This window comes from Mesorhizobium sp. WSM4822 (assembly GCF_055811155.1).
On record NZ_JBVVQM010000003.1, the window covers coordinates 377,220 to 434,587 of the forward strand.

Here is a 57,368-nt window from a genome sequence, read left to right on the forward strand (position 1 = left end):
ACTGGCGCGCGGGCGCAGCTTTTCGCCAGTGTCGATCATCATCGCCGGCCTCGTCGTCAGCCTCACTTTCGGCTCGGCCGGCGCGCTGCTGATGGCGCTCAACCGCGAATACACCGAGGAGCTGTTCATCTGGCAGAGCGGCTCGCTGGTGCAGAATGGCGACGCGGCGGTCCTTGTTCTGGCGCCATGGCTGCTGGCCGGCATCTGCGCCGCGCTCCTGCTCTGGCGACCGCTACGCCTGCTCGACCTCAGCGACGACGGCGCGGCATCGCTCGGCACCCGGCCGGCCGTCATCCGCCTTGCCGGCATGACAGTCGCCGTCTCGCTTAGCGCGCTGGTCGTCGCCGAGGTCGGCGTCATCGGTTTCGTGGCGCTCGCCGCCCCGGCGCTGGCGCGGCTGGCCGGAGCGCGCACGCTTGGCCGCCGTCTGGTCTGGTCGCCGCTGGTCGGCGGTGCCCTGCTCTGGCTCACCGACCGCCTGGTGCAGCATCTGCCGTTCACCGGCGAAATCCCCGCCGGCACCGCGACCGCTTTGCTCGGTGCGCCGCTGCTGCTGTTCCTGTTGCCGCGAATGCGAACCACCCCCGAAAGGCAGGCCGACATGGTGTCGTCGATACGCCTGCCGACAAACGGCCTGCCGTTGATCGCGGGCCTGCTGGCGCTCATCCTCGCGGTTGTCCTCGCCATCGGCTTTGGCCGTGGCGCAGGCGGTTGGCACTGGATCGCATCCGCGGATTTGACCGAGCTGCTTGTCCTGCGCGCGCCTCGCGTCGTCGTCGCCCTGTCGGCGGGCGTCCTGCTCGCCGTCGCCGGCACGCTGATGCAGCGCATGACCGGCAACCCGATGGCCGCACCCGAGGTCCTGGGCATTTCCGGCGGCGCCTCTTTCGGCGTGCTGGCGCTGCTGTTGCTCAGCGACGGCTTCGAACGCGCGGCAATGCTCGGCGCCGCCCTCGCCGGCGCCTTGCTGGCGCTGACGATCGTCGTGCTGGTCGGGCGACGCAATGCCCTGTCGCCGGAACGGCTGCTGCTTGCCGGCGTCGCCGTTGCGACAGTCGCGTCCGCCTTCGCCGCGCTGCTTCTGGCCAGCGGCGATCCGCGCATGGACTTCCTGCTCGCCTGGCTGTCGGGATCGACCTATCGCGCAACGCCAACGGATGCCTTCACCGCCGCAACGGTCGCGGTCACCGTCCTCGCGCTGGCGCCGCTGACCGCGCGCTGGCTCGATATACTGCCGCTCGGCGAAACCGCCGCGCGTGGCCTTGGCCTGCGACTGGGACGTGTTCGCGCCACATTGCTTGCGCTCACCGCATTGGCCACCGCAACCGCGACATTGGTCATCGGCCCGCTGAGCTTCGTCGGCCTGATGGCGCCGCACCTCGCACGCATGCTTGGCTTCCGCCGCGCCGTGCCGCAGCTTCTGGCCTCGGCCATGACAGGCGGGCTGATCCTCGTTGCCGCCGACTGGGCAGGGCGGACGCTGATCTTTCCCTGGCAAGTGCCGGCCGGCCTCATCGCCGCCTTCGTCGGCGGCCCCTATTTCATGGCGCTGATGTGGAAAGGCAGGCAATGAAGTCCGTCCTGGCCTATTGCCCCCCTTGCGCTGCCGATTGTAAGCAGCGCCCACGGATGACGGCCGGCGCGCTCACAGCGCCCGTCAAGACAGCTTGCGGTTCACCTCGATGATCAGACGTTTCCTTTCCTACTACGCGCCCTGGAAGGGGCTGTTCGCGCTCGACTTCTCCTGCGCGGTGCTGGCCGGCCTGCTTGAACTCGGCTTTCCCATGGCGGTCCGCACCTTCGTCGACCAGCTGCTGCCGCAGCAGGACTGGACCTTGATCATCATCGCGTCTGCCGGGCTGCTGGTGATCTATCTGCTCAACACGGTGCTGATGGCGGTCGTCACCTATTGGGGCCACATGCTCGGCATCAACATCGAGACCGAGATGCGGCGCAAGAGCTTCGATCATCTGCAGAAACTCTCGTTCCGCTTCTACGACAACCACAAGACCGGCCATCTCGTCGGTCGCGTCACCAAGGATCTCGAGGAGATCGGCGAGATCGCGCATCATGGCCCCGAGGACCTGTTCATCGCCATCATGACCTTCGCCGGCGCCTTCGTGCTGATGTTCACCGTCAACATGCATCTGGCGCTGATCACGGCGGTGATCGTACCGCTGATCGCCTGGGTGACGATGCGCTATGGCGACCGCATGGAGCGCAACTGGCAGGCGCTCTACGGCCGAGTCGGCGATTTCAACGTCCGCATCGAAGAGAATGTCGGCGGCATGCGCGTCGTCCAGGCCTTCGCCAATGAGGAGCATGAGCGCACGCTGTTCGCGCATGACAACCAGCGCTACCGCCAGACCAAGCTCGACGCCTACCGCATCATGTCGGCCAGCAATTCGCTGAACTATATGGGCATAAGGCTGATCCAGCTCGTGGTCATGATCGCCGGCAGCTATCTCGTCATCACGGGAGGCCTCAGCAATGGCGGCTTCGTCGGCTTCCTGCTTTTGGTCGGCGTCTTCGTGCGGCCGATCGAGAAGATCAACTCGGTGATCGAGACCTACCCCAAGGGTATTGCCGGCTTCCGCCGCTACACCGAATTGCTCGACACCGAACCCGACATCGCCGACCGGCCAGGTGCCGTGACCGTAAGCGGCCTCAAGGGCGATATCGAATATCGCGGCGTGAGCTTTGGCTATGGCGACGGCAAGCCGGTGCTCAGGGGTATCGATCTCACCATTCACGCCGGCGAAACCATCGCCTTCGTCGGCCCGTCGGGCGCCGGCAAGACCACCATCTGTTCGCTGTTGCCGCGTTTCTATGAGGTCAGCGCCGGCGGGATCCGCATCGACGGCATCGATATCAGGGACATGACGCTCGCTTCGCTGCGCGGCCAGATCGGCATCGTCCAGCAGGATGTCTTCCTGTTCGGGGGCTCGATCCGCGAAAACATCGCCTATGGCCGTCTCGGCGCCTCCGACGAGGCTATCGCCGATGCCGCGCGGCGGGCGCAGCTCGACGGCATGATATCGGGCCTGCCGGCCGGCTATGACACGATCATCGGCGAGCGCGGCGTCAAACTGTCCGGCGGCCAGAAGCAGCGGCTGGCGATCGCCCGCATGTTCCTGAAGAACCCGCCGATCTTGATCCTCGACGAGGCGACGTCGGCGCTCGACACCGAGACCGAGCGCGAAATCCAGAAGTCGTTGGCCGAACTTGCCGAGGGCCGAACCACGCTCATCATCGCACACCGGCTGGCAACGATCCGCGGCGCCGACCGCATCGTCGTCGTCTCGGAGTCGGGCGTCGTCGAGCAGGGGTCGCACAGCGAACTGATCCGTGCCGGCGGCATCTATCGGCGCCTGCATGACGCCCAGCATCTGGTGTCGTCGCGTTGATCCACTATGGTAGCGGCCCAAAGCAGGGAGCTCCCGATGATCAAGGCAACGCCCTTCGACTTTCCCTATGACGGCAGGCTGGTGGCCGAAAACACCGCGCTGATTGTCATCGACCTGCAGCAGGATTTCCTGTCGACGACGGGCTACTTCGCCAGGCAGGGCTATGACCCGTCGCCTCTGAGGGCGATCCTGCCGACGGTGAGCCGGCTGATCGCGGCCGCGCGCAAGGCCGGCGTCAGGGTCATCCACACGAGGCAGGGCTATCGGACCGACATGGCCGATATGACGCCTTACGAAAAATGGCGCCGCAAGCGTGCCGGTCTCGACGGCACCGATATCCTGCTGCGCTCGGGCAAGGGGTTCCAGATCGTTCCGGAGATCGACGTGGCACCGCACGACATCATCGTCGACAAGACCTGCAACAGTGCCTTCACCTACACGGATTTCGAACACGTGCTGCGCGCGCAAGGCATCACGCATCTCATGTTTTCCGGATGCACGACGGATGTCTGCGTGCACACCACGCTGCGCGAAGCCTGCGACCGCAACTTTCAATGCCTGACGATTTCCGATGCCTGCGCCAGCGGCGACAGACAAGCCCACGAAGGCGCGCTCCACATGGTGACGGTCGAAGACGGCGTCTTCGGCGTGCTGGCGGATTCAGCCGCCGTCATCGAAGGCCTGTCGTTGTTGTCCGGCAGGAGGAGTTAGAGCGCCAGGATCGGGTGTTGTCCTACTGGGGCACCATGCCGACTGTTGACGCCGGCGGGACAGACCCCCCTCTGGCCTGCCGGCCATCTCCCCCGCAAGGAGGGAGATTGAGCGCTCAACCGCTTTCGCCAATCTTAGACGTGGGGCGGGAGAGCCACGGCGCCGAAACTGCCAATCTCCCCCCTTGCGGGGGAGATGTCCGGCAGGACAGAGGGGGGTGTGGAGGATCGCTACGGAACGGCTTTCAGCGCAATTCAACCCGTTGCGCGCGTCTCCAATCCTGCACGAGACGCATATGCCCCAGGCTGGAATGCCTCGTGTTCGCGACGCGCCAGCGAATTGCGCAGCAGAGCGATCGTTTCCCGGCCGAGCGTTGCGATCTCGCGTGGCGTGTCGACGCCGACAATCATGAATTCATCGATCCCAAGGGCTGCATAAGCAAGCAGCGACAGGGCGGCCTGGGCTGGCGGCCCGGCAACATCGACCGCTTTGTGGCCGGAGGCGGAAGCACCTTGGTGAATCCCGACCGGAAGCGCGAAGCGCAGCTTGCCGGCCCGACCATGTTCGGCGGCGGAGCGGCGCACCCGCTCCATCAATTGCCGGATCTCGTCGATCGAGCCGGGCGCCAATTCAAAGACATCGGCATGCCGGCCGGCAACTTTGAGTGCCGTTCCGGACTGCCCGCCCATGCGGATGACCAGGTCGGCGCCGTGCGGTCCCTTGCGCGGCACATAGCCGCCCTTGATGCTGTAGAACGTTCCTTCGTGGTCGAAGGGCCGGTCGTTCGACCACAGCCGCTTCAGCAGCACCAGATATTCGTCGATGCGCTGCCAGATGACGGTGTGCCCGACCGGCCGTGTTTCGGCGTCGGCGTCGCTCAGCGGCTCGCTGATCATTCTCAGCGCCAGGCGCCCGCCGCTTTTCCTGTCGATCGACGCCAGTTGGCGGGCCGCCACGGTCGGTTCGACCACGCCCGCCCAATGGGTGAGCACGACTTCCAGCGACGAGGTGCGATCGAGCACCTGGGCCGCAAGATCCATGTTGGTCAGCAGTCCGGCCGAATCGTCGATGACGATCTTGCGGAAGCCGCCATCCTCGATCAGCCCGAGCTTGGTCGCGGTCTCGGCAAAGTCGTAGAAAAAGGGAACCGCGGCATCGGCGGTCTTACCGGGAATATGCGTGAACTCGATCGGCATTGCCATGTCCTCCGTGGTGTCGGGCGCGCGAAAGCACGCCGAGGATTCGGTTCATTCAACTCCGATTGCCTGAAAGCGGTGGGCAGCTAAGCCCGGTCGATCTGACGACTCAGGGAATAAGGCCCAGCACAACGGCCCCGGTGAACACGAACGCAAGGGCAAAGACGAGATAGGCGAAAGCCCCGGCATAGGCCGGGCGAAAGGCCTGGGCATTGGCCGACCGCTGATCACTGCGATCCGTCTGGGCGTTCTGGATATAGGACATATCGACCTCCGTCTCGGCGGTTAATCTATAAAACTTGTAGACTTTGTCGATTGCTATTTTTTGGCCAAAGATGGAATAATTTTCTCCTATGGTGCTGGAAGTTGGTAGGCACTTGCTTAGAGGGAGCACTCCAACGGCCGATCCATATGGAGCGTCCGTTTTCGCTTCTGCGTCCGAATGGACCTATGACCTTGCTTTCGCTGCGCTCAATTCGTGGATTGGCCGCCCGGCGCCGGCGCGGTAGCATCGCCCACCAGCAAAGCGAAATCGCCACACAGGGGGCAGAAAAATGGGCACAAGACTGGCCGGCAAGGTCGCCATCATTTCGGGGGGCGCGACGGGAATGGGTGGAGCGGCTTCGGAGCTGTTCGCCGCCGAAGGCGCCAAGGTGGCGATCATCGACCGCAACGGCGAGGCGGCCGCCGCAACCGCAGCGACAATCAGGGCGCGCGGCCATCTCGCCGAGCATTTTGTCGCCGACGTCTCCGACGAGGCACAGGTCGAAGCGGCCGTGAAGGGTGCTATCGAAAAACTCGGACCGGTCACCGTGCTGTTCAACCACGCCGGCACCATCGTGATAAAGCCCTTCCTGGAGACCACGGTGCAGGAATGGGATTGGCTGCATGCCGTCAATGTGCGCTCGATGTTCCTGATGACGCGCGCCGTTTTGCCCGGCATGATTGCGGCCGGCGGCGGCTCGATCGTCTGTACTTCGTCGATCTCGGCGGTGGCGGCGACTCCCAACGAAGTGCTCTACGACACCACCAAGGGCGCCTGCCACATGTTCGCCCGCGCCATCGCCGTCGAGTTCCGCGACCGCAACATCCGCTGCAACGCCGTCTGCCCCGGCTTCATCCGCACACCGCACGGCCTGCGCGAGGTCGCCGACCTCGGCAGGCTCGGCGTCGACGTCTCCGACGCGGCACTGGCCGCGCAGCAGGGCCGCATCGGCGAGCCGGAAGAGGTGGCGAGGGCAGCGCTCTACCTGGCCAGCGACGAGTCGAGCTTCGTCAACGGCACGCATCTGTTCGTCGACAACGGTTTTACGGCGATGTGAGGCTTTCCAGGGACAGGTTCTTCGTCCCAGGGACAGCTTGTCGCCCTTCCTCTACCCCGTCGATCGGGGGAGAGGAAAGGATCAAGCCCTACTCGTCTACCGCTCTTCCCTACGAAACGGCTTGAGCAGCGCCGACGGTGCCACCGCGTTGCGCGACATCACAGCCATGGCGACGATGGTGAAGATGAACGGCAGCATCAGGAACGCCTCGTAGGGAATGTGCCCGAGCCCGCTGGCCTGCATGCGCAACTGCAGCGCATCGACGAAGGCGAACAGCAGCGCCGCCCCCGCCGAGCGCCACGGATCCCAGCGGCCGAACACGACCAGCGCGATCGCCACCCAGCCGCGCCCCGAGACGACGCCGAAGGTGAAGGCGTTGAACTGCGCCATCGACAGAAAGGCGCCGGCCAGCCCCATCAGCGCACCGCCGAGGATGACTGCCTGGAAGCGCGTGGCAATGACGCTGACCCCCGCCGAATCGGCGGCGCGCGGGTTTTCGCCGACCATACGCACCGACAGGCCCCATGGCGTGCGGTAGAGCACGAAGGCGGCCAGCGGAATGGCCAGGATCGCCATGTAGACCAGCGCGAACTGGTTGAACACCGCCGTCCCGAGCACCGGGATGTCCGACAGGAGCGGGATCGGCAGTGTCTGAAACCCCTTGATGTTGGGCGGCACCGACTGCTGGCCGAAAATCAGCCGGTAGAGGAAATAGGCGAGGCCCGACGAGAACAGCGTCACGCCGATGCCGCAGACATGCTGGCTGAGGCCGAGCGCCACGGTGAACAGCGCATGCAGCGCGCCCATCAGCATGCCGGTCAGCACTGCCGCCAGCACGCCGAGCCACAGGCTGCCGCTGAGGCTGGCGGCGGTAAAGCCGGTCATCGCCGACAACAGCATGATGCCTTCGATGCCGAGATTGAGCACGCCAGCCCGCTCCGAGAACATTTCGCCGAGCGTCGCGAAAGCCAGCGGCGTGGCAATGCGGATGATCGCGGCCAGGAAGCCGACTTGGAAGATCTGTTCGAACACCGCGCTCATCGGGCAACTCCGACGCGGCGGATGCGATAGGCGGTGAACAGCAGCGCCACCAGCATGGCAAGCAATGCGGTGCCCTGGATGACGTCACTGAGGAAGGCCGGAACGCCGGTCGCCCGCGACATCGCCTCGGCGCCGGTCATCACGGCGGCAAGGAAGATCGCCGCCGGCACGACGCCGAGCGGGTTGAGCCGCGCCAGCATCGCAACGACGATGCCGGAATAACCGTAGCCCGGCGAGATGTCGCTCATCACCTGGAAATGCACGCCGCCGACCTCGCCGACGCCGGCCAGCCCGGCCAGCGCGCCGGACAGCAGCGCCGTCGAGATCAGCACCCGCTCGACATGGATGCCGCCATATCTGGCGGCTTCCGGGTTTTCGCCGGTGACCCTGATCCTGAAGCCGAGCGTCGTGCGCACGATCAGGAACCAGATCAGCGGCGCCGCGATCAGCGCCGCGACGACGCCGAGATGCAGTCTTGTGCCTTCGAGCAGCACCGGGAAATTGGCCGAATCCTCGATCGGCGGCGAGATCGGATAGCCGCTGAAGGAGTCCTTCCACGGGCCTTCGATCAGCGCCATCAGCGCATAATAGATGACCGAGTTGAGCAGCAGCGAACTGACGACATCGTCGACCTTGAATTTTACTCTGAGCGTCGCCGGCACCAGCGCGACCGCAGCTCCCGCTGCGGCTCCGGCCACCGCCATCAAGACCATGGCGAGCGGCCCCGGCATTGGAATGGCGCCGACAAAGCAGCCGGCCACCGCGCCGGCCAGCAATTGCCCCTCGGCGCCGATGTTCCAGAATTTGGCCCGGAAGGCGACCGCGACCGCCAGTCCGGTGAAGATCATGGGTGTTGCACGCACCATCGTTTCGGTGATCGCATAGCTGTCGCCCAGCGACGCCGTGAACATCACGCCATAAGCTTCGAGCACGCCGGCGCCGGCCAGCGCGATGAGGCCGCTGCATAGGATGAGCGTCCCGCCGATCGCCAGCAATGGCAGAGCGAGGTTGAACCAGGCAGGTGTGCTTGTGCGGGCCTCCAGGCGGAACATTAGGCGGCACCCTCTGTTCTGTCTGTCGAACAAGAATTCTGACGAAGAGGGACCCCCACCCCTAGCCCCTCCCCACAAGGGGGAGGGGAACTCTCGCAGGCGCCGACCACGACAAAACAGCAGAAGTCCGGGCTTGGAAGCTGTGTGAGCGGCGCGCGGCAGCATCCCCCTCCCCCTTGTGGGGAGGGGTTAGGGGTGGGGGTCAGCGCCGCCGGAAGGTCCATCTAGGCTCTTCCCTCCGCCCCGGTCATCATCAGGCCGAGCCGCGCGATCGTCGCATCGGCGCTGTCGAGCGTGCCGACGATGCGGCCTTCATACATCACCGCGATGCGGTCGCAGAGCACCAGCAGCTCTTCGAGATCCTCGCCAATGACGATGATGCCGCAGCCCTTGGCCCGCATGTCGAGAAACTTTTCATGGATGAAGCGGGCGGCACCGATGTCAAGCCCGCGCGTCGGCTGCGAGACAACAAGCACTTTCGGATCGAAGGCAAGCTCGCGTGCCAACAATGCCTTCTGCAGATTGCCGCCGGACAATGCGCCGGCCCGGGTCATCGGCCCAGGGCACCTGATATCATAGGCCTTGATCTGCGCCTCGGCAAAGGCGCGGATCGCATCCGGCTTGAGCAGGCCCTTGCTGCTGAACGCCGCGGTGCCGATGCGAGGCAGCACCATCGAATCGGCGAGTGGCAGATTGGTCACCAGCCCTGTGGTCATGCGGTCTTCCGGGATACGTCCGAGCCCGAGCGCCTGCACCTCGCGCGGCGAAAACCGCGAGACCTTTTGGCCGGCAATCGTCATCCGTCCGGCATCGGGCGCCCGCACGCCGGAGATCACCTCCGCCAGCGCCCGCTGGCCATTGCCCGACACCCCGGCAATGCCGAGGATTTCGCCGGCACGGACGGCAAGCGATACGTCGCGCAGCGGCGTGCCGGAATGATGCGAGGTGGAAATGCCGTCGAGTGTCAGCACCGCAGCACCCGGCGCCGATGGTCCCCGCGCCGGCGGCACGATCTCATGGCCGCACATCAGTTGCGCCATTGCGGACGACGTCGTGTTGGCCGGGTCATCGACGCGGCCGGCAACGCGGCCATGCCGCAGCACCGTGCAGCGATGCGTCAGCGCCCGCACCTCATTGAGCTTGTGCGAGATGAAGATGATGCCGAGACCTTGCGCCGCCATAGAACGTAACGCCGAAAACAGCCCGTCGACCTCGCTTGGCGCCAGCACCGCTGTCGGCTCGTCGAGGATCAGCAGCCTGGCGCCACGAAACAGAGCCTTGACGATTTCGAGCCGCTGCTGCTCGCCGACCGACAGCGCCGAGACCGGCAGGTTCGGGTCAAGCATCAGCCCATGCTGGCGGCCGATCTCGGCCAGCCGCGCCAGCCCGCCGGCGCGGTCGATCCGTCCTGTCTTGCCGGGAATGCCGATCAAAAGGTTTTCCAGCACAGTCAGCCGCGGCGCGAGGTGAAAATGCTGGTGCACCATGCCGATGCCGGCGGCCAGCGCATCGGCCGAACTGGTGATCCTGACCGGCTTGCCCTGAATGAGTATCTCGCCGGCATCGGGCGCATAGGCGCCGAACAGCACATTCATCAGCGTCGTCTTGCCGGCGCCGTTCTCGCCCAGCAACCCCAGGATTTCGCCTGGCGCGACGCTGAGATCAACGGCCTCGTTCGCCTTGACGGCGCCGAAGTGTTTGGTGATGCCGCGCATTTCGATGAGGGGGGCGGGCAAGGGCAAGGATGCTCCTGATCGGAGTTGGCTTTGCGGTTCAGCTTTGATTGAGAGGGATGCGCTGCACCCCCCTCTGGCCTGCCGGCCATCTCCCCCTCAAGGGGGGAGATCGGATGTCATTTCGGCTTTCGCAAATTTTCTACGCCGAAGCAGGAGTGCCGCCGACAAAGCCGCCAATCTCCCCCCTTGAGGGGGAGATGTCCGGCAGGACAGAGGGGGGGCGCCTAGCACCAACCCCCAAAAGCCAGAGCGTCAATCCGAAACCGGCGTATTCTCGTCCACATCCACCCGGAAATTGCCTTCCAGAATCTCGGCCTTCTTCTTCTCGACCAGCTCCTTGACGTCGGCTGGCAGCGTCTTGTCGAACTTGTGGTAGGGCGCCAGATGCGAGCCGCCCTTGGCCATGCGCGAGAAATCGCCATAGTCCTGCGCGGTGAAGACGCCGGCCCTGACCAGCTTGATCGCCTGCTCGACCGTCGGATACATGTCCCAGACCGGGCCGGTGATGACCGTGTCGGGGCCGAGGCTCGACTGGTCGGACATGTTGGAGATGGCAAGGATCTTCTTGTCGACCGCGGCTTCGATGACGCCGAAGCGCTCGGCATAGATGACGTCGACACCGGCGTCGATCTGCGCGACCGCCGCTTCCTTGGCCTTGGGCGGATCGAAGAACGAGCCGATGAAGGCGACCTTCTTCTTGATGTTCGGGTTGACCTCCCTGGCGCCGGCGAAGAAGGCGTTGACCAGCCGGTTGACTTCCGGAATGCCCATCGCCGCGACGGCGCCGATCGTGCCCGACTTCGACATCTTGCCGGCGATCAGCCCGGAGAGATAGGCCGGCTCGTGGATCCAGTTGTCGAAGACGCCGAAATTGGGTTCCGCCGGCCCGGCACCGGAGCCGAACAGCCAGGCGGTCTTCGGGAATTGCTTGGCGGTGCGGCGCGATTCACGCTCGGCGGCGAAGGCATCGCCCAGCACCAGCTCATAGCCGCCTTGCGCATATTCGCGCATGACGCGGCTGAAATCGGCGGTCTGCACCTTCTCGGACCATTTGTATTCGATGCCGAGTTCCTTCTCGGCCCTCTGCAAGGCGACATGGATCTGATTGTCCCACGGCTCCTCGATCGGCGTGGCGAAGATCGCCGCCACCTTGAGCTTCTTGTCCGCCGCGAAGGCTGCGCCCGGCAGCATCGTTGCCGCCAAGCCAAGCGCGCCCAGCTCCAGCACATTGCGTCGCGAAAGCCCTTCGCGTTTTATCTGCGATTTATTGTTCCGGTTTTCCATTGCATTCCCCTCTGTTCGACAGCCGTGTCGAGCCGGCTGTTCGTGAAAATGTCAGACGGGGAAGTATGGAACGACGCCAGACTTTTGTCCACGTGGTCAAATTTGAACCGCGCACCGGATTCTTGATCTTAGCCGGTCAGGCAAGGGCCGCCGATCAAACCCGTTCGAGCGCGATCGCGATGCCCTGGCCGACGCCGATGCACATGGTTGCCAGCGCATAGCGGCCACCACGCTCGCGCAGCTCCAGCGCCGCCGTGCCGGAGATGCGGGCACCCGACATGCCCAGGGGATGGCCAAGCGCGATGGCGCCGCCATTCGGGTTGACGTGTTCCGCATCCTCGGCAATGCCAAGCTGGCGCAGCACGGCTATGCCTTGCGAGGCAAAGGCTTCGTTGAGCTCGATGACATCGAACTGTTGCGGGGTCAGCCCAAGCCGCGCGCAGAGTTTTTGCGTCGCCGGCGCCGGGCCGATGCCCATGATGCGCGGCGCCACACCTACGGCGGCCCCGCCGAGAATGCGGGCGATCGGGGTCAGGCCATATGTCTTCACCGCCGCCTCGGAAGCGACGATCAGCGCCGCCGCCCCGTCATTGACGCCGGAGGCATTGCCGGCCGTGACTGTGCCGCCCTGGCGGAACGGCGTCGGCAGCTTGGCCAGCGCCTCGACCGTTGAGCCAGCGCGGGGGTGTTCATCCTTGCTGACAATGATCGCATCGCCCTTGCGCTGCGGGATGGTCACTGAGGTGATCTCCTTCGCCAGCCTTCCATTGGCTTGGGCCGCGACCGCCTTCTCCTGGCTGTGTACGGCAAAGGCGTCTTGGTCAGCACGAGAGATGGCGAACTCCTCCGCTACGTTCTCGCCGGTCTCCGGCATCGAATCGACACCGTACTGCTTCTTCATCAGCGGGTTGACGAAGCGCCAGCCGATGGTGGTGTCGTAAATCTCGGCATTGCGCGAGAACGCCGTGTCGGCCTTGGGCATGACGAAGGGCGCCCGGCTCATCGATTCGACGCCTCCCGCGACCATCAGCTCCGCCTCGCCGGCCTTGATGGCTCTGGCTGCGATGGTCAGCGCATCCATGCCGGAGCCGCAAAGGCGATTGACCGTCGAGCCGGGAATCTCTTTCGGCAGACCTGCCAGCAGCAGCGCCATGCGCGCCACGTTGCGGTTGTCCTCGCCGGCCTGGTTGGCACAGCCATAGACGACGTCGTCGATAGCCTGCCAGTCGATGCCGGGATTACGCTCGACCAATGCCCTCAGCGGTATCGCGCCAAGATCGTCTGATCGTACCGAAGACAGCGAACCGCCGAAGCGGCCGATCGGTGTGCGGATGTAGTCGCAGATATAGGCCTCGGCCATGTCATGCAGCCTTTGCTTTTCCGGTTCCCTCATGCGCCGCCTTGGTGCGGGCCTGCAGGTCGCGCAATGTCTTGAGTTCGAGTTCGCTTGGCGGCGGCGTTTCGTCAAGCGCCTCGGCGAACTTAACCACCCAGCCACAGCTCTCCTGCACCTGCTGGCGGGTGACGCCAGGATGCAGCGACACGACGGTGAATTCCTTGCTCACCGGGTCCGGCTTCCAGATGGCAAGATCGGTGATCAGCAGCGTCGGGCCGGCGGTGTCTATACCAAGCCGCTTGCGATGGTCGCCACCCTCGCCATGGCCGAAAGAGGTGAAGAAGTCGATCTTCTCGACCATGCCGCGCTTGGTCTGCGCCATGGTGATGTAGATCTCCTTCGACGACGTCGCGATCTCCGGCGCGCCGCCGCCGCCGGGCAGCCTGGTCTTGGGATGGAAATAGTCGCCGATGATGGTGGTGTTGATGTTGCCGAACTTGTCGAGCTGCGCCGCACCAAGGAAGCCGATCGAGATGCGGCCGCCCTGAAGCCAGTAGCGGAACATCTCCGGCACCGCGACGGTGGTGATAGCGGTCTCGCACAATTCGCCGTCGCCGATCGACAGCGGCAGCACGTCAGGCGCGGTGCCGATCGTGCCGCTCTCGTAAATCAGGGTGATGTCAGGCGCATGCGTCAGCCGCGCCACATTGCAGGCGGCCGATGGCGCGCCGATGCCGACGAAGCAGACATCGTCGTTGCGCAGCGCGCGGCTGGCGGCGATGGTCATCATCTCGTTGGGGGTGAATCCCGGATTGTCGCTCATGCCGCTTTCCTCAAATGCTCGACCCGGGCCGCGAAATCGTCGGCGCTCTTCTCGATCACGTAGGCCTGCATCCACGCCTGGAATTTCTCGCGGTCGGCGGCGATCTCGTCCCATTCGAGATAGGCCGCATTGTCGCGCGCATAGTAGCCGTGCGCGTAGGACGGATGCGAGCCGCCGGGCACGACCGATATCGCCGCGATCGTCCAGCGCGGCAGCACGGTCAGATTGGGGTGCAGATCGTCGAAATTGTCGACGACTTCCTCGACGGTCACCACAGCGCGTTTGGCCGCCAGCACCGCTTCCTTCTGAATGCCTATGATGCCCTCGACCAGCACATTGCCTTTCCTGTCGGCCTTCTGGGCATGGATGAAGGTGACGTCAGGCCGGATCGAAGGGACAGCGGCCAGCACCTCGCCGGTGAACGGACAGGTCACCGACTTGATGTTCGGGTTGACCGCCGCGAGGCCAGCACCGCGATAGCCGCGAAACACCGCGCAGGGCAGGCCGGCAGCACCCGCTTCATAGGCATTGGCCATGCCGGCATGGCTGTGCTCCTCGATTTCGAGTGAGCGCGGAAAGCCGTTCTCGATGGCATCGCGGGCGCGCCGCAGCAGGCCGACGCCGGGATTGCCGACATAGGAGAAGACGATTTTCTTCGCCATGCCCATGCCGATCATCTGGTCGTAGATCAGGTCCGGCGTCATGCGGATCAGGGTCAGGTCGCGAAAACCCTGGCGGATCGCCTCATGCGCCGCCGCCGTCGGGATCAGATGGGTGAAGCCCTCGAAGGCGACGGAGTCGCCATCTTTCAAATTCTCGGCCACGGCCTGTTTGAGCGGCAGGAACTTGACCATCGCATCGGCTCCGGGTTTTCAGAGAGTTCGTATTGCGAACATATGTTTTGTATGCGATACTTTCTACGCTGAGCGAGGGCGAGGAGTCAATCCTGACGCCGATGCCGTTCCGCGGAGACAAGATGGACGAAGCGGCTGTTTCCCGTGATCATGTCGGCTCGCTCGAGCGCGGCCTCGCCGTCATGGAGATCCTGGCCCGCCATCCCTCGGGCACGACGCTGACAGAAATGGCGGAGGAAGCGGGCCTCACCCGCGCCGGCGCCCGCCGCTTCCTGCTGACACTCACCGCCACCGGCTATGCAACACAGGCCGGCCGCGTGTTCTCGCTGTCGCCGCGCCTGCTGACGGTTGCCCGCACCTGGCTCGGCGGCGCCTCGCTATGGGCCTTCGCCGCGCCCATCATGCGCTCTGTGGCAGCACAACTGAACGAGGCCTGCTCGGCGGCCATCCTGTCGGGTGAGGATGTCGTCTATGTCGCCCGCATTCCCGGCCGCCGCATCCTCAGCGTGTCGCTCGACGTCGGCACCAGGCTGCCGGCCTACTGCACCTCGATGGGACGCATCCTGCTTGCCGGCCTGACATCAGGGGAATTGGACGCATTCCTCGGTCAGGCGACCATCGAGAGACGGACACCGAAGACGATCACCGATATCAGGCTGCTGGCCGGCGCCATCGGCAAGGCGAAAGCGGACGGCTTTGCCATCGTCGACGAGGAACTGGAGCTCGGCCTGCGCTCGATCGCGGTGCCGATCCGCGACCGCGCGGAGCGCACGGTCGCGGCCATCAACGTCTCGACTCAGTCGGCGCGTTTTTCGGTGGCGGAGATGGAGCGGGAGATACTGCCGGTGCTGGTTGAGGCCAGGCAGCGCATCGAGGATTTTTTTGTCGTCTAATCAATCGCCCGAAACCTCTTCAAACGCCAGCGCCGCCCCTCATTGCCCTGCCGGGCATTTCTCCCCGTATAGTGACGGGGAGAAAGTAGCTGGCGCAACGCCATCGCCTTTCCTGCAACATTGGCGATACCGGCGACAACAGCGTCCCTCGCCCCGTTGACGGGGAGAGGATGCCGGCAGGCAGGTGAGGGGCAGTGCTAACGACAATTGCCTCTGATCAATGCTTGATACGATCCCGCATCGCGTACCACAGCATGCCCAGCACATAGAGCGGCCCACGCAACGCCGTGCCGCCGGGGAACGGCATCGGGCTCAGCGTCGAGAACAAATCCAGCCGCGAGGCATCACCCGTGATCGCTTCGGCCAGCAGCTTGCCCGACAGCGTCGACAGGATGACGCCCTTGCCGGAATAGCCATGCGCGAAATACACCTCGCCATAGTGCCCGACGTGCGGCAGCCGTGATGTCGTCACCGACACCAGCCCACCCCAGGCGTGATCGATGCGGCAGCCCTTGAGCTGCGGAAAGGTGGCTTCCATGTGCGGCCGCACGAAGCCGGCGATATCGGCCGGCGGTGACGGCGTGTAACGCTCGCCGCCGCCGAACAGCAGGCGTCCATCCGCCGACATGCGGTAGTAGTTGACGACGAAGCGGGTGTCGGACACCGCGACATTGGCCGGGATGACATAGCGCTTGCCCTCCAGCGGCTCGGTGGCGACGATATAGTTGCCGACCGGCATGATGCGGCTGTTGACGCGCGGCTCCAGCCCATTGAGCAGCGCGTCCCCCGCCAGCACGACATGTCTGGCCCGAACCGATCCCTTTGCCGTCGAGACCCGGATCGAAGGCTCGCGCTCCAGTTTCACCGCCACCGAATTCTCGTGGATGATGACGCCGGCCGCAACTGCCGCACGGGCAAGGCCGAGCGTGTAGTTCAGCGGATGCATGTGGCCGCCGAGCGGCTCGTACATCGCGCCATGATATGACGTGTCGACCTTGGCGCGGGCTTCCGCCGCCGACAGGATCTCGGCATGCGGAAATTTCATCACCGTGGCCAGACACTCGGCCTCTTCCTCGAGATCCCTGAGGTCGGAGCCGTTGACCGCGCCGACCAGATGGCCGGTCAGCCTGAGATCGCAATCGATGGCGTGGCGCTCAATGATATCGAGCACCAGCCCGCGTGCCTCGAAGGCAAGATCGAACAGCACCTTTGCCCGCTCCGGCCCGTAGAGTTTGACCAGGCCCTTGGCGCCCTTGCGCAGGCCGGGGATCATCTGGCCGCCATTGCGGCCCGACGCGCCCCAGCCGATCTTGCCGCCTTCGAGCAGCACCACCTTCAACCCGCGCTCGGCGGCGTGAAGGGCGGCTGACAGGCCGGTGCAGCCGCCACCGACGACCACCAGGTCGGCTTCGACATCGCCGACAAGCGCCGGATGGTCCGGCGCCGGTTTGGCGGTGGCGACATAATAGGATTTGGCGATGTCGAGGCCCGAATTGAAACCCGTTGAACTGGAAGCCATGATCACACCTTCAGCAGAAGGTGGTCGCGTTCCCAGCTCGTCACCACGCCCTGGAACAGATCGAGCTCCACGCTCTTGACGCGCAGATAGGTCTGGAAGAAATCCTCGCCGAGCAACTCTCGCACCGGGCCGCAAGCCTCGAAACGGTCGAGCGCCTCCTCCATCGTTTTCGGCAGCGTGCTCTTGATCTTGTAGGCATTGCCCGACGCTTCGGCCGAGCGCGCCAGTTTCTGTTCGACGCCAAGATAGCCGGCAAGCAGCGAGCCGGCGATCGCCAGGTAAGGATTGGAATCCGCACCCGGAAGCCGGTTCTCCACCCGCCGCGCCGCGCGGCCCCCGGCCGGCACGCGCAGGCCGCAGGAACGGTTGTCATGCGACCATTCGATGTTGGCCGGCGCGCTGTGGTTCGGCCTTATGCGGCGGAACGAGTTCACGTTGGGCGCAAACAGCGGCATGATTTCCGGGACATATTTCTGCAGGCCGCCGATGAAATGGCCGAACATCTCGCTGTCGGCATCGTCGCTGCCGGCAAACAAAGTCCTGCCGGCCTCGTCGATGACCGACATGTGCAGATGCATCGAGCTTCCGGCCTGTGCAGCGATCGGCTTGGCCATGAAGGTGGCGTGCATTCCGCTTTGCTGCGCGGCCTGGCGCGTCAGCCGCTTGAACAGCAGCACCTTGTCGGCCAGCGGCAGCGCATCGCCATGCAGGAAGTTGATCTCAAGCTGCGCCGTACCCGATTCATGGATCAGCGTGTCGAGCGGCAGGCCGGCCGCCGCCGCATAGTCATAGACGCGGCGGATCACCGGCTCGAACTCCTCGAGTGCGGCCATGTCATAGGGATGCTGCACACCCTCGGCACGGCCATTGGCGCCGATCGGAGCGGTCAGCGGCTGGTCCGGATCGGGATTGGGTGCGGTCAGATAGAATTCGAGCTCCGGCGCCACCACCGCCCGCCAGCCGCGCCTGGCGTAGAGGTCGAGCACGGCGCGCAGCACATGGCGCGGCGAGGCCATCCAGGGCCGGTCGTCCATATGGAAGGCATCGGCGAAGACATAGGCCTTGCCGGGAGCGGCGCCGGGCGCCAGGCAGAGCGTCGAGACGTCGGGCACCATGCGCATGTCCGGATCCGAATAGGCAAAACCCTCGTCGATCGAGCCGGAGTAGCGGCCGTCGATGCTGACCAGGAAAGCGCTGCTCGGCAGATAGAGCGCGCGATCTTCCAGCGCCTGGAGGAATTTGGCCGTCGGCAAGGCCTTGCCGCGCAGGACGCCGTTCATGTCGGGCACCAGGCACTCGACTTCGTTGATCCCGTGCCGGGCCAGCCAGGCCTTGGCGTCGTTGCCGCTGGATAGCGAGATATTCGTGTTGTTGTCAGGCATTTCGTTCATGTCCGTGTCAAAGAGAGTATGGCTTGGGCGGCCACATCCGTTCCAGGTTTCAGCGCCATTTGGGCTGCATTGTCCTTGAGGCGGGCGCGCATGGCATCGTCGGCCAGCAGGCCGAGAATGGCTCTCTCCAACACTCCTTCGGTCCAGGCGTCGCGGCCGATATGGTCACCGACGCCGGTTTCTCCGGCGCGGCGCGCATTGTCGTGTCCGTCCCAGCAATAGGGCATGATCAGTGACGGCACGCCGAAGCGCAGCGCTTCGCAAAAACTGTTGTTGCCGCCGTGATGGATGAACAGGTCTGACTTCGCCACCACCGAGGGCTGCGGAAACCAGGCGTCGAGATAGACATTGTCCGGCACCGCACGGTAGGCGTCGCGCAGGCCTCCGGCATTGACAATAAAGCGCGCCGGCAGCCTGTCGAAGACGACCAGCATGCGCTCGATCAGGCCGACATCCATGGCGCCGAGGCTGCCGAAGCTGACATAGACTAGCGGCCCCTTGTTGCGCGGAAACACCGGCACTTCGAACGGCCCTTCCGAGCGCACGCAGCCTTCGAGATAGACGAAGCGCGTGGGGTCGAGCGGCTCGGCGCGCTCGCGGCGCACGATCGTCGGGGTCAGCAGCAAATTGAGGTCGGGCGACGCTTCGAGGAACAGGCCCTTCGGCAGCGGCGCCAGGCCGGCATCCATCCGGAAACGGTTGAAGCGATCATGTGCGGGCGCGCAAGCCGCCAGATACCTGGCCTCGAACGCCGCGCGTTGCGGGTCATCCGCACCAAGCCCCGACAGGTAGGGCGGCACATTGGTGTCCGGCAGCTCGGTCTCGGCGCAGGAGACGACACGCACCCAGGGACAGCCGGCGGCTGATATCGCCGGGAACATGATGACATTGTCGAGCACCACCGCGTCCGGCTTCAGCCGCGCCAGCAATTGGCGCAGCGGCGCCTCGGCATTGACCGCAGTGTCGACGATGGCCTGCCAGGTCGGCGCGACATAGGTTTCCAGCTGGTCGATCGGGCTCAGCCGGAAATGCGGCAGGTGCCGGCGCACGAAGGCCTGCCAATAGCTCTGGCGTTCGCTGTCGCTCAGCGGCTCGTCGGTCGGCAGCTGGTATTCCTGGAAACCATAGTCGGCAAAGACGCCGGAAAAGCCGGCATGGCAAATGAAGACGGGCCGGGCTCCCTTGGCACGCAATGCCTGCGCGATGCCGACGCAATTCAACGCCGCGCCGAAACTGGCTTCGGGAAACAGCGCGATGGTCGGGCTGGCTTTACGCGTCAATTATTCCTCGTCATTCCGGCCGGCTGATCATGCCGAACAGGGCGGGCGCCCCGCGACTGGCCGCTTGCGGTCGCTGGTTGCGGGAAAGCCGCAGGTGGATGCGAAGCAGATCGGCCGCCACCTCATACTGCAGGCTTTCAAGATGGTCGAGTATAACAAGGTGTTCGCGCAGCGATTGCCGCAAGCGGAAGACGTTGACGCCGGTATAGATGCCCGGCAGCCGGCGCAGCCTGAGGTGATCGGCCAGCGCGTCGGCGATGAAGCGGTTGGCGCAGCCCTCGGCGAGCATGCCGTGAAAATCGATGTCCAGCCGCTGGAACTCGCGTGTGTCGAATGCGGCGTCCGGCAGCGCCACCAGCGCTTCCATAGCCTGGCGCAACGTCGCCGCCCGCGCGCCGTCCAGCCGGAAGCCCGGCGTCAGGATAGCCGCGGGTTCCAGCAGCAAGCGGAACTCATAGCTGTCGCCTTGCGCCTCTGGATCGTCGGGCGTGCGCCGAAACAGCCAGGACTGGCCAGGCGCTCGGTCCAACAAATTCTCTTCGGTCAGTTTGTTGAGTGCTTTTAGTACCGTCTTGCGCTCGGCACTGTAGCGCCGTATCAGCCCCGCGACGGTCACCGTCTGGTCCAGCCGACGCGCCGACCGGTCGCGCAGGATCGCCTCGGCCAACTCGTCCTCCTCGGCGGCGGGCAGTTCCGTGGCGACTGAAGCCTGCGCGGTGAGGTCGATGGCCAGGTGATAACCGGAATCTGCCTCCCAGCGCACGACGCCCCGCTCCGCGAGCAGGCCGAGTGCCGCCCGCACCGGCGTGCGTGAGACATTGCACAGCGAGGCGATCTGCTGCTCCGGCAAGCGTGCGCCGGGCTCAAAACCGCGCTGCCGCGCCACATCCAGGATGCGCTGCGCCAGATCGAGATGGTTGGTACGAGGTCGTCGGGCTGCGGCTTGCATGGCTGGTCCGGTGGAAAACGGGATGACCGCATCGATCTGACCGATCGCCCGCACGGACGCAATCGGCCAGATTCCACGATCGCTTAGCAAATTATGGATTGACGTACTTTTTTCTGCAATAGTACTGTCAGGGCAATCGGCGAGAAAAAGACCGAGGGAACGGGATCGAGGCAGCGGCAAGGGTCGCAAGCGTTGGTCCGGCGAATGCAATTCGACGATCAACCGGAATGGGAGTCTGTCATGACCGCTACCAGCCTGCGGCGCCGTGCGCTGAAAACATCTTCGATCGCACTTGGCCTGGCCTTGGCGCTGTCCGCGCCGGCGACGGCTGCCGACCTCGTCATTTCCAACTGGGACGGCTACATGGCGCCTGACGCCATGGCCGCCTTCAAGACCGCCACCGGCGTGTCGGGCGAAGTGGTGGTGCACGCCACCAATGAAGAGATCATGGGCAAGCTCATCGCCGCCGGCGGCAAGGGCTATGACGTGGTCTTCGTTTCTTCGCCCTTCGCCGAGGTGTTGAACAAGCTCGGCCTGACCGAGCCGATCGACCACGCCAAGATCCCGAACCTCACCAATCTCTATCCCGAGGCAACCAAGCTGCCGCACGATGCCGGCAATGCATTCTCGGTGCCCTACACCTGGGGCACGACCGGCCTCTGCTACCGTTCGGACCTGATGAAGGTTGCGCCCACCAGCTGGAGCGACCTGCTCGCGCCATCCGACGAATTGAAGGGCAAGACCACCATGCTGGCGACCGACCGCTGGCTGCTGGCTGCCGGCCAGCTCGACAAGGGCTATTCGGTCAACGAAACCGACCCGGCCAAGATGGCCGAGGTCAAGGATCTGCTGATCTCGGCCAAGAAGACCCTGCTCGCCTATGACGACACCACCTTCTATTCCAAGCTGGTGTCCGGCGAGGCGCTGATGGTGCAGGCATGGGACGGCTGGTGCAATTACGGCATCGCCGAAAAGCCCGAGATCAAATACGTCATCCCCAAGGAAGGCTCGGACCTCTGGGTCGACACGATGGTGGTGATGAAGGCCTCCGCCAACAAGGACGCCGCCTTCCAGTTCATCAACTTCATGCTCGACGCCAAGAACCACGCCTGGGCGGCGCAGAACATCGACTACAAGGTGCCGAACAAGCCGGCGATGGAAAGTCTTCCGGCCGATTTCCTGGCCAAATTCCCCAACATGGCGATGCCGGTGGCCGATCTCGTCAAGTTCGAGCAGTTGCGTGACGTCGGCGACGCCCAGCGCGACTATTCGAAGATCGTCAGCGAGATCAAGGCGGCGCAGTAGGCGGCGCGCCACTTCGGTAGCTGGAATCAAGCTTGCGTTCCTTCGCGCCCCCCTCTGGCCTGCCGGCCATCTCCCCCTCAAGGGGGGAGATTGGCTGGGTTGTGGCCTGTCGCCAATCTTCAGCGCAGCGCCCCCTCATCCGGCCGCTGCGCGGCCACCTTCTCCCCGCTGGGGAGAAGAGCAAAGTGCCGGCGCTGGCGACCTCCTCTCCCCTCGGGGAGAGGTCGGATTGTCCCGAATTGCCCTTCGCAATTCGGCTGGCAATCCGGGTGAGGGGGCAACTGCCCGAACATCATTTCCATGCCCTTGAAGAGACTGGCAGGGCAGAGGGGGGCACTCCTCCGTGAAATACACCCCCTCCCGCTCCTCCCTGCTGATGGCCCCGGCACTGGCCTGGCTCGCGGCCTTGATGGTGGTGCCGTGCGCATTGGTGCTGGCGCTCGCCTTCTTCCGGCGCGGCATCTATGGCGGCATCGAATACACCTTCACGCTGGAGAATTTCGGCCTGGTCTTCGACCCGCTCTATGCCGGCATTTTCCTCAATTCGGCGCGCATCGCCGGCACTGCGACCCTGATCGCGGTGGTGATCGGCTATGCCGCCGCCTATGCAATATCAGCCGCCCCGCGCCGGTGGCAGCCGGTGTTCCTATTCTTCGCCGTGCTGCCGTTCTGGTCCAATTACCTCATCCGCACCTATGCGTGGATCGTGCTGCTCAACCGCGAAGGCCTGATCACGCAGTTGTTGCGCTGGTTCGGCTACACCGGCGAGCCACCATCGATGCTCTATACGGAAGGCGCGGTTATTGCCGGTCTCGTCTACAACTATTTGCCCTTCGTCATCCTCGCCTGCTACGCGCCGCTGTCGCGCCTCAACCCGGAACTCGCCGAAGCCTCGCGTGACCTCGGCGCCTCCGCCGCCACCACATTCCGCCGTGTCATCCTGCCGCTGACCGTGCCGGGCATTGCCGCCGGCGCAGTGTTTGTCTTCGTGCTATCGATCGGCAATTTCGTCACGCCCGCGCTGCTCGGCGGCGGCCGCTTCCAGATGATCGGCAACCTCGTCTACGACCAGTTCCTGACTGCCAACGACTGGCCATTCGGCGCCGCGCTCGCGATGGCGCTGATCGCCATCATGCTTCTGGTGCTGATGGCGCAGGCGCTGGCCGCCAATCGCGCCTCGGGCCACGCCGCGCAAGCCGGCGGAGACACCGATGGCTGAGCGCTCCCCCGCCACGCGGCGCACGCTCTGGCTCGTGCTGAGCCTGGTCTTCGCCTTCCTCTACATCCCGATAGTCGTGCTGGTCGCGCTTTCCTTCAACGAAGGCGGGCTGCCGACGGCATGGTCGGGCTTTTCGCTGAAATGGTATGCCTCGCTGGCCGGCAATTCGGCGATCCTGTCCGCTGCGCTCAACACGCTGATCGTGGCACTGGTCTCGACCGCGATCGCCACGCTGCTCGGCACGCTGCTGGCGATCGGCATCGAGATGCGCCGGCAATACGGCAAGGGCCTCGAAGCGCTGATCTTCGCGCCGATGATCATTCCCGACATCGTGCTGGCGATCGCGCTGCTGTCGTTCTTCTCGATGCTCAATCTGACCATGGGCCTGCACACGATCATCCTCGCCCATGTCGTCTTCAACCTCGCCTTTGTCTGCTCGGTGGTGCGTGCCCGGCTGAAGAGTTTCGACTGGTCGATCGTCGAGGCCTCGGCCGATCTCGGCGCCTCCGCGCTCACCACCTTCCGGCGGGTGACATTGCCGGTCATCGCGCCGGCGGTGATCGCCGGCGCGCTGCTCGCCTTCACGCTCTCGGTCGACGAATTCATCATCGCCTTCTTCACCGCCGGCGCCGGCCGCGCCTCGACGACGCTGCCGATGCAGATCTACGCCATGATCCGCTTCGGCATCACGCCGGAGATCAACGCGCTGGCGACCATCGTCATGGCGGTCTCGATCACCGCGCTGACCCTGTCGCAGCGGCTCAACCGTGGGATCATAGGCCAATGAGCGAACCCCGCACGCTTCTGGCCATCGATCATGTGTCGAAGAATTTCGGCCGGGTGACCGCCGTCGACGGCATCTCGCTCGACATCCGCGAGAATGAGTTCTTCGCGCTGCTCGGCCCGTCGGGCTGCGGCAAGACCACGCTGCTGCGCATGCTGGCAGGCTTCGAGACGCCCAATGACGGGCGCATCCTGCTCGACGGCCGCGACATTGCCAAAACCCCGCCCAACAAGCGGCCAGTCAATCTGATGTTCCAATCCTATGCACTGTTTCCTCATATGAGCGTCCGCGCCAATGTCTCCTACGGCCTGGAGATGGAACGTTTGCCGGCGGCTGAAATCCGCTCCCGCGTCGACGCCATCCTGGCGACAACCGAGCTGGTCCCCTTCGCCGACCGCAAGCCGGAGCAACTGTCGGGCGGCCAGAAGCAGCGCGTCGCGCTCGCCCGCGCGCTGGTCAAGCGGCCGCGCCTGCTGCTGCTCGACGAGCCGCTTGGCGCGCTCGACAAGAAACTGCGCGGCGCCATGCAGCTGGAATTGAAGCGCCTGCAGCATGAGGTCGGCATCACCTTCGTCATCGTCACCCACGACCAGGAAGAATCGCTTGTGATGGCCGACCGCATGGCGGTGCTCAAGGGCGGCAAGCTGCTGCAATGCGACACGCCGCACGCGATCTATGAGCATCCGGCCGACCGTTTCGTCGCCGACTTCATCGGCGTGATGAATTTCGTGCCGGGCAAGGCCGCCGCCGATGGGGTTGTCGCCGCGAATGGCGCGCGAATATCCGGCAAGGTTCCAGCAACGCTCTCGCCCGGCGCATCCGCTGTCGCTTCGGTGCGGCCGGAGCGCATCCGGCTGTTCCCGGAGGCTCAGACCGCCAACCGCACCACCGGCACGGTCGAGGCGCTGGCCTATCAGGGGCTCGACCTGCAGCTGCATGTCCGCACCCCCCTGTCGCCAAAGCCGTTCCTGGTGCGCGTCACCGCTGATGCCGCCGACCGCCGGCCGGTCGCGTCGGGAGATCAGGTCGAACTCGGCTGGGACGCCGCCGATGTCAGAGTTTTCGCAGAATAAAGGAGAAGCCTGATGGCGCAGAAGACGATCGCGTTTTTTCCAGAAGCGGCCTACGGCCCGGCGCTCAATTCCGTCGGCATCGCCCAGGCGGTCGAGGCGCGCGGCCACAAAGCCGTTTTCCTGTCCGACCCCGGCTTTGTCGATGTCTACAAGGGCTACGGTTTCGAGGCGCATCCGGTGAACCTGTCGGAGCCGATGCCGCCCGAGCAGATGGCCAAATTCTGGGAGGATTTCATCAACGGCCACATCCCGAACTTCCGCAAATCGCCTTACGATCAGGTCGACAATTACGTCAAGGATTGCTGGACGGCGATCGTCGACAGCGCCAAATGGGCGCAGAAGGATCTGCCGCGCGTTCTCTCAGCCATCAAGCCGGATGTGATCTGCGTCGACAACGTCATCCTGTTTCCGGCCATCAAGCAGTTCGGCAAACCCTGGGTGCGCGTCATCTCCTGCTCGGAAAACGAGATCGACGACGAGGACATCCCGCCCCATCTCTCCGGCTGCGGCGAGAACGACCATGCCGGTCACCAGCGCTACCGCGATCATTTCAACGCGGTGATCAAGCCGATCCATGACGACTTCAACGCCTTCCTCGCCGCCAACAACGAGGCGCCTTATCCGATCGGCCAGTTCTTCGAGGCCTCGCCCTATTTGAACCTGCTGCTCTATCCCGAAGCGGCAAAGTTCAAGCGCCGCCATCCGCTCGACCCGGCAAAGTTCCAGTATCTGGAAGGCTGCGTGCGGCAGGAGAAACCCTACACGGTGCCGACATTCGCCAAAAACAATGACGGGCCGCTGCTCTATGTCTCCTTCGGCAGCCTCGGCGCCGGCGATGTCGAGCTGTTGAAGCGCATCATCGCGACGCTGGGCAAGACGCGCTACCGGGCGCTGGTCAATGTCGGCGGCTACAAGGATCAGTACACGGACGTGCCCGCCAACGTGATCGTCGAGAGCTGGTTCCCGCAGCCTTCGGTTATCCCGCAGGTCGATGCGGTGATCCACCATGGCGGCAACAACTCCTTCACCGAGTGCCTCTATTTCGGCAAGCCGGCGATCATCATGCCCTATGTCTGGGACGGCCACGACAACGCCACCCGCGTAGAGGAAACCGGCCACGGCTTCGGCATGCCGCGCTACGACTGGACCGATGCCGAGCTGATTGCCAAAATCGAAACCTGCCTGACCGACCCGGCGATGAAAGCCAAGCTGGCGAAGACATCGGCGCAGATGCGCGCGCAGAATGGGCCGGAGAAAGCAGCCGGGTTGCTGGAGACGCTGCTATGACCTCCTCCGCTCCCCACCTCCACCAGGCCTCCACCCGCGCCGATCTCGTCGACTGGGGCGCCCAGCCGGATGCGTTGGACGGTGCCTCCCACTCGACCGGCAAACTCGTGCACAAAGGCCCGAACAACCAGCCGGAATCCGGCATCTGGGTGTGCACGCCAGGCCGCTGGCGCCTGAGCATCCCGCGCGATGAATTGTGCCATTTCGTCGCCGGCCGCGCGACCTACCGGTCGGATGTCGGTGAAGTGGTAGAAGTCTCGGCCGGCACCGTGGTCATGTTCCCGGCCGGCTGGACGGGTGAATGCACCGTGCATGAGACCATGCGCAACGTCTACATGCTGGCCTGACCACGGAGCTTGACGACATGCCGACACCGCACTGGCCGAAGACCTCGACCGTGGAACTGGAGGACTGGGGCGCGGGCAGCAACACGCTCGCCGGTTCACCGCGCGCCTCGGGCAGGGTCCTGTCCCGGAACCCAGACGGATCGAGCGAATGCGGCCTGTGGTCGTGCACGCCGGGCACGCGCAAGGTCACGTTTGACGCCGACGAGTTCTGCCATTTCCTCTCAGGCCGCGGCAGCTATGTCCATGACGACGGCGAAGAGATCCCGGTCGAGGCCGGCACGCTGGTGTTCTTCCCAGCCGGCTGGACCGGCACCTCCATCATCACGCAAACGCTGATCAAGGCCTTCATGTGCCGCTGAGCACCCTTTCAAGGAAATCGACATGACCACACCCATCATGAAATCCCCGCTCACCATTACCGACCTCGTCGACTGGGGCGTCATCCCGACCATGATCGAGGGGCAATCCCACACCTCGGGCAAGCTGCTGTACAAGGGGCCGGAAGGCCGCTCCGAATGCGGGCTTTGGGTCTGCACACCAGGGAAATGGCACTGCCATGTCACCCGCGACGAGTTCTGCCACTTCCTCGAAGGACGCTGCACCTACGTCCATGAATCCGGCGAGGTCATCGAGATCGAACCGGACACCGCAGCCTTCTTCCCGCAGGACTGGAAAGGCGTCTGCACCGTCCATGAGACGATCAAGAAGGTCTACATGATCCGCTGAGCGGATCCGAGAGGATGTCCATGGATTTCTCCCCTGACCGGCCGACCTTCTTCGTCAACCCGGACTACCGGCCGATGGCAGGCACGGCAAAGCCGGTGATCGATCCGGCGACGATCGAAACAGTCGGCGCCATCGCTGCAGCCAGCGATAGCGAGATCGATGCCGTGCTCACCGCCGCGACCAGGGCGCAGGCCGCCTGGAAAAAGCTCGACGCCAAGAGCCGCGCCAAGCACCTGCATGCCGTCGCCAACGCCATCGAGGTGGCCAACTTCACCCGCTGCGCCGAGCTGATGGTGCGCGAGATGGGCAAGCCCTACCCCGAAGCGATCGGCGAGATCGCCAACTGCGCGCCGATCTTCCGCTACTACGCCGAGATGGCGCGCGACGATGCCGGCAAGATCGCCGGCACGACGCAGGCCGGTTCGTTCCAGTATGCGCGCTACGAGCCCTATGGCGTATCCGTCCACATCATGCCCTACAACTTCCCGATCCTGCTGATGTGCTGGACGGTCGCCGCATCGCTCGCCGCCGGCAATGCCTGCGTCATCAAGCCGGCCGAGGCGACGACGCTGTCGACGCTGGACTACATGACCGTGTTCCGCTCGTTGCCGGAAGGGCTGGTCTCCTGCCTGCCTGGTGGAGCGGCCACGGCGCAGGCGCTGATCGCCTCCGATCGCACCCATGCCGTCGCCTTCACCGGCTCGGTCGCCGCCGGCAAGGCGGTGGCGGTCGCCTGCGCCGAACGCATGAAGCCTTGCGTCATCGAGGCCGGCGGCAGCGATCCGCTGATCATAAGCGAGCATGCCCCGCTTGAGATCGCGGCGGCCGGAAGCGTCACCGCCGCCTTCCACCTCACCGGCCAGGTCTGCACTTCGGCCGAGCGTTTCTTCGTCGTCGATGCCGTTCATGACCGCTTCGTCGCGCTGTTCGCCGAAAGGACCCGGGCGCTGCGCATCGGCAACGGCATGGACAAGACCGAGATCGGACCGCTGGTCAGCGAAAGCGCGCGGACCAAAGTCATGCGTCTTGTCGACGATGCCATCGCCCACGGCGCCAAGGCGGTGACCGGCGGACGCATCCCTCCGGCACACAACACCGGCTGGTTCTACGAGCCGACGATCCTGACCGGCGTCACCCCGGACATGGCAATCGTGCGCGAAGAATGCTTTGGACCGGTCGCCGCCATCTGCCGGGTCAGGGATTTCGACGAGGCGATCCGGCTTGCCAATGACAGCCCGTTCGGGCTCGGCGCCTCTGTCTTCACCACCGATCTGGCCGAAGCCCACGAGGCGGCTGAACGGCTCGAAGCCGGAATGGTCTGGGTCAACAACCCGCTGATCGACAATGATGCCCTGCCCTTCGGCGGCTGGAAGGCCTCTGGCCTCGGCCGCGAGCTCGGACGCCAGGGGCTCGACGCCTTCCGCCGCTCCAAAATGGTGATCATCGACCACAAGCCTGCAATCCAGGAATGGTGGTATCCGTACCCCGACAGCTGGTTCCGCGAGACCGGTGGCCGCAAGCACGTCTGAGTGTTTCGAACCTCGCCAGCTCCGGATAGCCAGCTCGGTGGCTATCCTGGGATAGCCAGTCCATGACCGGGAAAAAGCAATGCCGCCGGGCGAAGGCCCGGCGGCATCTTTCTTCGATTGGCTACTGCCGATTCAACGGCAAGTCGTTACGGCGTCGTTTCCGCCTGCATCGCGGCGGCCGTCTGGTCGATCTTGTCGGCAAGGACGCCCTGAGCCCAGGACGTGACCGCAGCGTCGACCGGCTTGTTGGCCATATCCGCCAGTGCCGCGTCGAGCGATGCATCATCGGTGCCGACCTCTGCCGCGGCAGCCGCCTCATTGGCGGCGGTGACCTCTGCCTCCTGGGCAGTGATTTCGGCCTCCAGATCCGTTATCTTCCCAGGCAAGGCCGCCTGATCTTCGGGCGTCATGGCCGCAATCTGCTCGGGCGTCAGCGATGTCAGCGCGGTCAACTGAGAATTCAGCGCATCCAGCTTCTCCTGGGCCGCTTCAGCGGCGGCCTGAGCAACCTTGGCTTTGGCGGACTGCGTCACGAAGGCCTGGATGGCAGCGAACTTCTTGCTCTTCGAGTTCATATAGGCGTTGATGTTGCGCTGAAGCGAGTTCAGCCGACCGAGCTTGGCGTGGATGTTCTTCTCCTTGGGAACCGACGAGACCTTTGTGGTCTTGTCGACCGTGGTGTCGTCCGTTTTGGCCTTTGCCACCTGCCCCCGAGCCGACGAAGACTTGCCGTGCGAAGCGCCGCTCTTGCCATTGCTATTGCCGCCGTTACCGCCGGCATTGCCCCCGCCGTTGCCGTTGCCACCGCCATTGCCGCCGCCGTGCCCGTTGCCGCCGGCTCCGGCGAGCGCCGGAGACGCCAGAAGCGCCAATGCGGCAAGCGCCGCGAACAGAGTTTTCCGGTTTGTCATGGTAATCTCCTCGGGAATCGTCACCTGGCCCGACCGCTAGCGACCGTCCTATGAGAAATCGCTAATTGTACAGAGTAAACTTTAGACAAATGCTGTCTCAATACGCGATCTGCCGATCAGCCCGAAGCATAACCATCTGATATTAAACACGAATCAGCGCTCTTGAACGGCGATGGCACTGAAGTCCCATGCCGGCAGGACTATAGTCCTGCCGGAATCCAGCGGCATGGGTGAAAGTCGTGACGTGGTATATCGGAAAGGCTTTGAAACAGGGCAATTGATAAAGAAAGCACAAGTCTCAGCCGATACTTTCACCGCCGTCGATTACCAGCGCCTGGCCGGTCATGAAGGATGAGCGGTCGGAGACGAGGAACAGGATCGCTTCCGCGATCTCATCGGCGCTGGCCCAGCGTCCCATCGGAATCTTGGTGCGGACATAGGTTTCGATCGCCTCGCGTCCGCCCATCTGGGCGATGAACGGTTCGTTGAACGGCGTGTCGACCCAGCCCGGGCAGAGCGCGTTGACGCGGACATTGTGCCGGGCATAGTCGAGCGACATCTGCCGCGTCATTGCCACTACCGCGTGTTTGGAAGTGGCGTAAGCGATCATCTCGCGGTCGTAGAACACGCCCGAATTGGAGGCGGTGTTGAGGATGACACCACCGCCTCGTGCGACCATCGACGGCATGACCATCCTGGCCGCCAGGAACTGCGCCCGCACATTGACCCGCCATGACGCGTCCATGCCGCCGACCTCGACCTCGGTCAGCGTTCCGCCGACCTGGATGCCGGCGTGATTGTGCAGGATGTCGATGCGCCCGTGCCTCTCGATCGTGCCGGCAATGAGCTTTTCCAGCGCCCCATCGTCCGCGACGTCAGTGGCGATCGCCTCGGCCTGCCCGCCCACTGCCCTTATGTCCGAAGCCGTTGCTTCGCCGGCGGCCTGATCCCTGTCGGCGATGACGACCACCGCGCCTTCCCTGCCCATGATCATGGCGCCGGCGCGCCCGATGCCGGAGCCGGCGCCGGTCACGACGGCGATGCGGTCTTTGAGGATCATGATGCGACTTTCAGTTCGACGGCTTGCGCCGGCGCAATTGCCATTGGGCAAGCACCACAAGCAGCACGGAAGCGACGAGCACGATCGTCGCGATGGCGTTGATCTCCGGCGTCACGCCGCGCCGGATCGACGCGAAGACATAGATCGGCAGCGTCGTCTGCGCCCCGGCGACGAAGAAGGCCACAATGAAATCGTCGAAGGAGAAGGTGAAGGCGAGCAGGAAACCGGCAACGACGGCCGGCATGATCTGCGGCAGCACGATCGAGCGGAACGTCGTCAATGGCGTGGCGTAGAGATCGCTCGACGCCTCGACCAGATTGCGGTCGAGGCTGCCGAGACGCGTGCCGACGATCATCGTCACCAGCGCCATGGAGAACAGGCCGTGCGCCGCGATGATCGAGCCGTAGCCGAGCGCCAGGCGCGGCGGCTGGTCGTCGGGCCAGATCGAGGCGAGGAACGGATTGACGACCGTGAACAGCTGGACGAGCGCGACCAGTGTCGAAATGCCGATGACGACGCCCGGAACGACGATCGCGGCGCCCAGAAGCGCATCGAAGACCGCGCGTGTTCTGATGCCGACGCGCGCCAGGCCGAGTGCCGCCGCAGTGCCGCACAACGCCGCCAGCAAGGCGCTGGTGGTGGCGATGAACAGGCTGTTCTTCAGCGCTTCGACCAGGAACGGGTTCGCCAGCGCCTTGCCGTACCATTGCACCGAAAAGCCGGTGAACTCGCTGGCATGGTGGCCGGCGTTGAAGGAGAACAGCACGACCAGTGCGATCGGCAGATAGAGGAAGGCGAACACCACAATGACGAAGGCGCGCATCAGATCAAATCCACCCGGCGGGCGCCCGAAACCCGGGTCGAAATGCGATTGGCGGCAATCAGCACCACCACCGAAACCAGCACCAGCGTGATCGCGATGGCCGAACCGAACGGCCAGTTGCGCGATTGCAGGAACAGGTCGACCAGCGCATTGCCGATAAAGAACACCTTGCCGCCGCCAAGCAGCGTCGGGATCAGATATTCGCCCAGCAGCAGGATCATGACCAGCGAGAAGCCGGTCATCACGCCCGGCAGCGACAGTTTCAGGGTCACGCCGAGGAAGGTCGAGAGCGGCGTCGCGCCGAGATCGGCGGAGGCTTCCAGCAGCCGGCGGTCGAGCCGCTCAAGGCTGACATAGATCGGCAGGATCATCAGCGGCAGGTAGCCATAGACGATGCCGAGCAGCACCGCGCCCGGCGTGTTGATCAGCCTGATATCCTCGAAACCGATATAGGACAGCAGAGCCGGGATGCCGCGCCCGCCCAGGATATACATCCAGGCATAGGTCCGCATCAAAAGGCTGGTCCAGAACGGAATGACGACTAGCGCCAGCAGGATCAGCCGCCAGCGCTGCGGTGCGCGCAGAGCAAGATAATAAGCAACGGGATAAGCGACGAGCAGACAGGCGAGCGCCCCTATCGGCGCCAGCACCATCGTGTTCCAGAAGGCAGCCGCCCGCGCCGGAAGATTGGCATATTGCGCGAAGGTGAAAGCCGCTTGATAGCCGCCTTCCGGCGCCCGTTCGCCGACGCTGAACACCGCGATGGCAATGAATGGCAGCACCAGAAACACCACCAGCCACGCGGTCGCCGGACCGAGCAGCATGGCGGTCGTGAGGTTGTGACGAAATCTATTGCCGCGCATTGAAAACCGCCCCGATACCGGCGGACATATGCCCGCCGGTCAATTGTCCGCGCCAGACCGCCCCTCAGGCCGACTTGAAGCGCGCCATCAGCTCTGCGCGGCCGGGATCTGTCAGCGTTGCCGCCGCGCCGAATTCCAGCGGCGTCAACAGGTCGGCCGCCGGATAGAGGATCGGATTGTCGAGCACTTCCTTGGGCAGCAGCTTGTTGACCCGCGCATCGGTCGACGGCGCACCATTGGCCAGATGCTCCTTCACCGCCACCTGCGGGTTCATCAGGTAGTTGAGCAGGGCGTAGCCGGCCGGCTTGTTCGGCGCATCTTTCGGAATGGCGTAGAAATCGGTCCAGATCTCGCCGCCTTCCTTGCCCAGCACATAGGCGATCTCGGGAATGTCGCGATGCAACTGCGCGCCATCGTTCGTCCAGCACATCGTCATCCAGGCGTCGCCGGCGCGCATGCCCGGCTGGTAGTCGGAGGAGACCGCGAACAGATGCGGCTTGACCTTGAGCAGCAGTTCCTCCGCCTTGGCGAGCTCGTCTTGCTTCAACGAGTTGAACGAATAGCCGTAATATTTCAGCGCATTGCCGATCGTGGTCAGCTGGTAGTCGTGCACCATGGTGCGGCTGTCGCCTTCGGCCATGGCGGTATCCCAGAACTCCTTCCAGGTGGTCATCGGCTTGGTCAGCTTCTTCGTGTTGACGGCAAAGCCGGTGGTGCCCCAGTTCTTCGGCACCGCATAGGTCACCGCATCGATCGTGCCTTCCCCGGTGAAGCGGGGATCTTGCTGCGAGCCGTCGAAATTCGGCAGCTTCGCCATCTCCAGCGGCTCGATGATGCCGAGTTTCTTGTAAGTCGAGATCGTGTAGTTGGTCGGCACGAACAGGCTCCAGCCCGAGGCGCCGGCCTGCAGCTTGGCCAGCATCTCCTCGTTGGAGCCGAACACGTTGACCTCGACGGCGACGCCGGTGTCCTTCTTGAAATTCTCGAACGTCGCCGGGTCATGGTAGTTCGGCCAGGTGGCGATCGACATGCGGTCGCCAAGGCTTTCGGCGGCAAAGGCCGGTGTCGGCATGATGCCGATCTCGCGCGCCATCACCGCCGTGGCAATGCCAAGGCCGGTGAGGCCGAGAAAGTCGCGGCGGCCGATCGAGCCGCGCTTCAAACGCATCAGCTGATCGACAAAATTCTTGGGGCTTATCGGCAGTCCGTCACGATATGATTTCGACATGTTTATCTACCCTCTGGTTGGCCCCGTTGTTCTTGGTCTCCGCAAACGCCAGCGGCGTTCCGGAGGCAAAGCCGATGGCGACGGGTTCACCCGGCTTGAAGAGATTGCCGTGGCCGATCAGGTGATCGGCCTTGGCCAGCAGCGTTCCGATGCCCTGGACCTCGATCGCGTATTCCGCCGTCGAGCCGAGGAAGATCCGGTTGCGGACGACGCCTTTGAAGGGGCCGCCCGTCTGGGCGCCAAGGCTGAGCGATTCAGGACGCAGGCTGACCGAAACGGCCTCGCCTTGCTGCAGGGCGGTTCGTTTGCGCGCTGCAATGACGGTGCCGTCGGCAAGCGCCACCTCCACCAGCTCGCCCGAATGTCCGGCGACGGTACCGCTCAAGAGGTTGGTCTTGCCGACGAAATCGGCGACGAACAAATCGGCCGGTTCGTCATAGATCTCGCTCGGCTGCCCGAGCTGGACGATGCGGCCGCCGTTCATGACGCAGACGAAATCGCTCATCGACAGCGCTTCCTCCTGGTCGTGCGTGACCAGCACGAAGGTGATGCCGATCTCGCGCTGCAGGTTCTGCAGCTCGATCTGCATGTCGGTGCGCAGCTTCTTGTCGAGCGCAGCCAGCGGCTCGTCGAGCAAGAGCACCGCCGGCTTGTTGACCAGGGCTCGTGCCAGCGCCACACGCTGCTGCTGGCCGCCCGACAGTTCGTGGATCTTGCGGCGGCCATAGCCGGCGAGCCGCACCATTTCGAGCGCCTCGCCCGCTCTTGAGGCGATCTCGCGCGAAGACAGCCTTGGCCGCGCCTGGCGCAGCCCGTAGGCGACATTGTCCTCGACATCGAGATGCGGAAACAGCGCGTATTGCTGGAACACCATGTTGACCGGCCGCCGGTAGGGCGGCGTCCCGGCCATATCCTGGCCGCGAATGAACACCCGGCCTTCGCTCGGCTGTTCGAAGCGGCCGATCATGCGCAGGCAGGTGGTCTTGCCGCAGCCGGACGGCCCGAGCAACGCGACAAAGGCGGAGGGCGGGACAGCGAGATCGATGCCGCTTACCGCGGTCACCGCGCCATAGCGCTTGGTGACGCCGCGAAACTCGATGTCGGGCACTGCGGTCAAGGCTGATGGCTCCAGCAACAGGGCAATATCGGGACGCTAGCAGAGCCAATGGCGGCTAGTATATACCTCTGAGGTGGTATATCTGATCTATTTTCTCGTTTAAGGGGGTATGGATTGTCCCGCAGCGACGAATACAGCCAGCTCGCCACGCTCGTCGCGGCGACGCGGGAGACCAGCGGCGACCTGTTCGGCAATGCGCTGGTCGATTGGCTGCGGCTCCATGTCGGCTTCGACCACTGCGTGGTGTTCGGCTATCGCGGCGCCGCGCGCCCGCCGCTGCTGTTCGAGACCTTCTCGCCGGCCGAAAGCCACGTCTTCGTCGCGCTCTACCAGGAGGGACCCTATCTGCTCGACCCGTTCCATCACGCGGCGGTCGAGCGCAAGGAAGGGTTCTGGCGCATGCGCGAACTGGCGCCGGACCGCTTCTATGCCAGCGAGTATTTCCGCTCCTACTACAGCCAGACCAGGCTGGCCGAGGAGGTCGGCTTCTTCGTGCCGTTGCCGGGCAAGGATGCGCTGGTGCTCTCACTGATGCGGCTGCGCGCTTCAGGCCCGTTCGGCACCGCCGATGCCAGATTGCTGCGCGACATGGCGCCGGCGGTGATCAGCTTCGCCAGGCTGCGCTGGCCCGCCCTTCCGGCCGACGAACCGGCAGAGGCGCAGCAGGACGAGACAACCACTCCGGTCAACGAGTTCGACCGCGCCCACATCTGGCAGAGCCTGTCGCTGACGCCGCGCGAAAAACATGTCGTCGACCTTGTGCTGCAGGGGCATTCGACGGAATCGATCGCCAGGGCCATGCGCATCGTGCCGGGAACCGTGAAGGTCCATCGCCGCAACATCTACCGCAAGCTCAAGATCAAGTCGCAGGCCGGCCTGTTCGCACGTTTCGTCGAGATCATCGACGCGCGGATAAGGTAGCTACTTCGCCCCGCCGTTTACCTGGGCAATCGCTTCGGATTTCGAATCCGCGTCACTTTTTTGCGAACGCCGGCGCTGCCCCTCACCTGCCTGCCGGCATCCTCTCCCCGTATAGGGACGGGGAGAGGGGCGCAGTAATTCCCGGTTTCGCCAATCTCCAACGTTGCAAGACAGGCGACGAGGTTACCGCGAGCCCCTTCTCCCCGTCACTATACGGGGAGTCGAGGCGTGGTCCGCGCACCGGACGAAAAGCCAACTGCTTGGCTTTTCGAACAACGAACGCCCGGCAGGGCGATGAGGGGCAGCGCAGACCTCGACAATTGGGTGCATTGCCCATGACGATTGATCAGGCTATCGCGTCGCCGTTCCACGACCCGGTCTCGACCATCCGCTTCAGCAGCGGCGCCGGCTTGAACACGTCCTTGCCTGTCCGTTGATGCCAGTACTCGAGCCGCTCGATGATCCTGGCCGGGCCTTCGAGGCCAGCCCAGAACATCGGCCCGCCCTTGCCGATGGGAAAGCCGTAGCCATTGACCCAGACGACATCGATGTCGGACGCACGGGCCGCTATGCCTTCCTCCAGGATCTTGGCGCCCTCGTTGACCAGGGGGTAAAGCGTGCGCTCGATGATTTCCTCCGCACTGATCGCGCGCGGCACGATGCCCTTCTCCGCGGCCTTGTCGCGGATCAGCGCTTCAACCTCGGGATCCGGCACTGGTGTACGCGCGCCAGCCTCGTAAAGGTAAAATCCCCGGCCGGTCTTCTGGCCGAAACGTCCTTGCTCGCACAGCGTGTCGGCGATCACGGCCGACAAGCCACGCGCCTTGCGGTTGCGCCAGCCGATGTCGAGACCGGCGAGATCGCCCATCTGGAAAGGCCCCATCGGCCAGCCGAAATCGGTGAATACCTGGTCGATCCGGCTGGGCGTCGCGCCTTCCAGAAGAAGCGCTTCCGATTCCGAGCCACGCGCGGCCAGCATGCGGTTGCCGACGAAGCCGTGGCAGACGCCGACGACAACGGCCACCTTGCCGATCCGCCGCGCCAGGTCGACGACGGTCGCCAGCGCATCGGGCGCGGTCTTGTCGGCGCGCACGATCTCCAGGAGCTTCATGACATTGGCCGGCGAGAAGAAATGCAGGCCGAGCACGTCCTGCGGCCGCGAGGTCGAGGCGGCGATTTCGTTGATGTTGAGATAGGAGGTGTTGGTGGCGAGGATCGCGCCCGGTTTGGCCACCGCTTCGAGCTTGCCGAACACCTCCTTCTTGACCGCCATGTCCTCGAACACCGCCTCTACGATCAGGTCGCAATCGGCGAGATCGGCATAGTCGGTGGAGCCCTTGAACTGGGCGAGCCGCTCGCGCTTGGCGACTTCGCTTAGCGAACCACGCGTGACGGACACCGAGTAGTTTCTGTCGATCGTCGCCAAGCCGCGCTGCAATGCCTCATGGCTGGTTTCCAGCAAAGTCACGGGATAGCCGCCATTGGCGAAGGCCATGGCGATGCCGCCGCCCATCGTGCCGGCGCCGATGACGCCGACGCGGGAAATCCTGCGCTTGACGATGTCTTTTCCCGAAACCTTTGCCGCCTCACGTTCGGCGAAGAACAAATGCCGCTGCGCCCGCGACTGGTCGCTGCCGACCAGTTTCACGAACAACGCACGTTCCGCCGCCAGCGCCGCATCGAAGGGCAGCGTGACGGCATTGCGCACCGACAGCGCACAGGCGATCGGCGCCTCGAGCCCGCGCGCCTTCCTAGCGAGGTCCGCAGCCTCGGCGTCTAAAGCCACGAGGTCGGTCTCCTTGAGCCCCTCATTGCGATCGCGCACCGGCGTGAAGGGGCCACCCTTGCGGGCAATTTCCCTGGCGAAGTTCACGGCATGCGTCGTCAGATCGCCTTCGAAGACGGCATCGACGAGACCGGCGGCATGCGCCTCGGTCGCACCGATCGGCGTACCGGAGACGATCATCCTGAGCGCCTTCACCGCGCCGACCAGGCGCGGCAGCCGCACCGTGCCGCCGCCCCCCGGCAGCAGGCCGAGCCTGACTTCCGGCAGGCCGAGCTTGGCGCCGGCATCGGCGACGCGGAAATGGCAGCCGAGCGCCAGCTCCAGCCCGCCGCCGAGCGCGGTGCCGTGGATGGCGGCCACCGTCGGCTTGGCGATGGTCTCCAGCATAGCCACGATGGCGCGCAGCTCCGGCTGCTGCATCGGCTTGCCGAATTCGGTGATGTCGGCGCCAGCGACAAAGGTCCGGCCGGCGCATGCAATGACGATGGCGGCAACCGAAGCATCGTCGCGCAACTCAACCAGCGCCTGCATCAGCGGTTCGCGAACATGGAAGCTCAGCGCGTTGACCGGAGGATTGTCGATGGTGACGATGGCGACGTCGCCGTCACGGTGGATCTTCACGAAATCGGACACGCACACCTCCCAGCTCTTTTCAGCGACCGTGGCCGCGCGAACGGGATTTACAGCGCCATGACGTCGAAGGGAACCGGGTGTCGGCCTGGCACAATGATTACAGCCCTGGGACGACGAAGGCGGAGCCTACCGCGGCGCCTTCTGCCCGCCCGCCGCTGTGATCACCCCGACAATGATCAGCCCCGTCAGCAGCAATCGCACCCCGGCACTCACCCCAAACGTGTTGAGCATGGTCAAAAGCAGCACCAGGAACAGCGCCGCGCCCCACACGCCAGGCACATTGGCCTTGCCGCCGGCCACCGACGTGCCGCCGATGACGACGACGGCGATCGAGGCCAGCAAATATTCATTGCCGATATCGACATTGGCGCCGCGGAAATAGCCGGCGAGCAGCGCGCCGTCGATGCCGCCGAGCGCGCCCGACAGCGTGTAGGTGAGGAAGCGGATGCGGCCGACATTGACGCCGGCGAGCCAAGCGGCGCGGATATTCTGGCCGATCGCCAGCACCGAGCGGCCATAGATCATGCGCTGCAGGGCGACCGCCGCACCGATGGTGAACAGCACGGTGAGGATGGCCAGCACCGGAATGCCGAGGATTTGCCAGTTGGCGAAATCGGCGAAGCCCGGCGGCGGCTTGATCTGCAGGCCGCGGCCGTAGCTGATGTCGATCGACTGGATGATGAAGCTGGCCGACAAAGTGGCTATGATCGGTGGGATGCGCAGCGCCCAGATCAGCAGGTAGTTGGCGGCGCCGATCGCCGCCCCGCAGGCAAGCGCCGCCAGCAGCCCGACCGCGATCATGGAATCGTTGCCGTCCATCACTTTCATCGCGACGGCGCTGGCAAGGCCGATATTGGCCGGCAGCGACAGGTCGACATTGCCCGGTCCCAGAGTGATGACGAACATCTGGCCGACGCCGACAATGACCGTGAACACCGCCAGCGACAGGGCCGCGGTGACCATGCCGCCGGCGCCATAACCGCCGGTGAAGGCGATGGTCGCCAGCCACACCAGAAGCGCGCCAATGAACGACCAGATCCAGGGTTTGGCGAGCAGCGATTTCACCGATGTCATCGCTCACCTCTCCTTGCGGCTGATCAGCACCCGCGCCGCCAGCACGATGATGAGGATGGCGCCGTTGGCGGCAACCTGCCAATCGGGTGGAATGTGCATGAAGGTGAGCAGCGGCGAGGCCGCCAGCGCCAGCGTCAGCGCGCCGATCACAGCACCTATCGGCGACACCCGGCCGCCGACGAATTCGCCGCCGCCGAGGATGACGCCGGCGATCGCCAGCAGCGTGTAGCCATTGCCGATATTGGCGTCGGCCGAGGTGGTGATGCCGATCAGCGCCATGCCGGACAGCACGCCGAACAGACCGGCCAGCGCAAACAGCACGATCTTGGTCTTGAGCAGCGACCAGCCGGCGCGGCCGAGTGCCGCCGGATTGCCGCCGGAGCCGCGCAGGATCACGCCATAGGAAGTGCGCATCAGGCCGAAATGAACGATGAGGCCGATCAGCAGCGCGGCGATGATCGGGAACGGAATGAAGGGCGGCTTGAACGCCATCAGCCCGAGCAGCCACTCCGGCGCCTTGCCGCCCGGTTTGGGCAAGACGAGAATGGCAAGCCCCTGCCAGACGAAACTCATGCCGAGCGTCACCACGATCGAAGGCAAATTGCGCAGATGGATCAGCGCGCCGAGCAGCGCATAGACGCCTATCGACCCGAGCAGGATCATCACGCCGATGAGCGGCGCGTCCTTCAGCCAGGTCGCCGTGACACAGCCGACGAAGCCGACGAAAGTACCGATCGACAGGTCGAGCTCGTTTCCGGCGATAACGAACATCTGCGCGATGGTCGCCAGCGCGATCGGGATCGCCAGGTTGAGCATCAGGCTGAAGCCGAAATAGCTGATGGCGCGCGGGTTGAGCCAGGCGATGGCGAGCAGCACCAGCGCCAGCGACAGCGCCGGCAGCAGCCCGCGCAACAGACGGGCACGGGCCAGTGCGCCTCGCTCGGCGGACGTCCTGGCGGCGGTGTCGAGGCTGGCGGCCGTCATCTCAGGCCGCATCGCCGAAGGAGGACTGGATGATCTTCTCTTCGGTCAACTCGTCGCGGCGCAGATTGGCGACGATGCGGCCGTTCTTGAAGACATAGATGTGATCGCAATTGTCGAGCTCTTCGGTTTCCGTGGTGTACCAGAGGAAGGTGCGGCCTCGGGCAGCCTCTTCGCGCACGAGGTCATAGACCTCCAGCTTGGTGCCGATATCGACGCCGCGCATCGGGTCGTCCATCAGCACGATCTGCGCGTCCGAGCCGAGCGCGCGGGCAAACAGCGCCTTCTGCTGGTTGCCGCCCGACAGCGAGAAGATGTTGTTGTTCATATCGGGCGTGCGGATGCCGATCTTCTTCTGCCATAGTGCAGCGAGTTCGGCCTCGCGCTGCGGCGAGATCAGCAGCCCGCTGCGCAGCCGCGCCAGCGAGCGGATGCCGATGTTCTCAGCGATCGACCATTGCGGAAAAATGCCGTCCGACTGGCGGTCGCCGGCGACCAGCGCCACCGGCGCCGTCACCTCGATGCCGGCCCGGGCGCGCGATGCAGCCGTGAAGATCGCCAGCAGCAGGTCGGTCTGGCCATGGCCAGCCAGCCCGGCAAGGCCGATGATCTCCCCGGCACAGGCGACAAGGTCGGTGCCGTCCTTCTGCGCGGCGGGCCGCGCCCGGACCCGCAGCGGACTGGCGGCGGGCTTGGCGGCAGCGATTTGCGCCGCGATCTTCTGGCGCGCCTCCGCTCCGCCCATCGCCGTCACCAGCCGGTCGCGGTCGAAGGCACTGGCGGCGTCGGCGACAACCACCTTGCCGTCGCGCATCACCACGATGCGATCGGCGTTGCGCAGCACCTCACCCAGCACATGCGAGATCAGGATGCAGCTTTTGCCGCCGGCGACGAAGCGGCGCACGAAGGCCAGCAGCTGGCCCGCCGTATGCGCATCGAGCGACGATGTCGGCTCGTCGAGGATGACGAGGTCGAGCCGATCCTGCGTGACGGTGAAGGCGCGCGCCACTTCCACCATCTGGCGCCGGCCGATCGACAGATCGCCGACAATATCGGACGCCGAAATGCTGTGGCCCGGAAAGATCTCGTCGAGCTTGGCGGCGATCAGATCCGCCGCCTTGCGCCGCCAACTGAGCCCGCGCAGCGAAGCGTGGTTGATGCGCGTGTTCTCGGCGACGCTGAGATTGGGGCACAGCGACAGTTCCTGGAAGACACAGCGTATGCCGAGTTGCTGCGCGCGCGACACCGAGTAGTTTTCCTCGATGCCGCCATGCACGCCGATCTTGCCGCTGTCGGGCACCAGCGTGCCCGCCACCATGTGCATCAGCGTCGATTTGCCGGCGCCATTGTGGCCGACGAGACCAACGCACTCGCCGGGGCCGACGTGAAAATCGACGCCGCCCAGCGCGCGAACGGCGCCGAAATGCTTTTCGGCGCCGTTCAGTCTGATGATGTCAGCGTTCCCTTCAGGCATGCTCAACGATATCCGCTCGATGATCCGGAGGGCAACGCTTGTTCAAGGCTCACTTGATGTTGGCTTTGATGGCCGCGATCGCATCTTCCTGCGTGTATTCGTGGCTGGCGACGCCGCCCTTGGGGATCTTCGGCAGCTCGGCCTCGAAATCGTCCTGTGTGAAGGCCAGATACGGCACCAGCAGATCGTGCGGAATGTCGGTGCGGCCGTCGAGCACCTGCTGCGCCACCCAGAAGGCGAGCGACGACACGCCGGGCGCGATCGAGGCCGACCAGGTCTGGTAGCCGTCCTTGTCCTTCTGCTCCTTCCACCACTGCAGCTCGTCCTGGCGGTTGCCCATGATGATGGTCGGGCGCGGCTTGCCGGCGGCGGCGAAGGCCTGGGCCGCGCCGTAACCGTCACCGCCCTGGTCGACCACGCCGACGATGTTGGGCAGCGACGGCAGGATGGTCGCCACCGCCTTTTGCGCCGTCGTCTGGTCCCAGTCGCCGGTCACCGAACCGACGATCTTGAACTCGGGATGGGCGGCGACCCCCTCGAGGATGCCGGCATGGATGGCATCGTCGATCGAGGTCCCGGCAAGGCCGCGGATTTCAAGCAGATTGCCGCCCTTGGGCTGGAATTTGGCCATCTGCTCGATTTCCTGCTTGCCCATGTCCTTGAAGTCGACGACGACGCGGTAGGCGCAAGGTTCGGTTACGGTGCCGTCGAAGGAGACGACGACGATGCCGGCATCGCAGGCCTGTTTGATGGCGCCGTTGAGCGCATCCGGCGAGGCTGCGTTGATGACGATCGCGTCATAGCCCTGCAGGATCAGGTTCTGCACCTGTGCAGCCTGCGTCGGCACCTCCTTGTCGGCGGTGGTGAAGATGTCGGCCGCGCCGACGATCTTGTCGGCGACCGCCTTCTTGGTGACGATGCCATAGCTGTCGAGCATCGCCTGCCGCCAGGAATTGCCGGCATAATTGTTGGAAAAAGCGATCTTCTTGCCACTGGTGTCGGCCAGCGCCGTGCCCGAGGCGAGCATTGCCGCCAGAGCGCCCAGAACGAACAGTTTCTTCATGTCGTTATCCTCCCAGATGTGTTGACTGCTGCATTCCCACCGGCTTTGACCCCGGCCTCACTCCCAACTCTGATTTGAGCACGGATTGTCGCGAGCTCAAAACAGTCTCAATCCCGGCACGCGCACCCTGAGCCGGTACAGCGACGTCGACGCGGTGATGTAGAGGCTTTGCAGATCGTCGTCACCGAAGGTGAAATTCGCGCAATCCTCGGGCGTCCGGATGACGCCAAGAATGGCACCCGAGGCGTCGAAAATGTGGATGCCGCCGGGTCCGGTGCAGTAGAGATTGCCGCGGCTGTCGATCTTCATGCCGTCGGGCGCTCCCGGCCCCTCGCCCTCGGTCACTGCCCACACCGCGCCGCCATTGAGGTCGCCATTGGCTTCGACGCCGAACACCCTGATATGCCCGCGTTCGGTGTCGTTGATGAACAGCCGCGACTCGTCCAGCGAAAAGCAAAGCCCGTTCGGCTGCCCGAAATCGTCAGCCAGCAATGTCAGCCGGGCGCCATCGCCATCGATGCGGTAGACGCCCTGGAACGGCAGGTCCTGTGGCCGTGGCACGCCATAGAATTCCCTCCGGCCATAGCCCGGATCGGTGAAATAGATCGATCCGCCGGTGGCAACGACGATGTCGTTCGGGCTGTTGAGCTGCTTGCCCTGATAGTGCGTGGCAAGCACCGTCGCGCTGCCGTTGGGTTCGGCGCGGGTCACCCGGCTCGTTGCGTGCTCGCAGGTGACCAGCCGCCCCTGGCGGTCCAGCGTGTTGCCATTGGCCTTGTGACTCGGCGCGCGGAACAGCTCGATCTCGCCTTCGGCACTGCGGCGATAGATCCGGCTTTCCGGAATGTCGGAGAAGACCAGCCATTTCTCGTAGGGGTGCCAGACCGGCCCTTCGAGGAAGCCGAAGCCGCTCGCCAGGGTCTCAATGGTCGCATCGCCGACGACGTCGTCGAAGCCGGAATGGCGCGCACGCGCCGACACCGACATCATCGGCTCCCGGCGCGAACAGCCGTGCTACTCCGCATGGTGACAAATGGCATGAGCGCTTCCCGATATAGGCTTCTTGTTGGGGCAGAGCGTAGGCGCGGTACCGACGAGCCGATACGGGTCAAAGCGCACGGCCGACTGTGCGTTTGCACAGTCGGCCGTGCCTATCGAGCACGGGATAGCGACGACGTCAGATCAGGGCCGGCGACCACTCCGCAAAAGCGCGGTCAAGGTCGCGCTCGCGCACGCCACCGCCACGAGCACGACCACGCCTGCAGCGTTGGACTCCTGCTGTGTTCGAGCCGAGTCGTGCTGCGCGGGTAAAGGGCTGTGAACCAAGGTTTTCAGATCGGACCGGCTGCCGTGCCGAACGGAATAGGCGCGCGTGAACTCGGCACCGAGGAGGAAAATTTCCGACGAGTAGTAAACCCAGAGCAATATGACGAGCAGGCCGCCAGCGGCGCCATACGAAGACGCAATCGCGCTGGTGCCGATATACCAGCCGATAAGCGATTTCCCCAATGTGAACAGGGCCGCGGTCCCGACAGCGCCAATTGCCACATCGCGCCATTCCAGGGTTCGATCGGGTAAAACTTTGTAAATGGCGGCAAACATCACGGAGATAAGTGCAAACGAAACGACGCCATTGATCCCGCTGAGTAGGATCGTTCCGAACGGCAGATAGGCATTGATGAAATCCCCCAGTGCCGAAATCGCGGCGCTTGCGATGAGAGAGACCAGCAACAGGAAGCCAAGTGCGGCCACCAACCCCAGACTGGCGGCCCGTGCCCGCACCAGACGCGACAGGGAGTTGCCTTGCGGTTCGATCTTCCAGATTGTGTTCAACGACTGCTGCATTTCGCCGAAGACGCCAGACGCGGCCACCAGCAAGGTGACCAGCCCTATGATCGCGGCCCAGGTGCCGTACAGACTGTCGGATGCATTTTCCAAGGCCATCTTGAGGAGATCGGCGCTTTCCGGTCCCATCAGCCCTGATATCTGCGCGGACAAGGCCAATTGTGCGGCATCGTGGCCGAAGACGAGACCAGCAATCGCAACCACGATCAGCAAGATCGGCGCCAGCGAGGTGGTGGCATAGAAAGCCATCGCAGCACCATGGCTAAGTGCATTGTCGTTGATGAAGCCGACTATGCTTTCACGCACCAGATGCCATGAATCTGTGATTGAGGGTCGCACTTCGGGTCCGCAGGCATTGAGTTGGCGTTCACTAGCAATGCGCCTGACCTTCCGAAGTTCCGGGGCGTGGCCGCCGCTGTTTCAGTGCTCCGCCAGCCAGGCATCGAGCCGGTCCTGTTCGCGGCGCAGTGCGTCGATGTTGATCAGGCCACGCGCCATGGCGAGATAGATCGCCCGTGTCCGCGAGTTGAACACGGAAGCATCGCCGGCGCCGTCGTCCGCCGGCACGATGCCGAGCTTGTCATAGACATGCTTGATGCGGCTCTGCGCACCACGGATCGACAGGCCGCGCCGCGCCGCGATCGCCCGGTCGGTCAGGCCGAGCGCGATGTCGATCAGGCTCTCATATTCGCCGTCGGTGATGCCCTCGAACTTGTCCTGCACGCGGTGCTGGATGCCGCGGATTTCGCGGTCGATGATGCAGTGGCCTTCGCGGAAAACCCCGCGCAGGGCGGACCGCATGCCCTCCTCCGTCGCCGATTTGAGCACATAGCCGTAGACCGAGCCGGGCGGCACGATGCGCGCCACGCCGCGCACATAGGCTTCGTCGGCGAAATTCGACCAGAACAGGATGTGCGTGCCGGCGCGACGGTTCCAGATCGCCTTGGCAACTTCGATTCCGGTCGCCTTGGGCATCTGCAAATCGAGCACGACATGCAGTGGCTCGCGCTCAGTCGCCAGGTTGATGGCGTCCTCGCCGTCGCTCGCCTCGATCACCTCGACGTCGCCGGGCCACAGCTGCTCCACCGTCCGCCGCGCGAAGCTACGGTGCAGCCCGTCATTCTCGGCGATCATCACAAGCATCACATGGCCTCCGATACGGCGAACTCGCCAGGCACCGCTGCAGCCGCCGCCAATTCTCGCGACGGCTGGCGGTCGATCTCGACGACGACACGGGTGCCGCCGTTCTTGCGGCCGGCCTGGCCGATGCGCAGCCGCGCCCCGATAAGGGCTGCCCGCGTGTGCATATGGCCGATGCCGCCATACGCAGCCGGGTCGACGGTGCCGCAGCCCTGGCCGTCATCCGTCACGATCACCCGCAGCACGCTCGCGGTCGACGCCAGCAGCACGTCGATGCGGTGCGGCGCGGCATGGCGAACGGCATTGTTGATCGCTTCCTGCACGATCCGGTAGAGCGCGGTCCGCACTGGCTCCGGCAAACTGTCGGCGCCGCCGTCGCTGGTGTCGGCGATGCGCACGGCGATCGGCGGCTTGGCCTTGCTGACACTGCGGTTGAGATGCGCTTCGACCGCATCGCGCAGGCCGAACAGTTCGAGCACGCTCGGCCGCATGGCGTCGACGATGTGGCGCAGTTCCATCAGGCAGCCGGCGACCTCCTGCTCGAGGTCGGCAAGCTGCGCGGCCCGCGCCACGCCCTGGCCGCGCAAGGCCGAAAGCTGGCGCGCGATGCGGGCGAGATCGGCAAGCGTCTGGTCGTGCAGGTCCATGGCCATGCGGCGGCGTTCGCGCTCCATGCCCTCGGTCAATTGCGAGGCGCCGACGCGCAGCAGTTCGACGCGGTTGCGCGCCTCGCTCTCGGCCAGCATGGCGCGGCGCGCCTCCTCGGTCTGGATCAGCGCGAAGATATAGGGCGCGATCAGATCGGCGCATTGCTGGGCGACCGCGACATCGGCAAGCGTGTAGCAGCCGATTTCGTGCCGACTGATGTTGAGCGCGCCGATGACGCTACCGCGCGCCCTGAGCGGCACGATGATGCGGCTGCGCAGCTTGGCCGCGAAAATCGGCTCGTCGAAAGCGCCGGCAAAATGAAAACGGTCGTCGACAAGCGCGTTGTCCGACAACAGGTAAGGCGTCTTGCCCCACAACACGAAGCGAATCGGACTGCCTTCCACCGGATGCTGGGCGAGCTCGCTCCAACTGGTGTGGAAACCGGCTTCGTAGCAGGCATGCATGCGCCCATCGTGAGACAGCACAGCCAGATCGATATGGTCGTGCGGGATGAGCGTGCCGATCTCGATGGCGGTCGCGCGGAACGCCGTGCCGGGATCGATATGGCCGGCAAGCGCCCGCGATATCGCCAGCAGCCGGTCGATCAGGACCAGGGACACTTCCGCCATTGCTTTCACGATCCTCCCGTGCCGCGAAATAGTGGACGCATGCCGCCGCCGCTGTCAACGACGGCGCCGTTGACTATAGGAATTTTTTCTTGACTCGGTGACCTCAGCTATGGTACATTTTTGTCCATGGTGCTGATTTGCGCCAGTGACCCGCCGCACAGGCGGGTTGTTCGCTTGATGCTCCGTCAGCCAATGGCGGGCGAAGGCTCCGAAGAAACCCGTCAGCCCGAGTTCGTTGCCCTGCCGTTCAACTTGCGGTGCAATGATTGTAAAGGGTTCGCGTCCTGGTCTAGGGAGGAGGCCAGGAGACCGAAACAGAATGCCAGTGACGCAAAACGTTGCTCCGGGCGCCCCGGGGATCCCGGCGCGCTGGACATCAAGCGCCAAGAGTGGCGTCGGAACGTCGCTTTCGCCGGCCGGCCGGATTTGGTTCACGATCAGCCACGGCATCCTCAACGAAGTCTACTATCCGCGCGTCGACAGCGCCTGCACCCGCGACCTCGGCTTGATCGTCAGCGGTCCCGGCGGCTATTTCTCGGAAGAGAAACGCGATGCCGGGCATACGATCGAACCGTTCGAGGACGGCGTGCCCGCCTACCGGCTGGTCAACACGGCGAGCGACGGCGCCTGGCGGATCGAAAAGCGCATCCTCGCCGACCCGGCGCGCCCGGCTCTGCTGCAGGAAATCACCTTCACGGCGCTGAAAGGGGTGCCCGGTGGCTACCGCGTCTACGCGCTTCTGGCGCCGCATCTGGTCAATGCCGGCATGGGCAACACCGCCTGGGTCGGCGAGCACGAGGGAAAGCCCGTGCTGTTCGCCTCGGGACGCGGCTCTTGCCTGGCGCTGGCCTCCTCGCAGCCCTGGCGCACCGGCTCGGCCGGTTATGTCGGTTTTTCCGACGGTTGGCAGCAACTCCACGACACCGGTGAGCTCGACGCTGCATACCGGCGGGCCGAGGACGGCAATGTTGCGCTGACGGGCGAGATCGGCTTTTCCGCGACCAGGACCAAGGCTTTGCTGGCGCTGGGATTTGGCGCGACGCCTGAGGAGGCCGCGGAACATGCTTTCGCCAGCCTGAAGCAGGGTTTTGAACCCGCGGCGAAATCCTATCTTCAGAACTGGCGCAATTGGCAAAAGGGCTTGCTGCCGCTGGACGACCGGCACGCGGTGCCCGGGATCAACTTCTATCGCACCAGCACCGCGGTACTGGCGACGCACCGGTCGATCGCGACGCCAGGCGCCGCGGTCGCCAGCCTGTCGATCCCGTGGGGCTTCAACAAGGGTGACGACGACCTCGGCGGCTACCATCTGGTCTGGCCGCGCGATCTGGTCGAGACGGCGGGCGGCTTTCTTGCTGCCGGCGATGCTGCCTCGGCCCTGCAAATCCTCGATTACCTCAGCTCCATCCAGCAGCCGGACGGCCATTGGCCGCAGAACGCCTGGCTCGACGGATCGGCCTATTGGCCCGGCATCCAGATGGACGAATGCGCCTTTCCGCTGCTGCTGGCCGACGCTTTGCGCCGCGCCGGCCATTTGCCGCGCGCCAGGCTCATGACCTTCCTGCCGATGATCGAGCGCGCCGCCGGCTATGTCGTGCGCAACGGACCCGTCACCGGCGAGGACCGCTGGGAAGAGGATGCCGGCTACAGCCCGTTCACGCTCGCCGTCGAAATCGCCGCACTGCTTGCCGCGGCAGACCTGCTCGACGCCTGCGGCAAGACAGACGCCGCGACCTATCTGCGCGAGACATCAGACGTCTGGAACGACCAGGTCGAGCGCTGGACCTACGTCACCGGCACGGCGATCTGCAGTCAAGTCGGCGTCGAAGGCTACTATGTCCGCATAGCACCACCCGACAGCGCCGAGGCCGGTTCGCCGAAGGACGGCTATGTCCCGATCAAGAACCGGCCGCCCGGCGACACGGATCGGCCCGCCAAGGAGATCGTCAGCCCGGATGCACTGGCACTTGTCCGCTTCGGTCTGCGGGCGGCCGACGACCCGCGCATGACAGACACGGTCAAGGTCATCGACGCGCAATTGCGCTGCGATCTGCCGCAAGGGCCGCTCTGGTACCGCTACAGCGGCGATGGCTACGGCGAGCATGAAGATGGCGCACCTTTCGATGGCACCGGCCAGGGTCGCCCCTGGCCGCTGCTGGCCGGCGAACGCGCCCACTATGAGCTGGCGGCTGGGCGCAGGGAAAAGGCAGCCAGCCTGCTGGCAGCGCTGGAAGGCTCGGCCGGACCGGGCGGCCTATTGCCGGAGCAGGTCTGGGACGGCGCCGATCTGCCGGAGCGCGAACTGCTGCACGGCCGCCCGTCGGGCAGCGCCATGCCGCTGGTCTGGGCGCATTCGGAGCATATCAAGCTGCTGCGCTCGCTGCGCGACGGCGCGGTCTTCGACATGCCGCCGCAAGGCGTCAAGCGCTATATCGAGGACAAGACCGTATCGCCGTTCAGAACCTGGCGGTTCAACAACAAGATCCGCACCATGCCGGAGGGCAAGACGTTGCGCGTCGAATTGTTGGACCCGGCTACGGTCCACTGGAGCACCGACAACTGGGCGACCACCCACGACAGCCATACGGTGGAGAACGCCTTCGGCATCCATCTTGCCGATCTGCCTGCGGCAAGCCTCCCCGAGGGAAGCACGCTGCTCTTCACTTTTTTCTGGCCCGGGACCGGCGATTGGGAGAATGTCGACTTCTCCGTCATATCGGGCGACCAAGATGGCCAGTAGATCACAGCCAGTAGACCTTCCCTCGATAACCCCGCAAATCTCTTAGAAAACAGGGACGAAACCATGCAGATCGGAATGATGGGACTAGGCCGGATGGGCGCCAACATGGTCCGGCGCCTGATGCGCGACGGCCACGAATGCGTCGTCTACGACATCAACCCGGCCAGCGTCGCCGCCCTGGTGACCGACGGCGCGTCAGGGGCGGCCTCGATGGAAGAATTCGTCGGCAAGCTGGCCAAGCCGCGCTGCGTGTGGCTGATGCTGCCGGCGGCGATCACCGGCAGGATCATCGACCAGGTGGCGGCCCTGATGGAGCCCGGCGACATCGTTATCGACGGCGGCAATTCCTACTACCACGACGCCGTTGACCAGGCCGCGAAACTGGCCGGCAACGGGATCCATCTTGTCGATGTCGGCACCAGTGGCGGCGTCTGGGGCCTGGAGCGTGGCTACTGCCTGATGATCGGCGGCCCCGACGTGGCGGTGCAGCACCTCGATTCGATCTTCGCCACGCTGGCACCGGGCGCCGATGCCGGCTCCAATCCGCCCAGCGATGCCGGCACCGCGCCCTTTGGCTATCTGCATTGCGGACCGAGCGGTGCCGGCCACTTCGTCAAGATGGTGCACAACGGCATCGAGTATGGCGTCATGGCCGCCTATGCCGAAGGCATGAACATCCTGAAGTCGGCCAATGCCGGCAAGCGGCAACGGACAGCGGACGCCGAGACCAGTCCGCTGGAAAACCCGCAATATTACCAGTTCGACATCGACCTTCCCCAGGTGGCCGAGGTCTGGCGGCATGGCAGCGTTATCGGCTCCTGGCTGCTCGACTTGACGGCCGGCGCCTTGAAAAGCGATCCGGGCCTGGTGAATTTCGGCGGCCGCGTCTCGGATTCCGGCGAAGGCCGCTGGACGCTGAAGGCGGCGATCGACACCGGCGTGCCGGCTCCGGTGCTGTCCTCGGCGCTGTTCGACCGCTTCTCCTCGCAGGGCGAATCCGAATTCGCCGACAAGCTGCTCTCCGCCATGCGCTATGCCTTTGGCGGCCATGTCGAGAAGCCGAAGGCCGGCAAGTGACGACACGGGGGGAGACACGCGCATGAGCCAGGAACGGTCCGACACGCTGGTGCTCTTCGGGGCAACCGGCGATCTCGCCCACAAGAAGATATTTCCAGCCCTTTACCAGATGGTCGCCAAGGGCACGCTCACCGAACCGGTGATCGGCGTCGCCTTCGATGCCTGGGACCTCAAGCAATTGCAGGCGCGCGCGCGTGACGGCATCGTCAATGCGCTCGGCAAGATCGACGAAAAGGCGTTCGCCAAATTCGCCTCGCTGCTGCGCTACGTCAGCGGCGACTACCGTGACGGAGCGACGTTCGAGAAACTGAAGAGCGCGCTCGGCACCGCACAGCGGCCGCTGCATTACATGGCGGTGCCGCCGACCATGTTCGAGACCGTCGTCCAGGGGCTGGAGCAATCAGGCACGGCGCATGGCGCGCGGCTGATGGTGGAAAAGCCCTTCGGTCACGATCTGCAATCGGCGCGCTGGCTGAACCGGGTCCTGCATCTGGTGTTCGACGAACAGTCGATCTTCCGCATCGACCATTATCTGGGCAAGGAAGCGATCCAGAACCTGCTCTATTTCCGCTTCGCCAATTCGCTGCTCGAGCCGATCTGGAACCGCAACTACGTCGAAAGCGTGCAGATCACCATGGCCGAGGATTTCGGCGTCGAGGGACGTGGCCGCTTCTATGACGATGTCGGCTGCATCAGGGACGTCATCGAGAACCATCTGCTCAACATCCTTTTGCTGCTTGCCATGGAGCCGCCTGTCGGCCGTTCCGCCGACGACCTGATCGATGAGAAGGTGCAGGTGCTGCGCGCGATCAGGACGCTGACAAAAGACGATGTCGTGCGTGGCCAGTTCACCGGCTATCTCGCCGAACCGGGCGTGGCGCCGAACTCGCCCGTCGAGACCTTCGCGGCGGTGCGTTTCTTCGTCGACACCTGGCGCTGGCAGGACGTGCCGTTCTTCATCCGCGCCGGCAAGAACATGCCGGTGCATGTCACCGAAGTGGTGGTGCGGCTGAAGCGGCCGCCGCTCGATGTCTTCGATCCGATCAAGCCCGCCGACCAGAACTACGTCCGCTTCCGTATCGACCCACAGGTGGTGATCGCCATCGGAGCACAGCGCAAGGCGCCGGGCGACGACATGATCGGCGAGCAGGTCGAACTGACGGCGCTCGACGATTCAAAGGGCGACATGCCGCCCTATGAGCGTTTGATCGGCGACGCCATGAACGGCAACGGCCAGCTCTTCACCCGCCAGGACGCCAGCGAACTGGCCTGGCGCATCGTCGGCCCGGTGCTTGGCGACACCACGCCGCCGCATCTCTACGAGCCGCTCACATGGGGACCGGCGGACGTCATGGCCGGGTTCGGGCCGCCCAATGGCTGGATCGATCCGGTGAAGTGAGAGGACCACACGATGGCCAAGGCGGTGAAGCAACCTGCATCGGGCACCGGGAAGCCGGACACTGAAAAAATCGTGCTCACGATCGACATCGGCGGCTCGCACGTCAAGATCCTCACCAGCGCCGGCGGCGAGGAGCGCCGCGCCGATTCGGGGCCGGGCCTGACGCCGCAGCAGATGATCGACGTGGTCAACAAGCTCGCCGAAGGCCTGTCCTACGACGTCGTCTCGATGGGCTATCCCGGCCCGGTCAATCACAACAGGCCGCTCGCCGACCCCGCCAATCTCGGCAAGGGCTGGGCTGGATTCGACTTTGCGGGCGCGTTCGGCAAACCGGTGAAAGTGGTCAATGATGCGCTGATGCAGGCCATCGGCAGCTACGAGGGCGGGCGCATGCTGTTCCTCGGGCTCGGCACCGGTCTCGGTGCGGCGATGATCGCCGACAACGTCGCCCAACCGATGGAACTCGCGCATCTGCCCTACAAGAAGGGCAGGAGTTTCGAGGATTATGTCGGCGAACGCGGCCTGGAAAAGCGCGGCAAGAAGAAATGGCGCAAATACGTCTTCGACGTTGTCGACCGGCTCCGTGCCGCCATGCAGCCGGACTATGTCGTGATTGGCGGCGGCAACGTCGACAAGCTCGATGAATTGCCCGCCGACTCCAGGCGCGGCGACAACACACGCGCCTTCGAAGGCGGGTTTCGTTTGTGGCGCGACAAAGCGCTGATAGTCTGATACTGTTATTGTTTAATATAGTTGTTCAAAATAACGTGTGACCTGACATCAAGTCGTTGCAATACGCAGATTTGCCGACTAGGAATTCCGCGCTACACCAACGCCATTCGTCCGTGGACGCACGAAGGACGCCATAGCATTTTGATTTCGCGCATGATCCTTTCCGGAAGTCGAATCCGATTTTCAGGTCATTCGCTGTAGACGGAGAAATAGAGTGACCGACGATAGCAACAGTGCCCGTAAAGACATCGATCTGCTCGAGCTGACCGCTCACATCGTGTCCGCTTACGTCGAGAAGAACCGCTTGCCCGCCTCCGGCCTGGCCGACCTCATCGCCAGCGTCAGCGCCTCGATAAACGCGCTCGGCAAGCCTGCGGTCCCGGTGGCTGCCCCCCTGGTCCCGGCGGTCAACCCCAAGAAGTCGGTGACACCCGATTTCATCATCTGCCTCGAAGACGGCAAGAAGTTCAAATCGCTGAAGCGTCACCTGGGCGTGCATTTCGGCCTGACACCGGACGCCTATCGCGCCAAATGGGGCTTGCCGTCGGACTATCCGATGGTCGCTCCCAACTACGCGGCCTCGCGTTCGCTGCTGGCGAAATCCATCGGCCTCGGCCGCAAGGCTGCCCCCGTGAAGGCACCCGCCAAGGGCAGGAAGGCCAAGGCCTCGGCCTGAATATTCAGTCCTGAGCCAACAGTTAGGACGACTGGAACAGAAGCCTGCCGGCGAATTCGCCTTGGCAGGCTTCATGTTTTTATGGCTTGGATGGACCGGACAAGGTCTTTGGGGGAAGCCATGAACTACACCAGGATGGTGATCGAGAAAGAAGCGCCGGAAGAATACGGCTACGACCGTATCCGCTACAATCTTTCGGAAAGTTCGATCGCCGACCAGAAGCTCTCCGACATCGGCCTGTCGCTGCCTGATCTCACGCTTTTCTATGGCGAGCATCGCGGCGACAAGCAGTTGCGTGCACTGATCTCGGCGCAGGATGCCGGCATTTCGCCGGATGATGTCCTGGTCACTGCCGGTGCCGCGGGCGCGCTGTTCATCATCTCGACCTCGCTCTTGTCGGCCAACGACCATCTCGTCGTCATCAGGCCCAACTACGCCACCAACATCGAAACCCCAAGGGCGATCGGCTGCGCCATCAGCTTTGTCGACCTGGCCTTCGAGGAAGGCTTCGCCATCGATGTCGAACGCGTCAAGGCGGCGCTGCGGCCGGACACGAAGCTGATCAGCGTCACCTGCCCGCACAACCCGACCGGCACGATGATGAGCCGAGCCGAACTCGATGCGCTGGTGGCGCTTGCCGAGGCTCGCGGCTGCCGTCTGCTGGTCGACGAGACCTATCGCGACCTTTCCTACGGCCGGCGGCTGCCGACGGCTGCCTCACTCAGCCCGAAGGCGATCAGCGTCTCGTCATTGTCCAAGGCCTTCGGCATTCCCGGCATCCGCATCGGCTGGCTGATCACCCGGGACGCTGAGCTTCAGGAGAAATTCCTCGCCGCCAAGGAGCAGATCGGCATTTGCGGCAGCGTCATCGACGAAGGCATTGCCCGCGGCATGCTCGAGCGCCGGGACGTCTTCCTGGCGACATTGCTGCCTGAAATGGCGAAGCGCCGTGACATCGTCCAGGCCTGGATCGATCGCGAACCGCTGGTCGACTGGATCAGGCCCGAAGGCGGCGTCGTAGGCTTCCCGCGCCTCAATGTCGAAACCGGCTTCGACCTCGACCGGTTCTATGTGAACCTGCTGGAAAACCATGGCACCTATGTCGGACCCGGCCACTGGTTCGAGATGGAAAAACGCTTCTTCCGCGTCGGCTTCGGCTGGCCGACGGAAGCCGAATTGCGTGGCGGCCTCGACGCCATTTCCGTCGCGCTGCGGCAGTAAGTTTCCCGTGCCAGCGACCGGTTGATGCTACTGCGTCACAGCGACCGTTCATAGTGGCCAGCGTCTGCGCCGCCCCTCACCTGCCTGCCGGCATCCTCTCCCCGTATAGTGACGGGGAGAGGGGTGCTGTCATCGGCGATTTCGCCAATCTCCAGCGTTGCGGGAAGAATGCCGGCGTCGCGGCCAGCCCCGCTCTCCCCGTCACTATACGGGGAGAGATGTCCGGCAGGACAGTGAGGGGCAGCGCCAACGTCAACGATTGCCGCGTTCGGCCAGAAACTCATGACGCAGTAGCGCTAATGCATCTCGCTCAAAAGTCGCGACGCGCTTTAGGCTGAAAATTCCTTGATCCAGCACTGATTTTGACGCATATCCGCTGCGAACTGAGCTAAAAGTTCCGCCAGCCGGACCAGCGCCCATCGTGGAAGTGCCCCGCCAGCTGATGCCATTCGAACGGGGCCTCTTAAATCATGACAGCAGAACAGATATCGCCGGACCAGCGCTATGCCGCGTTCCGCCATCGGTCCTTCCTGAGCTATTGGGCGGCGCGTTTCCTCACCACATTCGCCACCATGATCGTGTCCGTCGCGGTCGGCTGGCAGATGTACGATTTGACCCGCGACCCGCTCGATCTCGGCCTTGTCGGCATCGTCCAGTTCCTGCCGTCGCTGCTTCTGGTGCTGGTCACCGGCGTCGTCGCTGATCGCTTCGGCCGCCGCCTGATCATGGCGCTGGCGGTCGTGGTGGAGGCGATGTGCGCGCTGGCGCTGCTGTTCCTGACGCTGCGCGGTATCAGCGGGCCGCTGCCGATCTTCTGCGTGCTTGCCATGTTCGGCGTCGCCCGCGCCTTTTTCGGTCCGGCCTCCGCCTCGCTGTTCGCCAATCTGGTGCCGCCTCAGGATTTCGCCAACGCCATCGCCTGGAATTCATCGGCCTGGCAGACGGCGACCATCGTCGGCCCGGTCGCCGGCGGCCTGCTCTACGGCGTGTCGCCGGAAGCGGCCTACGGAACCGCCGCCGTCCTGATGCTCGTGTCCGGGCTGCTGATCTTCACCATTCCGAAGCCGTCGCAGCGGACCGAGTCGGAAAAGCCGACGATGCAGCACCTGCTCGGCGGGTTCAGCTACATCTGGAGCGAGAAGATCGTGCTCGGCGCCATCTCGCTCGATCTGTTCGCCGTGCTCCTGTCCGGCGCCTCGGCGCTGCTGCCGGTCTATGCGCGCGACATCCTCCAGCTCGGCCCCTGGGGCCTCGGCCTGCTGCGCTCGGCGCCCAGCATCGGCGCCATTTGCGTCGCCATCTGGCTGGCCGGGCATCCGCTTCGCAACCACGCGGGCATGATCATGCTGGTCGCCGCCGCCTCGTTCGGCGCCTTCACCGTGCTGTTCGGCCTTTCCACCATCACCTGGCTGTCGATCGTGGCGCTGGTCTTCCTTGGCGCCACCGATATGTTCAGCGTCTACATCAGGGAAACGCTAATTCAGCTGTGGACGCCCGACCATGTGCGCGGCCGCGTCAACGCCGTCAACCAGGTCTTTGTCGGCGCCTCCAACGAGGTCGGCGAATTCCGCGCCGGCACGATGGCCGCGCTGATCGGCACGGTGCCGGCCGTGGTGATCGGCGGCATCGGCGCCATCGCCGTAGCGGGCCTGTGGATGGTGCTGTTCCCGCAACTGCGCAAGGTGCGCCATCTCGACGGACGCAACTGATCTTCCTCCAGTTGACAAGCCAAAATGCCCCGCCCCCGTGCCACAGGAGCTCTCATGATCACTTGCTACCTGAAATATGTCATCGACCCCTACAAGCTTGCCGAGTTCGAAGATTATGGCCGTCGCTGGATAGCTCTGGTCAACCGCCTCGGCGGAAACCATCACGGCTATTTCCTTCCGAGCGAGGGGGCGAGCAATATCGCTTTTGCCATGTTCAGCTTCCCGAGCCTCGCCGACTACGAGGTCTATCGCAAGCGTATGGCTGCCGACCCGGAATGCCAGGAAGTGTTTGAAATGGAAAAACGCAATCGCAGCATTCTCAGCTACGAGCGCAGCTTCCTGCGGCCGGTGCTCGAACCTTAAAGCGCGTCGCGTCGAAACAGATTCACGCGCCGCGCTTTAGGTCTTGTTTTATGCATGTCGTTTTCCCAAAACCGAGGTCGCTTTTGGGCGACATGCATTAGCTATCTGCTCGGCTTGCCGAAAATCATCCGCAGGAACTCGTCCAGCCAGCGCTTGAGATGCATGTCCCAGATCAGCCGGCCGCCGAGATG

General features: G+C 64.4%; 52 protein-coding genes (2 of these 52 cut by a window edge). 23 read left to right on the forward strand and 29 right to left on the reverse strand.

The window, feature by feature from the left end; translation table 11 throughout:
* The 3 genes from fhuB to AC0L3E_RS09870 all read left to right on the forward strand — a co-directional run.
* Positions 1-1,573, forward strand: the 3' portion of a protein-coding gene (fhuB, locus tag AC0L3E_RS09860; protein ID WP_473604687.1) for a Fe(3+)-hydroxamate ABC transporter permease FhuB. Its footprint begins 431 nt before the window's first position; 1,573 of the gene's 2,004 nt are visible here — the last part of the coding sequence; the start codon falls outside the window, past its left edge; its stop codon occupies positions 1,571-1,573.
* 109 nt (positions 1,574-1,682) lie between these two features.
* Positions 1,683-3,407, forward strand: coding sequence for an ABC transporter ATP-binding protein (locus tag AC0L3E_RS09865; RefSeq protein ID WP_473604688.1), 1,725 nt, complete (start codon positions 1,683-1,685; stop codon positions 3,405-3,407).
* Positions 3,408-3,443: 36 nt separating this feature from the next.
* Positions 3,444-4,118, forward strand: a complete 675-nt coding sequence (locus AC0L3E_RS09870) for a cysteine hydrolase family protein (protein ID WP_473604689.1) — start codon at positions 3,444-3,446, stop codon at positions 4,116-4,118.
* 254 nt (positions 4,119-4,372) lie between these two features.
* Here the strand turns inward: AC0L3E_RS09870 and AC0L3E_RS09875 are convergent, their stop codons facing one another.
* On the reverse strand, positions 4,373-5,314 hold the full coding sequence (locus tag AC0L3E_RS09875; RefSeq protein WP_127808765.1) for an LLM class flavin-dependent oxidoreductase: 942 nt from the start codon (positions 5,312-5,314) through the stop codon (positions 4,373-4,375).
* Between the two features lie 109 nt (positions 5,315-5,423).
* On the reverse strand, positions 5,424-5,579 hold the full coding sequence (locus AC0L3E_RS09880; protein WP_127269069.1) for a hypothetical protein: 156 nt from the start codon (positions 5,577-5,579) through the stop codon (positions 5,424-5,426).
* A 289-nt stretch (positions 5,580-5,868) separates the two neighbouring features.
* Here AC0L3E_RS09880 and AC0L3E_RS09885 point away from each other — a divergent pair, with 289 nt between their 5' ends.
* Positions 5,869-6,636, forward strand: coding sequence for an SDR family NAD(P)-dependent oxidoreductase (locus AC0L3E_RS09885; protein ID WP_127269070.1), 768 nt, complete (start codon positions 5,869-5,871; stop codon positions 6,634-6,636).
* A gap of 96 nt (positions 6,637-6,732) precedes the next feature.
* Here AC0L3E_RS09885 and AC0L3E_RS09890 read toward each other — a convergent pair whose 3' ends face one another.
* The 7 genes from AC0L3E_RS09890 to AC0L3E_RS09920 form a co-directional block, all read right to left on the reverse strand.
* Positions 6,733-7,677, reverse strand: a complete 945-nt coding sequence (locus tag AC0L3E_RS09890; RefSeq protein WP_128369733.1) for an ABC transporter permease — start codon at positions 7,675-7,677, stop codon at positions 6,733-6,735.
* On the reverse strand, positions 7,674-8,729 hold the full coding sequence (locus tag AC0L3E_RS09895) for an ABC transporter permease (protein WP_127808761.1): 1,056 nt from the start codon (positions 8,727-8,729) through the stop codon (positions 7,674-7,676). Before AC0L3E_RS09895 ends, AC0L3E_RS09890 begins: the two co-directional genes overlap by 4 nt.
* Positions 8,730-8,953: 224 nt before the next feature.
* A complete protein-coding gene (locus tag AC0L3E_RS09900; protein WP_473604690.1) occupies positions 8,954-10,465 on the reverse strand; it encodes an ABC transporter ATP-binding protein in 1,512 nt (503 codons plus the stop codon).
* 252 nt (positions 10,466-10,717) lie between these two features.
* On the reverse strand, positions 10,718-11,749 hold the full coding sequence (locus AC0L3E_RS09905; protein WP_473604691.1) for a BMP family protein: 1,032 nt from the start codon (positions 11,747-11,749) through the stop codon (positions 10,718-10,720).
* 154 nt (positions 11,750-11,903) lie between these two features.
* Entirely contained in the window at positions 11,904-13,109 is a 1,206-nt protein-coding gene (gene pcaF, locus AC0L3E_RS09910; RefSeq protein WP_128308795.1) for a 3-oxoadipyl-CoA thiolase, read from the reverse strand.
* A 1-nt stretch (position 13,110) separates the two neighbouring features.
* Positions 13,111-13,908: a CoA-transferase subunit beta gene (locus tag AC0L3E_RS09915; protein WP_473604692.1), complete on the reverse strand. Its 798-nt coding sequence runs from the start codon at positions 13,906-13,908 to the stop codon at positions 13,111-13,113.
* The gene (locus AC0L3E_RS09920) at positions 13,905-14,762 is read right to left on the reverse strand and encodes a CoA transferase subunit A (RefSeq protein WP_292679956.1); all 858 of its coding nucleotides are present in this window, start codon (positions 14,760-14,762) and stop codon (positions 13,905-13,907) included. Before AC0L3E_RS09920 ends, AC0L3E_RS09915 begins: the two co-directional genes overlap by 4 nt.
* 122 nt (positions 14,763-14,884) lie before the next feature.
* Between AC0L3E_RS09920 and AC0L3E_RS09925 the strand changes: the two genes are divergently transcribed.
* A complete protein-coding gene (locus tag AC0L3E_RS09925) occupies positions 14,885-15,655 on the forward strand; it encodes an IclR family transcriptional regulator domain-containing protein (RefSeq protein ID WP_473604693.1) in 771 nt (256 codons plus the stop codon).
* A 217-nt stretch (positions 15,656-15,872) separates the two neighbouring features.
* Here the strand turns inward: AC0L3E_RS09925 and AC0L3E_RS09930 are convergent, their stop codons facing one another.
* The 4 genes from AC0L3E_RS09930 to AC0L3E_RS09945 are packed head-to-tail and all read right to left on the reverse strand — an operon-like array spanning position 15,873 to position 21,016.
* Complete coding sequence (locus AC0L3E_RS09930) at positions 15,873-17,174, reverse strand: NAD(P)/FAD-dependent oxidoreductase (protein WP_128308791.1); 1,302 nt, start codon at positions 17,172-17,174, stop codon at positions 15,873-15,875.
* Between the two features lie 2 nt (positions 17,175-17,176).
* Complete coding sequence (locus AC0L3E_RS09935) at positions 17,177-18,556, reverse strand: glutamine synthetase family protein (protein ID WP_128308794.1); 1,380 nt, start codon at positions 18,554-18,556, stop codon at positions 17,177-17,179.
* 5 nt (positions 18,557-18,561) lie between these two features.
* Positions 18,562-19,845, reverse strand: a complete 1,284-nt coding sequence (locus AC0L3E_RS09940) for a nucleotide disphospho-sugar-binding domain-containing protein (protein WP_128308790.1) — start codon at positions 19,843-19,845, stop codon at positions 18,562-18,564.
* A gap of 10 nt (positions 19,846-19,855) precedes the next feature.
* A complete protein-coding gene (locus tag AC0L3E_RS09945) occupies positions 19,856-21,016 on the reverse strand; it encodes a GntR family transcriptional regulator (RefSeq protein WP_245469894.1) in 1,161 nt (386 codons plus the stop codon).
* A gap of 18 nt (positions 21,017-21,034) precedes the next feature.
* Between AC0L3E_RS09945 and AC0L3E_RS09950 the strand changes: the two genes are divergently transcribed.
* The 9 genes from AC0L3E_RS09950 to AC0L3E_RS09990 all read left to right on the forward strand — a co-directional run bounded on the left by AC0L3E_RS09950 (position 21,035) and on the right by AC0L3E_RS09990 (position 29,064).
* Positions 21,035-22,099, forward strand: coding sequence for a polyamine ABC transporter substrate-binding protein (locus AC0L3E_RS09950; protein ID WP_127266967.1), 1,065 nt, complete (start codon positions 21,035-21,037; stop codon positions 22,097-22,099).
* 376 nt (positions 22,100-22,475) lie between these two features.
* Complete coding sequence (locus AC0L3E_RS09955) at positions 22,476-23,318, forward strand: ABC transporter permease (protein WP_128308505.1); 843 nt, start codon at positions 22,476-22,478, stop codon at positions 23,316-23,318.
* A complete protein-coding gene (locus AC0L3E_RS09960) occupies positions 23,311-24,105 on the forward strand; it encodes an ABC transporter permease (RefSeq protein ID WP_127396479.1) in 795 nt (264 codons plus the stop codon). The genes AC0L3E_RS09955 and AC0L3E_RS09960 overlap by 8 nt, the downstream gene beginning before the upstream one ends.
* Complete coding sequence (locus AC0L3E_RS09965; protein WP_128308496.1) at positions 24,102-25,175, forward strand: ABC transporter ATP-binding protein; 1,074 nt, start codon at positions 24,102-24,104, stop codon at positions 25,173-25,175. Before AC0L3E_RS09960 ends, AC0L3E_RS09965 begins: the two co-directional genes overlap by 4 nt.
* Positions 25,176-25,187: 12 nt before the next feature.
* Positions 25,188-26,462 (forward strand): glycosyltransferase, encoded by a 1,275-nt coding sequence (locus tag AC0L3E_RS09970; RefSeq protein WP_128308497.1) that lies wholly within the window; start codon positions 25,188-25,190, stop codon positions 26,460-26,462.
* The gene (locus AC0L3E_RS09975; protein ID WP_128308498.1) at positions 26,459-26,809 is read left to right on the forward strand and encodes a cupin domain-containing protein; all 351 of its coding nucleotides are present in this window, start codon (positions 26,459-26,461) and stop codon (positions 26,807-26,809) included. Before AC0L3E_RS09970 ends, AC0L3E_RS09975 begins: the two co-directional genes overlap by 4 nt.
* A gap of 17 nt (positions 26,810-26,826) precedes the next feature.
* Positions 26,827-27,168, forward strand: a complete 342-nt coding sequence (locus AC0L3E_RS09980; protein ID WP_128308499.1) for a cupin domain-containing protein — start codon at positions 26,827-26,829, stop codon at positions 27,166-27,168.
* Positions 27,169-27,190: 22 nt separating this feature from the next.
* A complete protein-coding gene (locus AC0L3E_RS09985; protein WP_013528939.1) occupies positions 27,191-27,535 on the forward strand; it encodes a cupin domain-containing protein in 345 nt (114 codons plus the stop codon).
* Between the two features lie 20 nt (positions 27,536-27,555).
* On the forward strand, positions 27,556-29,064 hold the full coding sequence (locus tag AC0L3E_RS09990; protein WP_473604694.1) for an aldehyde dehydrogenase family protein: 1,509 nt from the start codon (positions 27,556-27,558) through the stop codon (positions 29,062-29,064).
* A gap of 146 nt (positions 29,065-29,210) precedes the next feature.
* Here AC0L3E_RS09990 and AC0L3E_RS09995 read toward each other — a convergent pair whose 3' ends face one another.
* The 6 genes from AC0L3E_RS09995 to AC0L3E_RS10020 all read right to left on the reverse strand — a co-directional run bounded on the left by AC0L3E_RS09995 (position 29,211) and on the right by AC0L3E_RS10020 (position 35,066).
* The gene (locus AC0L3E_RS09995) at positions 29,211-29,975 is read right to left on the reverse strand and encodes a hypothetical protein (protein WP_128308501.1); all 765 of its coding nucleotides are present in this window, start codon (positions 29,973-29,975) and stop codon (positions 29,211-29,213) included.
* A gap of 298 nt (positions 29,976-30,273) precedes the next feature.
* Positions 30,274-31,035 carry an SDR family NAD(P)-dependent oxidoreductase gene (locus tag AC0L3E_RS10000; RefSeq protein ID WP_127321335.1) on the reverse strand — a complete coding sequence of 254 codons (762 nt, stop codon included), beginning with the start codon at positions 31,033-31,035 and terminating at the stop codon, positions 30,274-30,276.
* A gap of 10 nt (positions 31,036-31,045) precedes the next feature.
* The gene (locus tag AC0L3E_RS10005; protein WP_128308502.1) at positions 31,046-31,858 is read right to left on the reverse strand and encodes an ABC transporter permease; all 813 of its coding nucleotides are present in this window, start codon (positions 31,856-31,858) and stop codon (positions 31,046-31,048) included.
* Positions 31,858-32,721 carry an ABC transporter permease gene (locus AC0L3E_RS10010; RefSeq protein WP_127266978.1) on the reverse strand — a complete coding sequence of 288 codons (864 nt, stop codon included), beginning with the start codon at positions 32,719-32,721 and terminating at the stop codon, positions 31,858-31,860. The genes AC0L3E_RS10005 and AC0L3E_RS10010 overlap by 1 nt, the downstream gene beginning before the upstream one ends.
* Positions 32,722-32,785: 64 nt before the next feature.
* The gene (locus AC0L3E_RS10015) at positions 32,786-33,949 is read right to left on the reverse strand and encodes an ABC transporter substrate-binding protein (protein ID WP_127396851.1); all 1,164 of its coding nucleotides are present in this window, start codon (positions 33,947-33,949) and stop codon (positions 32,786-32,788) included.
* Positions 33,930-35,066 (reverse strand): ABC transporter ATP-binding protein, encoded by a 1,137-nt coding sequence (locus tag AC0L3E_RS10020; protein ID WP_473604695.1) that lies wholly within the window; start codon positions 35,064-35,066, stop codon positions 33,930-33,932. The genes AC0L3E_RS10015 and AC0L3E_RS10020 overlap by 20 nt, the downstream gene beginning before the upstream one ends.
* Positions 35,067-35,180: 114 nt before the next feature.
* On the opposite strand from AC0L3E_RS10020, the gene AC0L3E_RS10025 reads away from it, so the two are divergent.
* Positions 35,181-35,987 carry a response regulator transcription factor gene (locus AC0L3E_RS10025; protein WP_128308504.1) on the forward strand — a complete coding sequence of 269 codons (807 nt, stop codon included), beginning with the start codon at positions 35,181-35,183 and terminating at the stop codon, positions 35,985-35,987.
* Between the two features lie 346 nt (positions 35,988-36,333).
* On the opposite strand, the gene AC0L3E_RS10030 is transcribed toward AC0L3E_RS10025, so the two are convergent.
* From AC0L3E_RS10030 to AC0L3E_RS10070, 9 genes are all read right to left on the reverse strand, one after another.
* The gene (locus tag AC0L3E_RS10030) at positions 36,334-38,406 is read right to left on the reverse strand and encodes a 3-hydroxyacyl-CoA dehydrogenase NAD-binding domain-containing protein (RefSeq protein WP_128309700.1); all 2,073 of its coding nucleotides are present in this window, start codon (positions 38,404-38,406) and stop codon (positions 36,334-36,336) included.
* Between the two features lie 126 nt (positions 38,407-38,532).
* Positions 38,533-39,480, reverse strand: coding sequence for an ABC transporter permease (locus AC0L3E_RS10035; RefSeq protein ID WP_127808746.1), 948 nt, complete (start codon positions 39,478-39,480; stop codon positions 38,533-38,535).
* Between the two features lie 3 nt (positions 39,481-39,483).
* Positions 39,484-40,464, reverse strand: a complete 981-nt coding sequence (locus AC0L3E_RS10040) for an ABC transporter permease (RefSeq protein ID WP_164898853.1) — start codon at positions 40,462-40,464, stop codon at positions 39,484-39,486.
* Position 40,465: 1 nt separating this feature from the next.
* Positions 40,466-41,935, reverse strand: a complete 1,470-nt coding sequence (locus tag AC0L3E_RS10045; RefSeq protein WP_473604696.1) for a sugar ABC transporter ATP-binding protein — start codon at positions 41,933-41,935, stop codon at positions 40,466-40,468.
* A 49-nt stretch (positions 41,936-41,984) separates the two neighbouring features.
* Positions 41,985-42,998, reverse strand: coding sequence for a substrate-binding domain-containing protein (locus tag AC0L3E_RS10050; RefSeq protein ID WP_473604697.1), 1,014 nt, complete (start codon positions 42,996-42,998; stop codon positions 41,985-41,987).
* Between the two features lie 96 nt (positions 42,999-43,094).
* Positions 43,095-43,985, reverse strand: a complete 891-nt coding sequence (locus tag AC0L3E_RS10055; RefSeq protein ID WP_473604699.1) for an SMP-30/gluconolactonase/LRE family protein — start codon at positions 43,983-43,985, stop codon at positions 43,095-43,097.
* A 195-nt stretch (positions 43,986-44,180) separates the two neighbouring features.
* Complete coding sequence (locus tag AC0L3E_RS10060) at positions 44,181-45,092, reverse strand: YihY/virulence factor BrkB family protein (protein WP_473604700.1); 912 nt, start codon at positions 45,090-45,092, stop codon at positions 44,181-44,183.
* A gap of 171 nt (positions 45,093-45,263) precedes the next feature.
* Positions 45,264-45,986 (reverse strand): response regulator transcription factor, encoded by a 723-nt coding sequence (locus AC0L3E_RS10065; RefSeq protein WP_256747829.1) that lies wholly within the window; start codon positions 45,984-45,986, stop codon positions 45,264-45,266.
* Positions 45,986-47,260, reverse strand: coding sequence for a GAF domain-containing sensor histidine kinase (locus AC0L3E_RS10070; RefSeq protein WP_473604702.1), 1,275 nt, complete (start codon positions 47,258-47,260; stop codon positions 45,986-45,988). Before AC0L3E_RS10070 ends, AC0L3E_RS10065 begins: the two co-directional genes overlap by 1 nt.
* A gap of 319 nt (positions 47,261-47,579) precedes the next feature.
* On the opposite strand from AC0L3E_RS10070, the gene AC0L3E_RS10075 reads away from it, so the two are divergent.
* The 8 genes from AC0L3E_RS10075 (at position 47,580) to AC0L3E_RS10110 (ending at position 57,177) form a co-directional block, all read left to right on the forward strand.
* A complete protein-coding gene (locus AC0L3E_RS10075; protein WP_473604703.1) occupies positions 47,580-50,000 on the forward strand; it encodes a glucan 1,4-alpha-glucosidase in 2,421 nt (806 codons plus the stop codon).
* 63 nt (positions 50,001-50,063) lie between these two features.
* Entirely contained in the window at positions 50,064-51,077 is a 1,014-nt protein-coding gene (gene gnd / locus AC0L3E_RS10080; RefSeq protein ID WP_127383433.1) for a phosphogluconate dehydrogenase (NAD(+)-dependent, decarboxylating), read from the forward strand.
* A 22-nt stretch (positions 51,078-51,099) separates the two neighbouring features.
* On the forward strand, positions 51,100-52,476 hold the full coding sequence (zwf, locus tag AC0L3E_RS10085) for a glucose-6-phosphate dehydrogenase (protein ID WP_127318786.1): 1,377 nt from the start codon (positions 51,100-51,102) through the stop codon (positions 52,474-52,476).
* Positions 52,477-52,488: 12 nt separating this feature from the next.
* Entirely contained in the window at positions 52,489-53,208 is a 720-nt protein-coding gene (locus tag AC0L3E_RS10090) for an ROK family protein (protein ID WP_292565870.1), read from the forward strand.
* A 214-nt stretch (positions 53,209-53,422) separates the two neighbouring features.
* Positions 53,423-53,884, forward strand: coding sequence for a Ros/MucR family transcriptional regulator (locus AC0L3E_RS10095; RefSeq protein WP_127270031.1), 462 nt, complete (start codon positions 53,423-53,425; stop codon positions 53,882-53,884).
* 120 nt (positions 53,885-54,004) lie between these two features.
* Positions 54,005-55,105, forward strand: a complete 1,101-nt coding sequence (locus tag AC0L3E_RS10100) for a pyridoxal phosphate-dependent aminotransferase (protein WP_473604705.1) — start codon at positions 54,005-54,007, stop codon at positions 55,103-55,105.
* Positions 55,106-55,575: 470 nt separating this feature from the next.
* Complete coding sequence (locus AC0L3E_RS10105) at positions 55,576-56,814, forward strand: MFS transporter (protein WP_127268700.1); 1,239 nt, start codon at positions 55,576-55,578, stop codon at positions 56,812-56,814.
* A 54-nt stretch (positions 56,815-56,868) separates the two neighbouring features.
* Entirely contained in the window at positions 56,869-57,177 is a 309-nt protein-coding gene (locus AC0L3E_RS10110) for an NIPSNAP family protein (RefSeq protein ID WP_027037386.1), read from the forward strand.
* 101 nt (positions 57,178-57,278) lie between these two features.
* Here AC0L3E_RS10110 and AC0L3E_RS10115 read toward each other — a convergent pair whose 3' ends face one another.
* Positions 57,279-57,368 carry the final stretch of a glutamine amidotransferase gene (locus tag AC0L3E_RS10115; RefSeq protein WP_128289993.1) on the reverse strand. 624 nt of this gene lie beyond the right edge of the window, so the window shows 90 of its 714 coding nt (coding positions 625-714); its start codon lies off the right edge, out of view; its stop codon occupies positions 57,279-57,281.

Excerpts from the sequence above, each read along its gene's own strand:
- AC0L3E_RS09865 (WP_473604688.1), top strand. The coding sequence starts at position 1,683 with ATGATCAGACGTTTCCTTTCCTACTACGCGCCCTGGAAGGGGCTGTTC.
- AC0L3E_RS09870 (WP_473604689.1), top strand. The coding sequence starts at position 3,444 with ATGATCAAGGCAACGCCCTTCGACTTTCCCTATGACGGCAGGCTGGTG.
- AC0L3E_RS09875 (WP_127808765.1), bottom strand. The coding sequence starts at position 5,314 with ATGCCGATCGAGTTCACGCATATTCCCGGTAAGACCGCCGATGCCGCG.
- AC0L3E_RS09880 (WP_127269069.1), bottom strand. The coding sequence starts at position 5,579 with ATGTCCTATATCCAGAACGCCCAGACGGATCGCAGTGATCAGCGGTCG.
- AC0L3E_RS09885 (WP_127269070.1), top strand. The coding sequence starts at position 5,869 with ATGGGCACAAGACTGGCCGGCAAGGTCGCCATCATTTCGGGGGGCGCG.
- AC0L3E_RS09890 (WP_128369733.1), bottom strand. The coding sequence starts at position 7,677 with ATGAGCGCGGTGTTCGAACAGATCTTCCAAGTCGGCTTCCTGGCCGCG.
- AC0L3E_RS09895 (WP_127808761.1), bottom strand. The coding sequence starts at position 8,729 with ATGTTCCGCCTGGAGGCCCGCACAAGCACACCTGCCTGGTTCAACCTC.
- AC0L3E_RS09905 (WP_473604691.1), bottom strand. The coding sequence starts at position 11,749 with ATGGAAAACCGGAACAATAAATCGCAGATAAAACGCGAAGGGCTTTCG.
- pcaF (WP_128308795.1), bottom strand. The coding sequence starts at position 13,109 with ATGGCCGAGGCCTATATCTGCGACTACATCCGCACACCGATCGGCCGC.
- AC0L3E_RS09915 (WP_473604692.1), bottom strand. The coding sequence starts at position 13,908 with ATGAGCGACAATCCGGGATTCACCCCCAACGAGATGATGACCATCGCC.
- AC0L3E_RS09920 (WP_292679956.1), bottom strand. The coding sequence starts at position 14,762 with ATGGTCAAGTTCCTGCCGCTCAAACAGGCCGTGGCCGAGAATTTGAAA.
- AC0L3E_RS09925 (WP_473604693.1), top strand. The coding sequence starts at position 14,885 with ATGGACGAAGCGGCTGTTTCCCGTGATCATGTCGGCTCGCTCGAGCGC.
- AC0L3E_RS09930 (WP_128308791.1), bottom strand. The coding sequence starts at position 17,174 with ATGGCTTCCAGTTCAACGGGTTTCAATTCGGGCCTCGACATCGCCAAA.
- AC0L3E_RS09935 (WP_128308794.1), bottom strand. The coding sequence starts at position 18,556 with ATGCCTGACAACAACACGAATATCTCGCTATCCAGCGGCAACGACGCC.
- AC0L3E_RS09950 (WP_127266967.1), top strand. The coding sequence starts at position 21,035 with ATGACCGCTACCAGCCTGCGGCGCCGTGCGCTGAAAACATCTTCGATC.
- AC0L3E_RS09955 (WP_128308505.1), top strand. The coding sequence starts at position 22,476 with ATGGCCCCGGCACTGGCCTGGCTCGCGGCCTTGATGGTGGTGCCGTGC.
- AC0L3E_RS09960 (WP_127396479.1), top strand. The coding sequence starts at position 23,311 with ATGGCTGAGCGCTCCCCCGCCACGCGGCGCACGCTCTGGCTCGTGCTG.
- AC0L3E_RS09965 (WP_128308496.1), top strand. The coding sequence starts at position 24,102 with ATGAGCGAACCCCGCACGCTTCTGGCCATCGATCATGTGTCGAAGAAT.
- AC0L3E_RS09970 (WP_128308497.1), top strand. The coding sequence starts at position 25,188 with ATGGCGCAGAAGACGATCGCGTTTTTTCCAGAAGCGGCCTACGGCCCG.
- AC0L3E_RS09975 (WP_128308498.1), top strand. The coding sequence starts at position 26,459 with ATGACCTCCTCCGCTCCCCACCTCCACCAGGCCTCCACCCGCGCCGAT.
- AC0L3E_RS09980 (WP_128308499.1), top strand. The coding sequence starts at position 26,827 with ATGCCGACACCGCACTGGCCGAAGACCTCGACCGTGGAACTGGAGGAC.
- AC0L3E_RS09985 (WP_013528939.1), top strand. The coding sequence starts at position 27,191 with ATGACCACACCCATCATGAAATCCCCGCTCACCATTACCGACCTCGTC.
- AC0L3E_RS09990 (WP_473604694.1), top strand. The coding sequence starts at position 27,556 with ATGGATTTCTCCCCTGACCGGCCGACCTTCTTCGTCAACCCGGACTAC.
- AC0L3E_RS09995 (WP_128308501.1), bottom strand. The coding sequence starts at position 29,975 with ATGACAAACCGGAAAACTCTGTTCGCGGCGCTTGCCGCATTGGCGCTT.
- AC0L3E_RS10000 (WP_127321335.1), bottom strand. The coding sequence starts at position 31,035 with ATGATCCTCAAAGACCGCATCGCCGTCGTGACCGGCGCCGGCTCCGGC.
- AC0L3E_RS10005 (WP_128308502.1), bottom strand. The coding sequence starts at position 31,858 with ATGCGCGCCTTCGTCATTGTGGTGTTCGCCTTCCTCTATCTGCCGATC.
- AC0L3E_RS10010 (WP_127266978.1), bottom strand. The coding sequence starts at position 32,721 with ATGCGCGGCAATAGATTTCGTCACAACCTCACGACCGCCATGCTGCTC.
- AC0L3E_RS10015 (WP_127396851.1), bottom strand. The coding sequence starts at position 33,949 with ATGTCGAAATCATATCGTGACGGACTGCCGATAAGCCCCAAGAATTTT.
- AC0L3E_RS10035 (WP_127808746.1), bottom strand. The coding sequence starts at position 39,480 with ATGACATCGGTGAAATCGCTGCTCGCCAAACCCTGGATCTGGTCGTTC.
- AC0L3E_RS10040 (WP_164898853.1), bottom strand. The coding sequence starts at position 40,464 with ATGACGGCCGCCAGCCTCGACACCGCCGCCAGGACGTCCGCCGAGCGA.
- AC0L3E_RS10045 (WP_473604696.1), bottom strand. The coding sequence starts at position 41,935 with ATGCCTGAAGGGAACGCTGACATCATCAGACTGAACGGCGCCGAAAAG.
- AC0L3E_RS10050 (WP_473604697.1), bottom strand. The coding sequence starts at position 42,998 with ATGAAGAAACTGTTCGTTCTGGGCGCTCTGGCGGCAATGCTCGCCTCG.
- AC0L3E_RS10055 (WP_473604699.1), bottom strand. The coding sequence starts at position 43,985 with ATGTCGGTGTCGGCGCGTGCGCGCCATTCCGGCTTCGACGACGTCGTC.
- AC0L3E_RS10060 (WP_473604700.1), bottom strand. The coding sequence starts at position 45,092 with ATGGCTTTCTATGCCACCACCTCGCTGGCGCCGATCTTGCTGATCGTG.
- AC0L3E_RS10065 (WP_256747829.1), bottom strand. The coding sequence starts at position 45,986 with ATGCTTGTGATGATCGCCGAGAATGACGGGCTGCACCGTAGCTTCGCG.
- AC0L3E_RS10070 (WP_473604702.1), bottom strand. The coding sequence starts at position 47,260 with ATGGCGGAAGTGTCCCTGGTCCTGATCGACCGGCTGCTGGCGATATCG.
- AC0L3E_RS10075 (WP_473604703.1), top strand. The coding sequence starts at position 47,580 with ATGCCAGTGACGCAAAACGTTGCTCCGGGCGCCCCGGGGATCCCGGCG.
- gnd (WP_127383433.1), top strand. The coding sequence starts at position 50,064 with ATGCAGATCGGAATGATGGGACTAGGCCGGATGGGCGCCAACATGGTC.
- zwf (WP_127318786.1), top strand. The coding sequence starts at position 51,100 with ATGAGCCAGGAACGGTCCGACACGCTGGTGCTCTTCGGGGCAACCGGC.
- AC0L3E_RS10090 (WP_292565870.1), top strand. The coding sequence starts at position 52,489 with ATGGCCAAGGCGGTGAAGCAACCTGCATCGGGCACCGGGAAGCCGGAC.
- AC0L3E_RS10100 (WP_473604705.1), top strand. The coding sequence starts at position 54,005 with ATGAACTACACCAGGATGGTGATCGAGAAAGAAGCGCCGGAAGAATAC.
- AC0L3E_RS10105 (WP_127268700.1), top strand. The coding sequence starts at position 55,576 with ATGACAGCAGAACAGATATCGCCGGACCAGCGCTATGCCGCGTTCCGC.
- AC0L3E_RS10110 (WP_027037386.1), top strand. The coding sequence starts at position 56,869 with ATGATCACTTGCTACCTGAAATATGTCATCGACCCCTACAAGCTTGCC.